Raw genomic sequence first — 57,671 nt, forward strand, 5'->3', positions numbered from 1 at the left:
TATGCGCGCAGCGGTGTCATAAACCGGGCCAAATACGCCGACACGGCTGTTGCTGATTTGATCGGACTTCTTGAGGCTGACGGAGCGTTACGTTCGAGACTGAAAGCAAAAATCGCCGGCGGCGCACAAATGTTTCAATTCAGCTCTTCAAACGAAGCGATGCGGATCGGACCGCGCAATGCCGAAGCTGTCAAAGACGTGCTTGCATCGTTTCGCGTCGAACTCGTGCATGAAGATACGGGCGGCGGCAGCGGCCGAACGATAGAATTTAACCCGGCAACCTCCGTGTTAAATATCAGGACAGTCAATAAAGGGGTGGTGGAAGTATAATGAAAGTCAATCGTTTGCAATGGTTTTTAACGTCAGGAATCGCAGGATTTTTAATCGTGCTCTTGTCTTCTTTCGCCGTAAACGAAGCAGCGACATCGTTTTTCCGTGCAGGCATTGCATTTTTCCTCGCCGCTCCAGTCGGTCTGCTGTTTTCTTATGTATGGGATTGGATTACAATGGATCTTACAACAACGGTTCGTGCGAAAAAATCCGCTGAAACACGTAACGATCAAGAAGATCATGACAAAAGCTAGCTTTCACGGTATTTAGGAGGGGTTCAATGTCCCGGATTGAATTGACGGAAACGCTGAAAGAAGATTGGAACGCATGGACAGCAAAGCGAGACAAAACAGCCGGAGACCGGCTGATCGAAGCTTACTTGCCGTTAGTTGATTATCATGTCCACCGCATAAGCATTCATCTGCCCAAAAGCGTGCAAATAGAGGATCTTCGCAGCCACGGTTTAATGGGCCTTTATGACGCGTTGGAAAAATTTGACTCATCGCGCGAGTTAAAATTCGATACATACGCCTCTTTCCGGGTGCGCGGCGCGATTATTGACGGACTCCGGCAAGAAGACTGGCTTCCCCGTTCGATGCGTGATAAAGCTAAAAAGATTGAACAGACGATGGAAGCGATGGAACAAAGGCTCGGGCGCAACGTGTCTCCGCAAGAAGTCGCTCATGACTTAGGCATGACGGTAACCGATGTGACGGCGACATTGAATGAAAGCTTCTTTGCCCATTTGCTGTCAGTCGACGAACCGACACAGGAAAGTGAATCGAAAGAAACGTACGCGCAAACAATTGTTGATCATAAAACCCCCTCACCGGATGAACAGATCGGCAAACAAGCTGATTATGAAGAACTGGCTGAGGCGATTCGAACGTTAAATGAAAAAGAACAGCTTGTCCTCTCCCTGTTTTATTTTGAGGAGTTCACTTTAACAGAAATCGGTGAGGTAATGGAGTTATCAACGTCTCGCATCTCGCAAATTCACTCGAAATCCGTATTTAAACTTCAACAAAAATTGACTTCTTCGGCGGGCTGATCTCAGGTGCCGGATAAGTCGGTTATGGCAAAAAGGAGCATGAGACATGTCTGATTTATTTGAAGTTTTCGAACTGGAAATTTCACAAGATGTCCTCCAGGCGAAACTGAAACAAAAGGCGCCGGCGCCTGAAAATCTTACATACGAAGAATTAAACGCATTTTTGCAGCAATCCGGAGTATCTGCCGGCTTAAAACACGATGTGATCGCCGCCGTCATTTCAGGAGATGTTCTTCCGCCTGTTGTCATTGCGGAAGGAAAGGCGCCAAAAGCGGGGAAAGACGCTTTTTTATGGACGGTTCTCGATGAACAGGCCGCAAGCGATATCAGAAATGAAGAGCTTGAAACGAAATCGCGGGTAAACCTCCGGGAAGTGATCGATATACCGACTGTCCGTTCGGGCGAGGTTGTCGGAAAAAAAATACATCCGACTGCCGGAACGGATGGAACGGGGGTAAACGGCGAAGTGCTGCCGGGCAAAAACGGTAAAGACATAACCCTGCGCCCGGGAAAAAACACCCGTATAAACGATGATGCGGATGAAATAACGTCGGCGATCGACGGACAAATTTCAGTTGAACCGAGGCTTGTCCATGTATACCCTGTCTACGAGGTAAACGGTGATCTCGATTTAAAGACCGGGAACCTTGATTTTATCGGCAATGTAAACATTCGCGGCAATGTTCCCGCGGGGTTTTCCGTGAAAGCACAAGGCGACATTCGTGTTCACGGTTCCGTCGAAGCTGCCCGCTTGACTGCCGGCGGTTCAATTTATATCCATCAAGGCATTGTTGCCCAGGGAGACGGCGCCATTGAGGCAGAAGGCGAGGTGCGGACGTCGTTTATCAATCAGGCGAATGTATTTGCGGCCGGTGACATCACTGTTTCGACGTCAATTCTTCACAGTCACATTGAAGCGCACGGCGCGATTATTTGCAACGAACGAAAGGGTAACGTATGCGGGGGAAAATTGGCTGCTGTAAAAGGGGTAGATGTTAATGAGATCGGCAATCAGATGAACACCCCGACAGAAATTTACATCGGAGTGAGCAAACGCTTATTGGAGCGGGAAGAACACCTCCGTCAGCAAAAAGCCAGAGCAAACGATGAACTGAACAAAAACGGCAAACTGTTGAAAAAAATTATCGACAAAGAAAAACACCAGCCGCTCTCTGATAAGGAACGGACGACGAAAAAACGAATCAGAAGATCGTTTTCAAATACGTATGAACAGCTGAATGAAGCAGCCGGCGCGCTGGATGCTGTACAGCGCTCGCTTCAGTTAAATGAGCAGGCAAAAATTGCGATAAGACGGCAAGTCTTTCCGATGACTGATTTGTATTTCGGCAAATACCGCCGGCGGATCACCAGTACACATCAAGGGGTCATTTTTTATTTGCGTCAATCGGAGATTACGTTTGAACCTGTGTAAATCTGGAACAATAAAGGTCGGAGCAACTGATCCGCCGTTTAAGAAGTGAGGAGTTTTGATGGTTTATTTAGTCATAGTAAGTCTCGTTCTGCATTTAGTCAGCTTTTTTGTTATGATTATCCTGTATCAAAAAATTGAGAGCAGTCAACCGCCGGATACCGGGCGAACATTAAAAGAAATGGAAGATATGCTGATATCTTATACAACGGAAATTAAAGAAAACAATGAAAAACTTGCCCGGCGTATTAACGATATGGATACGGCGGCATCAAAGCCCGCCCCGCTGACAGAAAATCTTCGTCATGCTCAAGCTGATGAACAAAAGGATAAGCGGGCTGCAGAAACTGCTGCAAAACAAGATACAGCTGCAGACGCTGATTACAGCGCTTATAACCCGCCGCTACCGGAAGAAACGGCAGCACAAGAAGCGGCCTTTATATCGTCGGAAACATCACGGGTGCTGTCGATGCATCAGCAAGGTTTCAGCGAAGCCGATATTGCCCGCCAGCTTGGCATCGGCGCGGGCGAGGTGCATTTATTGCTTAAATTTTATAAATAATTCCGGTCAGAGTGCTTGTCTCACCTTTATGAATATGATATATTAACTCTCGGTGTTACAACACTACGCACGTCTGTTGATTTTTTTCGGGGTGCTTTTCTGCGAAAAGTCCGAGAAAAAGCTGATACAGGCGGAGGAACTAAAAACCAAGAGGAGGTGAGTGAAGTGGCAGTGATTTCCATGAAACAACTATTAGAAGCAGGGGTACATTTCGGACACCAAACGCGCCGCTGGAACCCTAAAATGGATCGCTACATCTTCACAGAAAGAAACGGTATTTACATTATTGACCTGCAAAAAACGGTCAAAAAAGTTGACGAAGCGTTCAAATTTGTCCGCAACCTTGCAGCAGACGGCGGAAACGTTCTGTTTGTCGGAACGAAAAAGCAAGCGCAGGATTCTGTCCAAGAAGAAGCCGAACGCTGCGGGATGTACTACATCAACCAGCGCTGGCTCGGCGGAACATTGACGAACTTCGAAACGATCCGCAAGCGTATTCAGCGTCTTAAAGACCTGGAAACAATGGCGGAAGACGGAACGTTCGATGTGTTGCCGAAAAAAGAAGTTGTCTTGCTGAATAAAGAAAAAGATCGTCTCGAGAAGTTTCTCGGCGGAATTAAAGATATGGACCGCGTACCTGATGCGATGTTTATTATCGATCCGCGCAAAGAGCGCATTGCTGTTGCAGAAGCGCATAAACTGGATATTCCGATTGTCGGCATCGTAGATACGAATTGCGACCCGGACGAAATCGACTACGTCATCCCTGGTAACGATGATGCGATCCGCGCTGTGCGTTTATTGACGGCGAAAATGGCAGACGCTATCATTGAAGCCAATCAAGGCGAAGAAAACGAAGTGCAAGAAGCTTCGAGCGAAGAATCGAAAGCATAAGTGCTGACACAAAGGGTGATAGAGGGCCGGACCCTTTATCACCCTTTTTTTGAAAAAGTGACTTTAATAAACCCGAGGAGGAATAGAATATGGCAATTTCAGCTCAAATGGTAAAAGACTTGCGTGAACAAACAGGCGCAGGCATGATGGATTGCAAAAAAGCACTGACAGAAACAGACGGTGATATGGAAAAGGCGGTTGAATTCCTGCGTGAAAAAGGGATTGCCAAAGCACAGAAAAAAGCGGACCGTGTCGCTGCTGAAGGTCTTGCTCACGTCGTAGTTGACGGAAATAAAGCCGTTATCGCTGAGATCAACGCAGAAACGGATTTCGTTTCAAAAAATGAAAACTTTGTCAACATGGTGGACGGCGTGACGAAGCATTTGTTGAAAAACGAGCCGGCAACAGTTGAAGAGGCGCTTACGCAAGCGTTTGACGGCGATGCTGAAAACCTTGAAGCGTATATCAATGATCAAATCGCTAAAATCGGTGAAAAGATTTCTTTGCGCCGTTTTCAAGTCATCGAACTCGGTGAAAATGAAGCGTTCGGTTCGTACATTCACATGGGCGGACGCATCGGCGTGTTAACCGTCTTGGAAGGCACGACAGACGAGACTGTCGCGAAAGATATCGCAATGCATGTTGCAGCGATTAATCCTCAGTATGTCAGCCGCGAAGACGTTTCTGCCGAAGAGGTTGAAAAAGAGCGCGAAGCGTTGAAAAAAGAAGCGCTTAACGAAGGCAAGCCGGAAAACATCGTGGAAAAAATGGTTGAAGGACGACTCGGCAAATACTTCGAAGAAATTTGCTTAAACGAACAGGCGTTTGTAAAAGACGGCGATCAAAAGGTCGGCGATTATGTGAAAGCTCAAGGTGCCAACGTTAAAACGTTTTACCGTTACGAAGTTGGCGAAGGTATGGAAAAGAAAGAAGACAACTTCGCAGAAGAAGTTATGTCTCAAGTGAAAAAGTAATCCAAAAAGGGGCACAGCTGTGTCCCTTTTTTCCAAGCTATACGTTTGATTTAATGAAACTCGGGCTGGACGAGCGCTCAATATGGAGGGTATTATGGAAGAAGCAAAATTTAAACGGATCGTTTTGAAGCTTAGCGGCGAAGCTCTTGCCGGTGAACAGGGCTACGGTATCGACCCGAATATGATTCAATCGATCGCGGATCAGATTCACGATGTAGCAGAACTGGATGTCGAAATTGCCATTATTGTCGGCGGAGGCAATATTTGGCGGGGGATGGCAGGGAGTGCGAAAGGCATGGACCGGGCGACCGCTGATTACATGGGCATGCTCGCGACGGTTATGAATGCGCTCGCTCTTCAAGACGGTCTCGAACATGAAGGGGTGCAAACGCGTGTGCAAACGTCGATTGAAATGCGCCAAGTCGCCGAACCTTACATACGCCGCAAAGCTATTCGCCATCTCGAGAAAAAGCGCGTCGTCATTTTTGCTGCCGGAACAGGCAATCCATACTTTTCAACGGATACGACGGCTGCGTTAAGAGCAGCTGAAATTGAAGCTGATGTTATTTTAATGGCGAAAAACAATGTGGACGGGGTGTACAGCGCCGATCCGACGGTCGATTCCGGAGCCAAAAAATTCAGCACGCTGACGTACCTTGACTTGCTTAAAGACGGGCTCGCTGTGATGGATTCAACCGCTTCGTCCTTATGTATGGATAACAATATTCCGCTTATTGTATTCTCAATTGCAGAAAAAGGTAACATTCGCCGCGCAGTGCTCGGTGAAGAAATCGGAACAACGATTAGGGGGAGTCAATAATGTCTAAAGAAGTATTGAAGCAGGCAGAAGAACGAATGAACAAATCGATTGAATCATTTCAGCAGCAGCTGGCTACATTGCGGACCGGCAGAGCGAATCCGTCGATTCTTGACCGCGTGCAGGTAGAGTATTACGGCATGATGACGCCGCTGAATCAGCTGTCGTCAATCAGTGTTCCCGAAGGGCGTATGCTCTTAATCCAGCCGTTCGACAAATCGGTGATTTCGGAAATTGAAAAGGCGATTCAAAAAGCTGATCTCGGTCTTTCACCGTCGAATGACGGCAATGTGATCCGCATTTCCGTCCCGGCCCTGACAGAAGAGCGGCGCGAAGAAATTGTGAAATATGTCGGCCGTTACGCTGAAGAAGCGAAAGTCGCGGTTCGCAATGTCCGCCGTGAAGCGAATGACGAACTGAAGAAAATGGAAAAAAGCAATGAATTAACTGAAGATGGTTTGCGGCGCGCTCAGGATGATGTGCAAAAATTGACAGACAAAATGATCGCAAAAATTGATGATACCGCAAAAGCAAAAGAAGAAGATATCCGCGAAATATAAAAGAATTCCACTTGCTTTGACCCTCTGCCTGCAGGGGGTTTTTTCTATGATAAAAGGCTAGAATGAAAATCCTTCTTATCCCAAAGGCCAGTTCGTGATAGAATATAGGAGGCTCTGTACTTGAGTCATCTGCAATATGCTTGTCTGCTTATAAAACGATCGTAATTTAGTTACCACGGGGGATATCATCATGCTGAATAAACTGATGGGGAAAGAAAAACCTGCAGAAGAAGACGAATTAAACGAAATCGAACCGGAAGAAGAAAATATTCCGAAACATATCGCTGTCATCATGGACGGAAATGGACGCTGGGCGAAAAAACGCGGTCTGCCGAGAGTTGCCGGCCATAGAGAAGGGATGAATGCGATTCGCCGGATGGTAAGGCTCGCGGATCGGACCGGAGTCGAAGTATTGACGCTATACGCATTTTCCACTGAAAATTGGAAGCGGCCAAAAACGGAAGTAGAATTTTTAATGCGCCTGCCGGAAAGATTTCTGAACGCGGAATTGCCGGAACTGATTGAAAAAAATGTCCGCGTGCGTGTGACGGGAGAAATTGAAACGCTGCCTGAATACACGCAGCGTGCTGTAAAAAAAGCAGCGGAAGAAACTTCCGGAAATACAGGAATGATTTTAAATTTCGCCTTAAACTACGGAAGCCGTTCAGAAATTATCGAGAGTGTGAAAACAATTTACAAAAAGGTAGAGTCGGGTGAAGTCGCTTTCACTGAAATCGATGAAGGTTTGCTGTCAAAGCATTTGATGACCGCAGAGCTGCGCGATCCTGACTTGCTTATTCGGACGAGCGGAGAAATCAGGCTGAGCAACTTTATGTTATGGCAGCTTGCCTATGCGGAATTTTGGTTCACAGATGTCCTCTGGCCGGACTTTGATGAAAAAGATTTCAATGAAGCTGTCCGAGTCTACCAGCAACGCCAACGCCGTTACGGCGGAGTGTAAAAGGAGGTCATCATGAAACAGCGCGTACTGACCGGAGTCATTGCCGGCGCCGGCTTTCTCAGTTTAATAATCATCGGCGGCTGGCCTTTTGCCGTCTTAATGTTTGCCATTGCAACGATCGGCACGGCAGAACTGTTAAAAATGAAACATATCCCGATCCTTTCAGCAAAAGGATTCATCGGCATCGTTTTTATGTGGATTTTGCTCGTCCCGGATAATTTTGCTCTGCTGGATTGGATTCCGCTGCACCGGACTGAATTGTTTTTATTGCTGATTGTGTTGCTGCTTGGATTAACAGTATTGTCTAAAAATAAATTTTCCTTTGATGATGCCGGTTTCACCGTTTTAACGTCAGTGTATGTCGGGTTCGGGTTCCATTATTTTATGTTTGCCCGGTTTGTGGAAGACGGTCTCCTGCTGATTTTTCTCATCCTAATTCTCGTTTGGGCAACAGATTCGGGGGCGTATTTTGCAGGAAGAAAATTCGGCAAGCATAAACTCGCGCCTTCGATCAGCCCGAAAAAAACAGTCGAGGGGTCTGCCGGCGGTGTCATGCTTGCATTAGCGATCGGCAGCCTGTACACGCTGTTTTTCCCGTTTTTTGATACGTGGGCACTGTCGCTCGCATTTATGATCGTCGTTTCATTGACGGGACAAGTCGGCGATTTGATTGAATCGGCGTTTAAGCGCCATTATGCGGTCAAGGACTCCGGCAATGTTCTTCCCGGACACGGCGGCATTCTTGATCGGTTTGACAGCCTGATTTTTGTCATGCCTGTTGTTTTTTTGCTCGGATTCTTTTAATACTTACAATCTAATTAACTGTGGTGATAACTAGTGAAAACGATTAATCTCATCGGTTCAACCGGCTCGATCGGTATCCAAACGCTGGATGTCATGCGTGCACACCCTGAAACATTCCGCTTGCAGTCGATGAGCTTCGGTTCTAATATTACCGAAGCTTTAAAACAGGCGGAAGAGTTTAAACCTGCTGTGATCTGTACAGCAACGAGAGAGCTGGCAGACCGTTTGAAAATGCAGCTCTCATATCCGGCAACGGTCGTTTACGGGTTTGACGGACTGATTTATGCAGCTGCCGAGACAGACGGGGAAATGCTTGTCAATGCCGTGATGGGCCGGGTAGGCTTGGAACCGACGTTAAAAGCGATTGAAGCCGGCAAAGATATTGCGATAGCCAACAAGGAAACTCTTGTAACAGCAGGACACCTTGTCACCGAAGCGGCTGAGCGCCGCGGCGTTAAGCTGATCCCGGTTGACAGTGAACATTCAGCGATATACCAATGTTTGCACGGAAATTGGGAGAAAGAAGTTGAAACATTGATTTTGACTGCTTCCGGCGGCAGTTTCCGTGATCTTTCAAGAGCTGAACTGGCAAATGTAACATTAAAAGATGCGCTAAACCATCCTAATTGGAATATGGGCGCAAAAATAACCGTCGATTCAGCCTCGATGATGAATAAAGGTTTGGAAGTTATCGAAGCTAAATGGCTGTTTAATATGCCGTACGATCAAATTGATGTCATACTGCATAAAGAAAGCATTGTTCACTCAATGGTAGAGTATATTGACGGCAGTGTTTTGGCCCATATGGGAACGCCTGATATGCGCGTGCCGATTCAATATGCTTTGTCAGAACCGTCGAGACTTGATTTGCAAGACAGCAAAAGGTTAAAATTATGGGAAATCGGACAGCTTCATTTTCAGAAAATGGACTTTGAGAGGTTTCGTTTGCTCCAGCTGGCATACGATGCCGGCAGACTAGGAGGCACTGCTCCGACGGTTATGAACGCGGCGAATGAAGTAGCAGTCGCTCGTTTTCTCGACGGTGAAATCAGTTTTTTGCAAATCGAAGAGTTTATTGAGCGTGCGCTGCACAATCACACCCCGCTTCAAGCGCCGGATCTGGATACCATTGTTTCGGTTGACAAAGACACGAGATCGTCCGTATTAACTTACAGCAAATAAAGGGTGTGAAACATCATGAACACATTTTTAGCGGTTATTATTATCTTCGGCGCCCTCGTTTTCATCCATGAGTGGGGGCATTTAATATTTGCCAAACGGGCGGGAATTCTTTGCCGGGAATTCGCGATCGGGTTTGGTCCGAAAATTTTCTCGTTTACGAGAAACGAAACGGTTTATACGATCCGCCTGCTACCGCTCGGGGGATTTGTCCGGATGGCCGGAGAAGACCCGGAAACGGTACAAATTAAGCCGGGTTATGAGATCGGCTTAATTTTCAACGGGGAAAACCGTGTTCAAAAGCTGATCATTAATAACAAATCGAAGCATCCTGACTGCAAAATCATTCAAATTGAAAAAATCGACTTAGAACATGATTTAACTGTGAGCGGCTATGTCGATGAAGACGAATTCGTCACGTACGAAATCGACGACAAAGCTGTTTATGTTTACGATCAAATCGCTACGCAAATCGCGCCTTACGACCGGCAGTTCGCTTCAAAATCCGTCGGGAAACGTGCGCTCGCAATCGTAGCCGGTCCGATGATGAACTTTGTACTCGCCGTATTTGCCTTCATGGCCTATGCAATGCTTGCCGGCATGCCGGTTGACGAACCGCAAGTCGGCGGATTAACCGATGACGGCCCGGCGCTTGCTGCCGGTTTGGAAGAAGGCGATGAAATCATCGCGATTGACGGGCAAACGTTCGATTCTTGGGAAGAGATGACGATGTATATCATGGATCGTCCGCACGAAGAAATGACGGTTGAATATGAACGGGACGGAGAGACGTCAACGGTAGATTTAACGGCAGATGCGCGCGAAGGCCCGGAAGATGAAGAAGAGGGCGTAATCGGCGTCTATGCCCCGACGGAACACTCGATTACAGGTTCAATATTATTCGGGTTCACGCAAACTTATGAAACAACTGTGCTTATATTTGAAGCACTCGGCATGTTAATTACCGGGCAGTTCAGCCTTGATGCATTGGCCGGACCGGTGGGGATTTATAATTATACCGGCGAAGTCGTCGCCATGGGCGTCCTGATTTTGCTGCAATGGGCCGGTATTTTAAGCGTCAATTTGGGCATTATCAATATGCTTCCGTTACCAGCGTTAGACGGCGGAAGGTTAATGTTTATCGGTTTAGAAGCCGTCAGAGGCAAACCGATCGATCCGCAAAAAGAAGGTATGGTTCACTTTCTCGGATTTGCTTTGTTAATGCTGTTAATGATTGCCGTTACATGGAACGACATTAATAAATTTTTCCTTTGATGCTGACGGTTTATACGGCAGCTACACAACAATAAAACAGAGGTGGCTCATCAATGAGACAAAGTACGTATTTAGCGCCAACATTGCGTGATGTTCCAAATGATGCTGACGTTGTCAGCCATCAATTAATGCTTCGAGCGGGACTGATTCGCCAAAGCACGTCCGGAGTTTATTCTTTTCTTCCGCTCGGTATGAAAGTGTTAAAAAAGGTTGAAGAGATTATCCGCGAAGAAATGAACAATGCCGGCGGCCAGGAAATGCTGATGCCGTCGATCCAGCCGGCGGAGCTTTGGCAGGAATCAGGCCGTTGGGATGACTACGGCCCAGAACTGATGCGGGTCAAAGACCGTCATGAACGGGAATTTGCTTTAGGCCCGACGCACGAAGAAGTCATTACATCAATTGTAAAAGATGCGGTGAATTCATATAAACGGCTGCCGATGAATTTGTATCAAATCCAGACAAAATTTCGTGATGAACGGCGCCCGCGATTCGGGGTGCTGCGCGGACGGGAGTTTCTCATGAAAGATGCTTATTCATTTGATACAGATTTTGCCGGGCTCGACGAAAGCTATCAAACGATGTATGACGCTTACACGCGTATTTTCACCCGCTGCGGTCTGGATTTTCGCGCGGTTGTGGCGGACTCCGGCGCGATGGGCGGAAAGGATACGCATGAGTTTATGGTATTAACGAGTGTCGGCGAAGATACGATTGCTTATTCAGACAGCTCAGAATATGCAGCCAATATTGAAATTGCCGAGGTCAACAAGGTGTATCCGGCTGACGAAGAGGCGCCGAAAGAATTGACAAAGGCAGCGACTCCCGGACAAAAAACGATCGAAGAAGTAGCTGCTTATTTGAACACAGCGGCTGAAAAATGCCTGAAAACAATACTTACAACCGTGGATGAGAAGCCTGTATTAATTTTGGTGCGCGGAGATCACGAGATAAACGACGTGAAAATAAAGCACCATTTGGATGCCCGCTCAGTCGAATTTGCTACCGAGACTGAGACAAAATCATGGCTTCGGGCTGAGCCGGGTTACCTCGGTCCAGTCGATGTACCTAAAGACATTCCCGTGATCGCCGATCATGCTGTAAAGAGTTTAGTGAATGCTGTTTGCGGTGCGAATGAAACCGATGTTCACTTTGTCAATGTCAATCCGTCGCGAGATTTTCGCGTCGATGAGTATGCCGATGTCCGGATGATCCAAGAAGGCGACCCGTCTCCGGACGGCCAAGGAACGATCCGTTTTAAAGAGGGCATTGAAGTCGGTCATGTGTTTAAGCTCGGAACGAAGTACAGCGAGGCGTTGGGAGCGACGTATTTAAATGATCAAGGGAAATCGCAGCCGATTGTGATGGGATCATACGGAATCGGTGTTTCACGGACGGTAGCGGCGATTATCGAACAGCATCATGATGAGGACGGCATTATATGGCCTTCTTCCGTTGCGCCTTTTGACGTTCATGTGATTCCGGTTAACACAAAACAAGAAGAGCAAAAACATCTCGCCGAAGAGCTTTACAGTGAATTAAATCGAAGCGGCTGGGATGTTTTGCTCGATGATCGCCAGGAACGGCCCGGTGTGAAGTTTAAAGATGCGGACCTTTTTGGCATGCCGCTTCGCATCACAGTCGGAAAGCGGGCTGCGGAAGGTTACGTAGAAGTGAAAGTCCGCCGAACGGGCGAGGTTATTGAGCTTCATCGCGACGAGCTCACGCAACTAAAGCAATATGTATAAACATGTCACTGGTATCCTCATTCAGGATGCCAGTGACGTTTCCTTAGAACGTTTATGCATGATCTAGGAGGAAAAGCATGTCTGCAGATTTACATATACGAAAAGAGCGGTTTCAGCTGTTAATGGAACAAGTCGCTATGCCGGATGACATCGTCCAGACGTATGTGCAAGAGGCCTATATTGACAGGCTGGATGTATACAAAACGACGAAGAAATGGCATTTTTCGTTCGTTTTGCCGCAAATGCTCCCGTATGAAACGTATGAACGTTTTCGCGCGCGAATTGTCGACGGGCTTCAGCATATTGCTGACGTGTCATTTACTGTGCAGTACGAGCGCGTGCCTGAGCTGGAGAAGCGTTTACAGGAGTACTGGCCGTTTATAATCCAGCAGCTGCGCGCTTATACGAACGGACTGATCCATCGCTTGGAATCTCAAGATCCGCAAGTAAAAAACAATACGATCGTTTTGGCATGTATAAACGAAACCGAACAAGAAATGATTCAGCGCCGGGTCAATGAACCGCTGCAGCAAACGCTGCAGGCGGCAGGGTTTGGCGAGATGGCTCTTGAGGTCGTCATTAAAGAATCGGAAGAAGAAGTTGCCCGTTTTAATGAACAGAAAAAAGAGGAAGATCATTTTCAAGTTGTTGAAGCGATGAAGGAAAAGCAAAAACAAGCGGAAAAGCTGAAAGAAGAAGACAGTTCCCGTCCGCTTGAGCTCGGTTACGCGATAAAAGAAGACCCGTCGCCGATCCGCGATATTCAAGAAGAAGAGAAAAAAGCGACGATCCAAGGCTTCGTATTTGACGCAGAACTGAAAGAATTGAAAAGCGGGCGTACGCTGTTAACATTTAAAATTACCGATTATACCGATTCGATCATGGTGAAAATGTTTACAAGCGGCAAAGAAGGAAAAGAAGATCTCGCTGTTTTTGAACAGATCAAAAAAGGCATTTGGCTTAAGGTTTGCGGGGGAGTGCAGTACGACACGTTTATCCGTGACCTGACCTTGATGGGCCGCGATCTTAAACAAATTGTTCCTGATACGAAAGAAGATCTTGCGCCTGAAGGAGAAAAGCGGGTTGAATGGCATCTTCACTCCCCGATGAGCCAGATGGACGCAGTGACGTCGATGAAGGATTATGTAAAAAAAGCGAAATCATGGGGACATGAGGCGATCGCGATCACGGATCATTCCGTTCTCCAAGGTTATCCGGAAGCCTACAGCGCGGGAAAGGCAAACGATATCAAAATTATTTACGGCGTGGAAGCCAACTTAGTCGATGACGGTGTGCCGGTTGCTTACCAGCCTCAGGGCCGGGAGCTGACAGACGATACGTACGTCGTTTTTGATGTTGAAACGACGGGTCTGTCTGCTGTCTACAACAAGATTATTGAGCTGGCGGCTGTCAAGGTGAAAGACGGAGAAGTGATCGACCGCTTCGAAAGCTTCGCCGATCCGCATGAGAAATTAAGCCCGACGATCATCGATTTAACCGGGATCACCGATGATATGGTTGAAGGACAGCCTGAAATCGGCGATGTGCTTCGGGACTTTCGGGAGTGGTGTGAAGATTCCATTCTTGTTGCGCATAATGCCGGTTTTGATATGGCCTTTTTGAACGCCGGCTACCAGGCTGCCGGCTTGGAGAAAGCGGCCAACCCCGTGATTGACACGCTCGAATTAGCCCGGACGCTGTATCCGTCATTTAAAAATTACCGGCTGAATACGCTTTGTAAAAAGTTTAATATCGAACTTGTTTCCCACCACCGGGCGATTTATGATGCTGAAGCGACGGGACATTTACTCTGGAAGATGGTGAAAGACGCGGTCGCAAAAGGAATCACGACCGACAGCGCCTTAAATGAGCAAAGTTCGGCGGATGATTTTAAAAAGCAGCGCCCGTCTCATTGCACGATTTATGCGCAAAATAAGCAGGGGCTGAAAAATTTGTATAAACTCGTTTCGCATGCGCACATTCACTACTTTTTCCGGGTGCCGCGCATTCCGAAATCCGAGTTGGCGAAATACCGCGAAGGGCTTGTGATCGGATCCGCCTGTGATCAAGGTGAAGTGTTTGATGCCCTCTTGCAAAAATCGCCGGAAGAAGTCGAAGAAATCGCTGATTTTTATGATTTTCTTGAGGTGCAGCCGCCGCAAAATTACGTTCACTTGCTTGAAAAAGAGATCGTCCGCGATGAGCTGGAACTTCGCAAAGTGATCAAAAATCTCCTTGCTCTCGGTGAAAAATTAGATAAACCTGTCATTGCAACGGGCAACGTCCATTATTTGCAGGAAGAAGACCACGTTTACCGAAAAATATTAATCGCTTCGCAAGGAGGCGCTAATCCGTTAAACAACCGGACGCAGCCGCCGGTGCATTTTCGCACGACTGACGAGATGCTCGACTGTTTTTCGTTTTTATCAGAGGAAAAAGCGCATGAAATTGTCGTGAAAAACAGCCGGGAGATGGCGGAGCAAATGGAAGAGATCAAACCGATTCCGGATGACCTTTACACCCCGCATATTGAAGGGGCGGATGAAGAGATGCGGGAAATGTGCTATTCAATGGCGAAAAGCATATACGGCGATCCGCTCCCGGAACTCGTAGAAGACAGGCTGGAAAAGGAATTAACGAGTATTATCCGCAACGGGTTCTCCGTGATTTATTTGATCTCACAAAAACTCGTAAAAAAATCGCTTGAAGACGGCTATCTTGTCGGTTCGCGCGGTTCCGTCGGTTCAAGTTTTGTTGCCACGATGACGGAAATTACCGAAGTGAATCCGCTGCCGCCCCATTACGTCTGTCCGTCGTGCCGCCATTCATACTTTTTCAATGACGGCTCTGTCGGTTCCGGCTACGATTTGCCGGATAAAAATTGTGAACATTGCGGCGAAGCGTATAATAAAGACGGTCATGACATTCCGTTTGAGACGTTCTTAGGATTTAAAGGCGACAAAGTGCCGGATATCGATTTGAATTTCTCGGGTGAGTATCAGCCGATTGCGCATAACTATACGAAGGAACTGTTCGGTGAAGATTTCGTTTACCGGGCGGGTACAATCGGTACGGTTGCAGATAAGACGGCCTACGGTTTTGTCAAAGGGTACGAAAGCGACCACGGCATGAACTTGAAAAATGCGGAAATTGACCGGCTAGTGTCCGGATGCACCGGGGTGAAACGGACGACAGGCCAGCATCCCGGCGGCATCATTGTCGTACCCGATCATTTAGATATTTATGACTTCTCGCCGATTCAGTATCCGGCGGATGACAAAGAATCGGAATGGAAAACGACGCATTTTGACTTCCATTCGATTCATGACAACTTATTAAAACTTGATATACTCGGGCACGACGATCCGACAGTGATCCGCATGCTTCAGGATTTAAGCGGGATCGACCCGCTGAACATTCCCGTCGACGATCCGGAAGTCTTTAAATTATTTTCCGGGACGGAAGCGCTCGGGGTCAATCCCGATCAAATTATGTGCCAGACAGGCACGTACGGCATCCCGGAATTCGGCACCAGGTTCGTCCGGCAAATGTTGGAAGAGACAAAGCCGACGACATTCAGCGAACTCGTGCAAATTTCCGGTTTGTCACACGGCAGCGACGTGTGGCTCAATAATGCAGCAGATTTGATTGCTGCCGGCACGTGCGAACTGAAAGATGTCATCGGCTGCCGCGACGACATTATGGTTTATTTAATCTATCAGGGGGTTGAACATTCGCTCGCCTTTAAAATTATGGAATTTGTCCGCAAAGGTAAAGGACTGGAGCCGGAGTGGATTGAGGAAATGAAAAAAAACGGTGTGCCGGATTGGTATATTGATTCATGCTTAAAAATCAAATACATGTTTCCGAAAGCGCACGCAACTGCTTATGTATTAATGGCCATCCGGATCGCGTACTTTAAAGTTCATCATCCGATTTTATTCTATGCAGCATACTTTACTGTGCGGGCAGGAGATTTTGAGCTCGATACGATGATCCGCGGGTCGAAGACGATCCGCAAACGTATCGAAGAAATTCATAACAAAGGACTTGATGCTTCGCCGAAAGAAAAAAGTGTCGTGACAGTGCTTGAATTAGCGCTGGAAATGAGCGAGCGCGGGTACTCGTTCCAAAAAGTTGACCTGTACCGTTCGAAAGCATCTGAATTTCTTGTTGAAGGAGATACGCTGATCCCGCCGTTTGATGCTATTACCGGCGTGGGGACAAACGCGGCGATCAACATGGTTAATGCCAGAGACGGCAATGAATTCTTATCTAAAGAAGATTTGCAAAAACGGACGAAAATCACGAAGACAGTGCTTGAAAGTTTGGACGAACACGGCTGTCTGGAAGGACTGCCTGATTCGAACCAACTGTCGTTGTTTTAACGGCGCCGCTGTTTGCATGCTGAAGGTCAGTATGATATATTATTTAGGGACTAGCAGAAAAGAAGCGACCGAAGAGTGGGGGCAACCCACTCTTTTCTTTGCACTTATGGCCGTTTACTAAGTTTTTTAACTGACGATTCCCTGAAAACGGCTGTTTAAAAGGAGGGAAATGTATGAGCAGTAATATTCCATCCCAAGTTGAGGCGTTGGCTGAACCCGTCGCCGATGAAATGAATCTGGAAGTCGTGGATGTCGAATTCAAAAAAGAAGGGAAAAACTGGTTCTTGCGGGTGTTTATTGACGGCGAAAACGGCGTCGATCTTGATGATTGCACGTCCGTCAGCGAACGCTTGAGCGAGGTTTTAGACCAGCATGATTTTATTGAACAGGCATATTATTTGGAAGTTTCGTCTCCCGGCGCTGAACGCCCGTTAAAGAAAGCATCGGATATGGAGAAGGCGGTCGGGAAGAACGTTCATTTAACGATGTATGCGCCGGTCAACGGCGAAAAAATGCTCGAAGGCAAGCTGACGTCTTTTGACGGGGAGAAACTGCTGATTGAACGGCGGGTTAAGACGCGCTCAGAGACGGTTGAAGTTCCGTATAACAAAGTAGCCAGCGCGCGTCTCGCGGTTGTGTTTTAATATTTTCGGCTTTATGTGTGATCATTGAAAGGGGGACGGCTCTCCATGAATAGTGAATTTATGGATGCATTAGCAACCATCGAGAAAGATAAAGGAATAGACAAAGAAATTATTTTAGAAGCGATTGAACAGGCCTTGATTACCGGCTATAAGCGCAATTTCAATTCCGCGCAAAACGTGCGGGTTGAAGTGAACCGCGATGACGGTCAAGTGCGTGTCTTTGCACGCAAACAAGTTGTCGAAGAAGTGTTTGACGTGAGACTGGAAATTTCACTTGATGAAGCAAGAGAAATCAATCCGCATTATGAAGTCGACGACATTGTAGAAATCGAAGTGACGCCGCGGGATTTCGGCCGCATTGCTGCTCAAACAGCGAAACAAGTTGTCACGCAGCGGGTCCGTGAAGCGGAGCGGGGGATTATATTTTCTGATTTCATCGATCGCGAAGAAGATATCATGACCGGCATTGTCCAGCGGCAAGACCACCGGTTTATCTATGTAGATCTGGGCAAAGTTGAAGCGCTCATGCCGCTGAGTGAACAGATGCCGACAGAAACTTACCGTCACAACGACCGAATAAAAGCGTTCATAACAAAAGTAGAAAAAACGACGAAAGGGCCGCAAATTATGATATCGCGGACGCACCCCGGGTTGTTAAAGCGCTTGTTTGAACTGGAAGTGCCGGAAATTTACGACGGAACCGTTGAGGTGAAGTCGGTATCCCGCGAAGCCGGCGAACGCTCCAAAATCTCCGTCCATGCTGAAGACCCTGAAGTAGATCCGGTAGGTTCATGCGTCGGCCCGCAAGGACATCGGGTGCAAACGATCGTCGACGAGTTAAAAGGAGAGAAAATTGATATCGTCCGCTGGTCGGAAGATCCGAAAGTTTACGTATCGAATGCGCTCAGCCCGTCGAAAGTGCTGCACGTTTCGGTAAACGAAGAAGAAAAAATGACACAAGTGATTGTGCCTGATTATCAGCTGTCGTTAGCGATCGGCAAGCGCGGACAAAACGCCCGGCTTGCAGCAAAATTGACCGGCTGGAAGATTGATATTAAAAGCGAATCCGAAGCAGAGGAAGCTGGCATTTATCCAGTTGAAGACGATGCTTTTGCCGAAGATGATGAATTAGAATCGAGCATCTCGTTTGAAGAATTGGAAAATGAATTTTTCGAACCTTCATCCGCGGATTCAGCCGAAGTAGAAGCTGATGATGAAGAAGATTGGTTTATGGATGAAGATGATGAGAAATAAAGGAGTGAACTGAGATGAGCAGCAAGAAAAAAACTCCGCTGCGAAAATGTGTCATCACTCAAGAAATGAAGCCGAAAAAAGAGTTAATACGTGTCGTCCGTTCGCCTGAAGGGGACGTTTTTATCGATCCGACGTCAAAAAAATCAGGACGCGGCGCGTATATTTCCAACGACAGAGATGTCATTAAACAGGCGCGCGATACGAATCGTTTGCAAAAACATTTAAACGCGGAAGTTCCTGAGGCAATTTATGATGAGCTGATAAAAATTTATGAACGGAGTTTATTATAATGGCCGGTTCTGTATTGTCTTTTCTCGGCTTAATTCAGCGGGCAGGAAAATTGGCAACAGGAGAAGAAACCGTGATAAAGGCAATCCAGGCACAAACTGCGAAGCACGTTATCATCGCTTCGGATGCATCAGCATCAACGAGGAAAAAAGTGACGGATAAATGCACGTTTTATCAAATCCCGTGGACGATTCTGACCGATCGCGCGACGATCGGCCGAGCGATCGGAAAAGAGGCACGGGTCACATTGGCGATTTTAGACGAAGGCTTCGCCGTAAAATTTCGCTCATACGAATAAGAGCAGCGGGTCCGGACACAGTAAACCGGTATCCGGAGGATTACGGGAGGTATGTATATGACAAAAAAACGTATTTATGAATACGCAAAAGAAAAAAATTTAACGAGCAAAGAGGTTGTAAACCAATTAAAAAATATTGGTGTGAACGTAACAAATCACATGAGTGTGATCACTGACGAAACGATTCAAAAGCTTGAACAGAGCGGCAAGCCAAAAGCTGAAACAGAACAGCCGGCCAAAAAACCGGCTGGTTCAGCGCCTGCCGACAAGCAGCAGACGCCGTCTGCCGGTGACAAAAACAAGCAAAATGCATCCGCACAAAAAAGCGGCTCTGCGAAGCAAGCGAGCGGCGAACAGAAAAAATCCGGCAATCAAAAACAAGCTAAAAATCAACAAAAGCCGCAAGCGAAAAATGCCAACAAAGGCCGTTCAAACGATCGAAGTCAAAAGGGCGGCAAGCCGGCGAACAAGAAAAAAGAACAGCCGCTTCCGGAAAAAATTGTCTATCAAGCCCCGCTGACTGTCGGCGAATTCGCCGAAAAAATTCGCCGCGAGCCGTCTGAACTGATTAAAAAGCTGATGGCTTTAGGCGTTATGGCAACGAAAAACCAAGAATTAGATAAAGATTCGGTTGAAGTCCTCGCCGAAGATTACGGAATTGTTGCTGAGGAAGAAGTCGTTGTCGATGAATCTGATTTCGAATCGATCATCGAAGAGGACGACCCGGCAAAATTGGTTGAACGTCCGCCGGTTGTGACAATCATGGGGCACGTCGACCACGGGAAAACTACGCTTTTAGACAGTATTCGCCACACGAAAGTTACAGCCGGCGAAGCAGGCGGTATTACCCAGCACATCGGCGCATATCAAGTCGAAGAAAGCGGCAAAAAAATTACGTTTCTTGACACACCGGGCCACGCAGCGTTCACGACGATGCGTGCACGGGGAGCGCAAGCTACAGATATCACGATTCTTGTCGTTGCAGCAGATGACGGTGTCATGCCGCAGACAGTGGAAGCGATCAATCATGCGAAAGCAGCAGAAGTGCCGATTATCGTCGCTGTGAACAAGATTGATAAAGAAGGAGCCAACCCGGACCGGGTAATGCAAGAATTGACCGAGCACGGACTCGTCGCAGAAGCGTGGGGCGGAGACACGATTTTTGTCAACGTCTCGGCGCTCAGCTCACAGGGCATCGATGAGCTTCTCGAGATGATTTTGCTCGTGGCTGAAGTGGAAGAACTGACAGCCAATCCGGACAAAGTTGCTCACGGGACAGTTGTCGAAGCCGAGCTGGACAAAGGGAAAGGCCCGCTTGCAACACTGCTCGTTCAGGGCGGCACTTTGCATGTCGGCGATCCGATCGTCGTCGGCAACACGTTCGGAAAAGTGCGGGCAATGGTTAACGATGTCGGACGCCGTGTTAAAGAGGCGCTTCCGTCGCAGCCGGTTGAAATTACCGGCTTAAACGGAGTGCCGCAAGCAGGCGATCAGTTCCAGGTGTTTAAAGATGAGAAAAAAGCCCGTCAAATCGGGGAAGCACGCGCCTCAAAGCAGCGCGAAGCACAGCGCAAAGAATCGTCGAGCCTCAGCCTAGACGACTTGTTTGAGCAAATTCAGCAAGGAGACATTAAAGAAATTAATGTTATTGTCAAAGCAGACGTGCAAGGTTCTGCGGAAGCGATGAAAGGCTCGCTTGAAAAGATTGAAGTTCAAGGCGTCAAAGTTAACATTATTCATACCGGTGTCGGCGCGATCGCAGAATCAGATATCATTTTGGCTTCGGCTTCAAACGCGATCGTCATCGGCTTTAATGTCCGCCCGGATGCGAATGCGAAACGGACAGCTGATGCTGAAAAAGTGGACATCCGCTTGCACCGCGTCATTTATGATGCGATCGAAGAAGTAGAATCGGCGATGAAAGGCATGCTCGATCCTGTATATGAAGAGAAAGTGATCGGACAAGTGGAAGTCCGCCAAATCATTAAGATCTCGAAAATCGGGGCGATCGCCGGTTCATACGTTCTTGAAGGCAAAGTCACCCGCGATTCAGGTGTGCGTGTCATCCGCGACGGTGTTGTCGTCCACGAAGGAAAAATTAAAGATTTGAAACGATTTAAAGACGATGTTAAAGAAGTTGCCCGCAACTACGAATGCGGCATTACCCTGGAAAACTTTAACGACGTTAAAGAAGGCGATATTATCGAAGCTTATGTGATGGAAGAGATTAAGCAGCAGTGATTATCGGTACAATGATTGTAGAGGCGACGCTTTACGAGGCGTCGTCTTTGAAAGCGAAACGGTCTGTTGTTAAAAGTATTTCAACGCGAATAAAGCAGAAATATAATGTTTCGATCGCTGAAACGGGCCATCAAGAAGCCTGGCAGCGGGTTCAGTGGTCAATCGTCTCCGTCGGCAATCAGCGCAAGCTCGTTGAAGCAGAATTGGAACGAAGTCTTGCGCTGATCGAATCGTCGGCTGAGCTGGAAGTCATCCATGTTCAGCGGGAAATGGTATAAGAAAAACAATCGGTTCATGCTGACTGTTTGCGCAAATAAAACCAGCATGAACTGCGGTTTGAAGGAGTGAGGCCAAATGGCAAATGTTCGAGCCAATCGTGTCGGCGAACAGATAAAAAAAGAGCTCACTGACATTATTCAACGGGAAATGAAAGATCCGCGCATCGGTTTTGTAACAGTTACCGGTGTAGATGTCACCGGTGATTTGCAACAGGCGAAAGCGTTCGTCACCGTTTACGGCGATGAGGAGGAGCGCCGGCAATCGCTGGACGGATTAGAGAAGGCGAAAGGCTTTATCCGCTCAGAAATCGGCCAGCGTATCCAGCTTCGCAAAACGCCGGAGCTCGAATTTGAGTTTGATGAAAGTATTGAACGCGGAAACCGGATTGAAGAATTGCTGCGGAAGTTAAATGATGAGGAATAAGCGGAAAAAAGAGATGGATCTTTAATCTGTCTCTTTTTTTCCATCTGTTCAATGCAACGTCTGAGAAAGGGCTGACATGTAAATGGATCAACAAAAAACCGGTATTGTACCGTTATGGAAACCTCGCGGAATGACATCCTTTCAGGCCGTCAAAGAAGTCGGCCGTCTGCTCGGTACGAAAAAAGCCGGCCATACAGGTACGCTTGACCCTGAGGTAGACGGAGTGTTGCCGATCTGTATCGGCCGCGCGACAAAATTGGTTGAGTATTTAACCGCGGAGGAAAAGGTTTATCACGGGGAAGTGACGATCGGATTTTCAACGACAACAGAAGATCAAACCGGAGAGATAGTTACCGAAGCTGTACCGGAGGAACTTTTTAATTCGGCAGACCTTGAGCATGTCTTCACATCATTGACCGGAACGATTACCCAAACCCCGCCGATGTATTCTGCTGTAAAAGTAAAAGGCAAGCGGCTCTATGAATACGCCCGTAATGGAGAAACGATCGAACGCCCTTCCCGGCAGGTTACGATTTACTCGCTGGCGCTGTTAAATGCACCGCGGCGAAATACGGACGGGACAGTGTCGCTATCGTTTCGTGCCCGTTGTTCGAAAGGGACGTACATAAGAACATTGGCCGTTTCAATTGGCGAAAAGTTAGGTTTCCCTGCGCATATGTCTAAACTGACGAGGGAGGCTTCCGGTTTTTTCGCTGCGGATATGTGTTTGACGCTGGATCAGCTGAAGCAATCTGTTTTATCAGGCCGATTGGATGAATGCCTCGTTTCCGTTGAAGAAGCATTAAAAATGTATCCGGCTGTCACCGTTTCCGAAAAAGACGCGGGCAAAGTTTTACAGGGAGCGATTTTGCCCCTGCCCGAAGGAATATCGTTCGAAGACGATCCGTTTTTAGCTGTCTTTTCTCCGAATGGGACGTGCTTGGCGCTTTACAAGCAGGATGACAAAAGAGCAGGAAAAATGAAACCGGAAAAAATGATCCGGACGGTTGATCATCCCGGGTAACTCAATCATGCAAAGAGGTGTTGCTGCATATGGAAATAATCCGCTTAAAACATCCGGTCTCGCCGCTGAATTTACCGCCGATTTCTGTTGCGCTCGGTTTTTTTGACGGGGTGCACTTAGGTCATCGCTCCGTTATTCAAAAAGCAAAAGATGAGGCTGAAAAAAAAGGGTATAAATCGGCAGTCATGACGTTTTACCCGCATCCGAAAGAAGTATTGCAGCGCGAGCAAAATACCGTTGTCCAATACTTAACCCCGCTTCCTGAAAAAGAACAATTGATTGCTGATTTAAACGTTGATTATTTGTTTATCGTTGAATTTGATGCTCACTTTGCCGAGCTGTCGCCGCAGCAGTTTGTCGACCGCTATTTAATCGGGTTGAACATCCATCACGTCGCCGCCGGTTTTGATTACACTTACGGGCGTCTCGGAAAAGGAACGATGGAAACGCTGATCTTTCATTCGCGGGGAAAATTTACGCAAACTACTGTTTCCGAACAAGCTGTTAACGGTGAAAAAATCAGTTCAACGGCGATTCGAAACGAATTGAAAGCTGGAAACATTCGCCGGGCGGCCGCGTATTTAGGCAGGGAATTTAAGCTCTCCGGCATTGTGCAGACTGGCGATCAGCGCGGACGGACGATCGGATTTCCGACAGCGAACATTGCTCCTTCGCCGAAAGTGCTGATACCGGCTCCGGGTGTTTATGCCGTTCGGTTTTTTTGTGAGGGACAGATGTATGACGGTGTATGCAACATCGGCTACAAACCGACGTTTAACGAGGAAAAACCGGAGGTACCGACCATCGAGGTTCATATTTTCGACTTTGCCCGCGATATTTACGGCCGGGAAGCTTCCGTTTATTTTGCCGAATATTTGCGCGGAGAAATTTCGTTTGACTCTGTCGACGAGCTCATCCGTCAAATGCAATTGGACAGTGAAAAAGCCAAAGAGATTTTAAAGCAGTAAATTTTTTTGCTGCTCTTGCATTGTCCAGGGACAGATAGTATGATTAGAAATGTTACGAACCAATGCTTGGCAGTGCGAGTCACCGACGCATGCTCGGCAATTGGCGATTATAGTAAAGGAGGTGACCAGGGATGGCACTTACAAAAGAACGCAAAAATGAACTGATTGAACAGTTCAAAACACACGAGAACGATACCGGATCACCGGAAGTTCAAGTGGCTATCCTTACGGAGCAAATCACAACATTGAACGATCACTTGCGCACGCACAAACAAGATCACCATTCACGCCGCGGGCTGTTGAAAATGGTCGGTCAGCGCCGCAACTTGCTGACGTATTTGCGTAACAAAGATGTTGTACGTTACCGTAACTTAGTGGACCAGCTCGGTCTGCGCCGATAAGATGAGACGAAAAGCGGGAGCTCTACTCCCGCTTTTTCTTATGGCTTTAAACGGATGATTCTTAAATTGTTTCATCATGGTAATTTTTTTGATATGATATACGAGATTGAGTCTTTCCCTGTTTTAGTAAGCAGAGAATATACATATAAAAAACGAAATGAACTTTGAAAAGCTCATGGAGTGAGAGGGGTAAAAGATATTATGAGTGAAGAAAAACAAGTTTTTACAATGGATTGGGCTGGACGTACACTGACGTTTGAAATCGGTCAATTCGCCCAACAAGCAAACGGCGCGGTGATGGTCCGTTACGGGGATACGACGGTGCTGTCAACGGCGACCGGGTCAAAAGAACCGAAAGATTTGCCGTTTTTCCCGTTAACAGTTAATTATGAAGAGCGTCTGTACGCTGCCGGGAAGATTCCGGGCGGATTCATTAAACGCGAAGGGCGGCCGAGCGATCATGCTGTCTTGACGTCTCGCCTGATTGACCGTCCGATTCGCCCGCTTTTCCCTGACGGATACCGCAACGATGTTCAGGTTATTTCCATGGTTATGAGTAATGATCAAGACTGCTCGCCGGAAATGGCAGCGATGATCGGTTCGTCGATGGCCTTGTCCATTTCCGATATCCCGTTTGAAGGACCGATTGCCGGTGTCACTGTCGGGAGAGTCGGCGGCGAATTCGTTATCAACCCGAGCACAGCGCAAATGGAAGAGAGCGATATTGAATTGATTGTTGCCGGTACGAAGCATGCGATCAATATGGTTGAAGCGGGAGCGAATGAAATTCCTGAAGACGTAATGCTCGATGCGATCATGTTCGGACACGAAGAAATCAAACGTCTCGTTGCTTTTCAAGAAGAGGTTATTGCGCAAACAGGCAAACCGAAAATGGAAGTATCTTTAGCCGTGAACGATGCCGATTTAACGGAAGATGTGCGTGAAAAGGCGCTCGAACCGTTAACGAAAGCAGCGACAGTTGTTGAAAAAGCGGCGCGGGAAGAGGCGATTGAAGACGTTTTTGCCTCGATTGCCGACGAGTATGCAAGTGAAAATGAAGATGAAGACCGCTCGAAAGAAGTGCGCAATATTTTAGATAAACTCTTAAAAGAAGTCGTTCGCAAGTTAATCACGCAAAACAATATCCGCCCGGATGGACGGAAAATTGATGAAATCCGTCCGCTCGCCTCTGAAGTTGATCTGCTGCAGCGCACGCACGGCTCAGCTATGTTCACACGCGGTCAAACACAGGCGCTCAGTGTTTGCACGCTCGGAGCGCTCGGTGATATGCAGGTGCTCGACGGACTCGGTATTGAAGAGTCCAAACGATTTATGCACCATTATAATTTTCCGCTCTTCAGTGTCGGTGAAACAGGACCGATCCGAGGACCGGGACGCCGCGAAATCGGTCACGGTGCTTTAGGTGAACGGGCATTGGAGAAAGTGATTCCGCCTGAAGAAGAATTCCCGTACACGATACGGCTCGTTTCCGAAGTGTTGGAATCCAACGGTTCTACCTCGCAAGCAAGTATATGTGCAAGTACAATGGCGATGATGGCAGCAGGTGTTCCGTTGACTTCACCGGTTGCAGGAATTGCGATGGGACTTGTCAAACACGAAGATGATGTTGCTGTTCTGACAGACATCCAAGGTATTGAAGATGCTCTCGGGGACATGGACTTTAAAGTCGCCGGCACAGATAAAGGTGTAACAGCTTTACAAATGGATATCAAAATTGACGGCATTGACAAACAAGTTCTCCAAGAAGCGTTGCGACAAGCTCAAGACGGACGGATGAAGATCTTGAACAATATGCTGTCAGCGATTCCGCAAGTGCGCGACGAACTCAGTCCGTATGCACCGAAAATCATGACGATGAAAATTAATTCGGATAAAATCCGCGACGTGATCGGACCGAACGGTAAAACCATTAATAAAATCATCGAAGATACCGGTGTGAAAATCGATATTGAGCAAGACGGCACGGTCTTTATTTCGTCGACAGACGCTGCCAAAAATGAAGAAGCGAAAAAAACGATTGAAGATCTCGTGCGCGAAGTTGAAGTCGGAGCAACTTACCTTGGTACCGTAAAACGAATTGAAAAGTTCGGTGCATTTGTCGAAGTCTTCAAAGGCAAGGACGGCTTAGTTCATATTTCTCAGCTGGCCAATGAACGCGTCGGCAAGGTCGAGGATGTTGTGTCGATCGGCGATGAACTGCTTGTCAAAGTCACGGAGATTGACAGTCAAGGACGCGTGAACTTGTCGCATAAAGATGCGTTGAATGAAGAGAAAAAAGAGACAGAAGGATAAAAACGAGATTCGGCCTTTTCGGGCCGAATTTTTTTGCATTTTCGGATGATTGTATTGATGGTATGATAAACAATGAGAACGGCCGTCTGTATGGCAAACTGTCTGCGTTTATTTTTAGGAGGATTATTGTGGTAGAACGTTATGTAAGCGACAACGGCCTTCGGGTCGTTTATGAACCGATAGAACATGTCCGAAGTGTCGCCATAGGAATCTGGGTTCATACCGGCTCGAGGTATGAAACGGCTGGCACGAGAGGAATGGCTCATTTTATTGAACACATGCTTTTTAAAGGGACGAAAACCCGCTCAGCTCAACAAATTGCCGAAGAGTTTGATGCTGTCGGCGGACAGGTAAACGCGATGACATCAAAAGAGTATACATGTTTTTATGCGAAAGTGATGGATACGCACGCTGAAAAAGCGCTCGATATACTCGCGGATATGTTTTTTAACTCCGTTTTTGACCCTGACGAGATGGAAAAAGAAAAGCAAGTGATTTATGAGGAAATGAGTATGTATGAAGATGAGCCGGATGATTTAGCTCTTGAAATGCTCAGCGAAGCGGTCTATCAAGATCATTCACTTGCAGCGCCGATATTAGGGACGAGAGCATCGGTTGCCTCGTTTACCCGTGACGGCGTCATCGCGTATATGAACGACCAATATCATGCCGGGAATGTCGTGATCTCGATCAGCGGACACGTCGGCGATGATATTGTCGAAGCGGCACAGGATCGTTTTTCGCCGTTAGCTTCAGGTTTCGGCAACACGAGCTTGCTTGCGCCGCATTTTATCCCCGGGCAAGCCGTAAGGCAAAAAGAAACCGAACAGGCGCATATTTGTCTCGGTTATGAAGGCGTGTCTTTACAAAACGAGCAAATGTACGCGATGGTGCTGTTAAATAATGCTGTGGGCGGAAGCATGAGCAGCAGACTGTTTCAAGAAATCCGCGAAAACCGCGGGTTGGCTTATTCGGTCTTTTCGTTTAATGCAGCTTATCAAGATACCGGGATGTTCACCGTTTATGCCGGAGCGCGTCACGATCAGCTCGATGAAGTGTACGCCGCTTCAATGGACATTCTCGATAACGTGAGCGCTAAAGGATTGACGGAAAAAGAATGGCAAAACGGAAAAGAGCAGTTGAAGGGAAATTTAATGCTCGGTTTGGAAAGCACGTCGAGCCGGATGAACCGCAACGGCAAAAATGAGTTGCTGCTTAACAAACACCGCTCGCTTGATGAAGTCATTTCGCGAATCGACGAAGTGACGATGAGTGATATTCAGCTTACAGCTGCCGCTGTTTTCAGCTCTGAACACGCTTCAGCAGTGGTCAGTGAAACCGGCGAACTTCCAGGAAAAATCAGTCATTATTCAGCTCGTCCGCTGCCGAAATAACGTCGATTTGTTGCGGGAAATAAGGAGCGGTCATAAAAACGGACAGAACGAAACCGTATGTCGGCACTTAACGGCAGGCGCGACTTCCGTTATAATAAGACCAGTACGATTAAAATGAGGAATACACAATTCGAAAGGGGAATACAAACATGTCAGAAGAAGCTGTTCACGTAGCGGTACTTGGGGCCACAGGCGCTGTCGGCAAACAAATGCTCGAAACGCTCGACCGGCACAATTTTCCGCTGGCCTCGCTTAAATTATTGTCTTCAAAAAGATCTGCCGGGAAAACAATTGAGTTTCGCGGTCAAACATACACAGTTGAGGAAGCGACACCAGAGTCGTTTGATAACGTTGACCTCGCCTTATTCAGCGCCGGGGGATCTGTCTCGAAGGCGCTCGCTCAAGAAGCAGTGAACCGCGGGGCGGTTGTCGTCGATAATACGAGCGCTTTTCGGATGGATCCGACTGTCCCGTTAGTTGTACCGGAAGTGAATGAAAACGAGCTGCAAAATCATAACGGAATCATTGCTAATCCGAATTGTTCGACGATTCAAATGGTTGCGGCTTTGGAACCGATTCGGCAAAAAGCAGGCTTGAAGCGCGTAATTGTATCCACGTACCAAGCCGTTTCCGGAGCTGGAAACGATGCGGTTGATGAAATGTATGAACAGACGCAGCAAATCTTAAACAAAGAGCCGATCGACCCGCAAGTCCTTCCGGTCGGATCGGATAAAAAACATTACCAAATCGCTTTTAATGCCGTTCCGCAAATCGATGTTTTTCAAGACAACGGTTATACGTTTGAAGAGATGAAAATGGTCAATGAGACGAAAAAAATCATGAATGATGCGGAGCTTTCTGTTGCAGCGACTTGCGTCCGCCTTCCGGTGGAGACAGGCCATTCGGAATCTGTTTATATCGAAACAGAAAGCGCAGATTTGACTGCAGAACAAATCAAAGAACTGATGACAGAAGCCCCGGGCATCACGCTGCAAGACGATCCGTCACAGCAAGTGTACCCGCTTGCTTCTGATGCACACGGAAAAGAAGATATTTTCGTCGGCCGGATCCGCAAAGACTTAGATGATCCGTGCGGATTTCATTTCTGGGTCGTTGCAGACAACCTGTTAAAAGGGGCTGCGCTGAACTCTGTGCAAATTGCCCAATCTTTGCTGAAAATGGGTCTGTTGCAAAAATAATCGCTGATAAAGGAAGATGAGAAGCATGAGAATTATCGTACAAAAATTCGGCGGCACATCGCTGCAGTCAGAAGAAGCGAGAAATGCAGCAGCAGAGAGGGTGATTGAAGCCGTCCGTGAAGGGTATAAAGTTGTCGCTGTTGTATCGGCAATGGGCCGAAGCGGTGATCCGTATGCGACGGACACGCTGATGGAGCTTGTCGGCGGCATTCAATCCACTGTCACAAAACAGGATCAAGATTTGCTTCTTTCTTGCGGAGAAACGATTTCATCCGTTGTTTTTTCCGGCCTTCTTCAGTCGAAAGGATTGCGCTCGATGGCTATGAATGGCGCACAGGCCGGTTTTCGCACAACGGAACAATACGGAGATGCGAAAATTCTCGACATGAAAACAGACGGCGTAAAAGCTGCATTGGCGGAGCGCGACGTTGTTGTTGTCACCGGTTTTCAAGGGGAAACGGTAAAAGGAACGATTGCTACGCTTGGACGCGGAGGATCCGACACATCCGCGACGGCTTTAGGCGCATCACTGCAAGCTGAGGTTATCGATATTTTCACAGATGTTGCCGGCGTGATGACAGCCGATCCGAGAATCGTCCCTGATGCGCGGACACTCTCCTCGGTTACTTATAATGAAATCAGCAACTTGGCTCACCAGGGTGCCAAAGTTATTCACCCGCGCGCCGTCGAAGTTGCGATGCAAGCAGAAGTGCCGATCCGCATCCGCTCGCTGTTTGACGACGGACGCGGCACGCTCGTTTCGAGCACAACGGCTGCCGGGTTGGGCCGCGATCTCGAAGAACGCCCGGTAACCGGGATCGCTCACGTATCCGGCCTGGCCCAAGTAAATGTTGATTTGACCGGACTCGAAACAGCGAAAACGACAGCAGCTGTCTTTCAGGGAATGGCTGATTCCGGGATTTCTGTCGATTTCATTACGATTCAGCCTGACTTCGTCCAGTTCACCGTGCCGAATCATTTGATTCAAACAGCTGAAAGCGTGCTGACAAACATCGGCATAGAGGTGACGTTTCTGGAAGGGTGTACGAAGGTGTCGGCCGTCGGTGCGGGCATGACCGGTGTTCCCGGAATAACAGCAAGTATCGTGCAAGCATTGGCGGATGAAAATATTTCCATTTTGCAATCAGCAGACTCCCATACCACGATATGGGTGCTCGTGAAAGAGACAGAGATGAAGAAGGCTGTGAATGCCCTTCATCGAGCATTTTTAATCGAAGAAGAGGGGGAATAAGCATGGGTTTCGGCAGTGTTATAACAGCAATGGTTACGCCGTTTGATGAAAAAGGACAGGTGGATTTTGAAAAACTTCCAAAGCTGATCGATCACTTGATTGAGAACGGTTCGGAAGCGCTTGTCGTCGGCGGAACGACCGGTGAATCCGCGACGCTCAGCGAAGAAGAAAAGGCGGCGCTTTATCAACAGTCTGTCAAGGCAGCGGACGGGCGCGTCTCGATTATTGCCGGTACAGGAATGAATGACACGCATGCGACGGCTGAATTGACAGTCAGAGCTGAGCGGGTCGGTGTCGACGGGATTATGCTCGTTGCGCCTTATTACAACAAACCTTCGCAAAAAGGGCTGTATGAGCATTTCAGAACGGTTGCCGAAAAAACGTCGCTGCCGGTTATGTTATACAATGTCCCGGGACGAACAGTCGTTAATCTGCTGCCGGAAACAGTGATTGAGCTCGCAAAAATTCCGAACATAACTTGTGTTAAAGAGGCGAGCGGCAATCTTGAACAGGTGACGACAATCGTTGATCAGACACCGGATGATTTTCTTCTTTACTCCGGCGACGACAGTTTAACGCTTCCTTGTCTCTCCGTCGGCGGTGACGGTGTTGTGTCTGTTGTCAGCCATGTTGCCGGTAAAGAGATGGGCGATATGATCCGCGCTTATCAAGCCGGGGATGTGCAAAAAGCTGCCGAGATTCACCAGCGTTTATTGCCGGTCATGAAGAGCATGTTCGTTTCACCGAGCCCGGCCCCGGTGAAAACAGCGCTGCAAATGAAAGGAATGGACGTCGGCGGCGTGCGCCTTCCGCTCGTGCCGTTGACTTCTGATGAGCGTGAGAAATTATACAGCGCTGTCATGAACGAATAAAAAATCTTTTTTTTGGCGGGCGCTGCCCGCTTTTTTTATTAAACAAGTCGTGAAAAGAACACAAAGTTGGCAGCGGACTGTTTCTTTGCTTGTAGAAGAAATGACCGGTGCGTTATACTGATTAAGGAGTAACGACCGAACCGTGAAAACATTATTTATTTGAAACGATATAGGAGGAACACAAATTGTCAAATCAACAGACAGAAAATATTCGCATTTATGCCCTCGGCGGGCTTGGCGAAGTCGGGAAAAATATGTACGTACTTGAACTGGATGATGAAATGATTATCATCGATGCCGGCTGCATGATCCCCGAGGATGATATGCTCGGCGTCGACATTGTCATTCCGGATATTACGTACTTAGTCGAAAACAAAGAGAAAGTCAAAGGGATCGTGCTTACGCAGGCGCTTGAAGACCATATCGGCGCCATCCCTTACGTGCTGCGTGAGCTTAATGTGCCGGTATACGGGACGAAATTCACGCTCGCGCTTGCGAAAGATCTGTGTAATGAAGTGAAGGTGCCGGGAAAACAGCAATTTATCGAAATCACCTCGAATTCAAAAATTAAAATCGGTACGACACCGGTGAACTTCTTTCGCACAAACTACAGCGTCCCGGATACGCTCGGTATGATTGTTCACACTTCGCAAGGGCCGATTGTGCACACCGGCGACTTTAAATTTGACCAAAATCCGGTCGATCAGCAAACGACAGAGATGGGCAAACTGACTGAAATCGGCGACAAAGGTGTGCTCGCTTTAATGTCAGACAGCACGAATGCTGAAACCCCAGGTCATTCAGCCTCCGAATCCGTTGTGGCGGACGGGCTGAAAGAAGCGTTCCACGAAGCTCCGGAAGCGATCATTGTAGCGGTTTATTCTTCACATATTCACCGGATTCAACAAATTCTTGATGCTTCCAAGCGGGAAGAGCGAAGCGTCGTATTTATCGGCAAATCGATTGAACGGGCTGTCAGCATTGCGCTGGAATTAGGGTATTTGCAAGACCCTGAAGGGCTGATTGTTTCACAAGATGAACTGAAGACGAAAAACCGCAGCGATCTTGTCGTTGTCACGACCGGCAGCCAAGGTGAACCGCTGAGCAGTCTGATGAAGATGGCCAAAGGTTCACATTCGCTGTTTAAAATTACCGACCGCGACCGGGTCGTTATGTCAGCGATGCCGAGTCCCGGCAATGAAAAAGTCGTTTCTCAAATGATTGATTTACTGTCGCGCACAGGTGCTGATGTGATTTACGGAAAAGAGGAAAAAGTCCATGTATCTGCGCACGCGAGTCAAGAAGAGTTAAAATTGATGCTCAATGTCATTCGGCCGCAGCATTTTATCCCGGTTCAAGGCGAGTACCGAATGCAACATGCTCACCGTCATTTAGCGAATTCGGTCGGTATTGATGACAGCCGGATTTTCTTGCTGGAAAAAGGTGAAGTCGCGGAATTTACGAAACGCAAAGGCAGAAAAGGCAATAAAGTCCCGTCAGGCCATGTTCTGATTGACGGCCTCGGCGTCGGGGATGTCGGCAATATTGTTCTCCGCGATCGGCGCTTGCTCTCAAAAGACGGCATTTTAGTTGTTGTGGTTACGCTAAATAAATCCCATAAACAAGTGCTTTCGGGACCGGATATCATCTCCCGCGGATTCGTGTATGTCCGTGAATCAGAAGAACTGATTGCTGAAGCTGAAAAACTCGTGTCCGCATCACTGGAGCAGCTGATCGCGCAAAACCAGACGGAGTGGGCGCAAATGAAAAGCCAGATTCGCGACCAACTGAGCCGGCTGCTGTTTGAAAAAACGAAGCGGCGTCCGATGATTATGCCGATCATTATGGAAGCATAAGCCAATCTGCCAATGGGCACACCGGTATGAATGTGTTACACTGAACCAAACAGACGATCTCATTGAGCAGCCGGATATCCGGCTGCTTCTTGTCTATTTGTGAGTAATCGTTGTGTAAAGGAAGGGGGCCTCGTTTCATGACAAAAAAATCACCTAAAAAAGGAAAATCTTCAGCGAAGAAACAAACGAAAAACGAAGAGACGGCAAAGCGCTCGATTACATATGAATTAACGGGCCTTTTCATTTTTATACTAAGCGTGATCGGAATTTTTCAATTCGGCGTAGTCGGGCAATTTCTTGCTTCCGCCGTTTATTTTTCAGCGGGGAACTGGGCCTGGCTTTTTGCCGTCTTAATCATTTGGTTTTCGTTGTATGTAATCGCTAAACGCAGTGTGCCTGCATTTTTGAACCGGCGCTTGATCGGTGTTTACTTATTTACGATCAGCTTTCTTCTTATCAGCCATGCCCGTTTATATGCCCAGCTTCCGGAAACAGACAGATCAGTGGTCGGGATGACTTGGGATCTGTTTTGGAACGAAGGAAGCCTTGCGCAAACAGCTGACGGTTTAGGCGGAGGGATGATCGGCGCATTGCTTTTTTCATTAACGAATGCGCTGATCGCTTTAGGCGGAACGTACGTTCTGGCCGGAGGGCTGCTGCTGGCTTCGCTTATTTTTCTTACCGGAAAAACGTTAGTTGAGCTTTATGAACAAACGAAAAAAGAAGATACAACGTTTTATGAAGCCGTCGCCGATAAATGCCGCCGCGCCTGGCAGGGTGTCGGCCGTATAATTGCCAATCGCCGCAGCGCCGAAAAAAATAAACGCCAGGCTGCCACCGAGAGCACAGCTGCTGAACCGGTTTCGGCTGATAAAAAAGAAAATGCGACAGAAGAGGAGCCGGTCATCTATGACTTCACCCATCAGCTCGCACCGCCAGCTGAAGGCGAAATCATTGATGTTCCGGCTGAACCGGTGAAGACGCCCGCAAAAACCCCTTCGGCCGCCAGCGAAAATAACAAGAAGCCGGCTGCCGGCAATGGCGGCAGCGGCGGAGAAATGAACGAGGAAAAGTCCGGCGAGACCCTTGTTGTGCGTGAAACAGAGAATGCAGACTATATTTTGCCGAGCATGGATTTGCTTGCCAGCCCGGGAAAGCCTTCGCAGTCAGGCGAGCACGCGATGCTTTCAAAAAATGCCCGCAAGCTGGAATCGACGCTGGAAAGTTTCGGGGTGAAAGCGAAAGTCTCCAAGGTGCATTTAGGTCCGTCCGTTACGAAGTATGAAGTGCACCCGGAAACCGGGGTGCGCGTAAATAAAATTGTCAATTTATCTGATGATATTGCGCTGGCGTTGGCGGCGAAAGACGTTCGGATGGAAGCTCCGATTCCGGGAAAATCGGCGATCGGCATTGAAGTACCGAATCAGGAAGTGTCGCTCGTCAGCCTGAGAGAAGTGCTGGAATCTAAAGAAATGAAACAGAAAACGAACCCGCTTGCTATTGCGCTCGGCCGTGATATTTCCGGCGAAGCTGTGATCGCTGAATTAAATAAAATGCCTCACCTCCTCGTTGCCGGAGCGACGGGGAGCGGAAAAAGCGTTTGTATAAACGGGATTATTACGAGCATTCTTATGCGTGCGAAACCGCATGAAGTGAAATTGATGATGATTGATCCGAAAATGGTCGAGCTCAATGTATACAATGGGATTCCTCACCTTCTCAGCCCGGTGGTAACAGAGCCGAAACGAGCTGCACAGGCGTTAAAAAAAGTCGTCAGTGAAATGGAACGCCGCTACGAATTATTTGCCGCATCCGGCACGCGGAACTTAGAAGGGTACAACCAGCATATCGCAAAAGAAAATGAATACCGGGATGCTGAAGAAGCTTACTCGCCGCTGCCGTATATTGTCGTAATTGTCGATGAGCTGGCAGATTTAATGATGGTTGCATCGTCGGAAGTAGAAGATGCGATTACAAGGCTGGCACAAATGGCACGGGCGGCAGGGATCCATATGATTATTGCGACGCAAAGACCGTCCGTTGATGTCATCACCGGGGTGATAAAAGCAAATATCCCGTCACGGATCGCTTTTGGTGTTTCAAGTGCGACAGATTCGCGGACCATTTTAGACTCGAACGGCGCAGAAAAATTGCTCGGCAAAGGAGATATGCTGTTTATCCCTGTCGGGTCGTCTAAATCAACCCGGGTCCAAGGCGCTTTTTTAGCGGATGAAGAAGTCGAAAGGATCGTCGGTTATTGCATCGAACAGCAAAAAGCGCAATACTCGGAGGAAATGGCCCCGGCTGAAGCGGATGAACAGTCGGCAGCGGGCGAAGTGGACGATGAGCTTTACGATGATGCAGTGGCTCTTGTTATGCAAATGCAGTCCGCATCTGTGTCGATGATCCAGCGCCGTTTCCGCGTCGGTTATGCCCGGGCAGCACGGCTGATTGATGAAATGGAAGTGCGCGGAATTGTCGGGCCTTATGAAGGGAGCAAACCGCGCGAAGTCTTGGTCGATAAAGATCCGAATGAATCATAAAAATATGCTTGCGCTTTCATGAATTACAGATAAAGGATAGTCGTCTGACATATTTCGTGATACATTACTATTAAGAAGCTTGTCATTTTGTCAGCAGGGGGATTTCATATGATCAGATCGGATCAGCGTCCATTATATTTGCAAGTCATCGATAAGATGAAAGAAGATATTGATAACGGCGCTTATAAAGCAGGAGAACGGCTGCCTTCGGAGTTCCAGCTTTCAAAACAGCTCGGGGTCAGCCGCGCAACGCTGCGAGAAGCATTGCGGATGCTCGAAGATGAAAATGTTATCGTCCGCCGTCACGGGGTCGGGACATTTATTAACACGAAGCCGCTTTTTTCTTCCGGAATTGAAGAATTGTTCAGTGTGACAGACATGATCCGCCGAGGGAAAAAAGAACCGGGAACAAATTTTTTATCCTCGTCGATTCAACCGGCGACAGATGATGATCAGCGCCGTTTTCTTGACGAAAAAATGCATGAACTGATCACGATTGAACGGGTGCGAACAGCTGACGGAGAGCCGGTTGTATATTGTCTCGATAAAGTTCCTGCCGTTCACTTGCCTGATTACACGTCGCAAGATGAACAGTCGATGTTTGTTCAATTGGAAAGCACAGGCACAACTATTGCTTATGCGTTGACACAAATTGAACCGCTCGGCTATCACGAGAAAGTATCAGAAATTCTTCAGTGTGAACCGGAGACCGCACTGCTAGTCTTAAAACAAATGCATTATAATGAATGGGACGAACCGATTCTTTATTCGATCAACTATTTCAGGGCAGATAAATTTAAATTTCACGTATTGCGAAAACGCGTTTATTAGTATGTTTCCGGCCCTCCTGTTAGATTGTCAGGAGGGCTGGTGATTTTCGATTGAATTGACAGGAGGAATGTACAATGGAAACGATGCCGATAAAAACCGATCATGTCGGACGGATGAATATACATGTTTTTCCGACCCGGACGTATAAGACAAATACGATTGTATTGCAGCTTGCCTCACCGCTTAAGGAGGAGGATGCTTCCAAACGGTCTGTACTTGCGAATGTGCTGAAAACATCGACGAAAGATTACCCGACACGCCAAGCGCTGCAAGAGCGGTTGGAAGATCTTTACGGCATGTCGTTATCTGCGGATGTTTACAAAAAAGGGGAATGGCACATAATCAGCATCCGTGCGGAAATCGCCAACGAGAAATACTTGCGGGATACGGAGCCGCTGACGGAGACGGCCGTTCAGCTGCTGGCTTCGCTGCTTTTACAGCCTAATGCTGACGAATCCGGTTTTGACGAGGCTGTTACGGCTGATGAGAAGCGGGCGCTAAAGCAAAAGCTGGCTTCGATTTATGACGATAAAATGCGTTATGCAAACAAACGCCTCATCGAAGAAATGTGCGGCGGCGAGCCGTTTTCTGTGCATGCCTACGGAAATGAAACGGCGATTGACAATATCGATCCCGCTTCGCTTTACAGCTGTTATCGTGAAATGCTCCAAAACGATCAGTTTGATTTGTATATTCTCGGCGATGTCGCTGAAGAAGAATGCATGCGCTGGGTTGATCACTATTTCAAGGATAGCGATTTATTACAGGGCGGGCACGTTAAACCGCCGCGTCCGCAACTGGTGTCTTCTAGAAACAAACCGCAAGAGATTACCGAACAGCAAGAGGTCCAGCAAGGGAAGCTGCACCTTGGTTATCGAACGGGGATTGTATACGGAGACAGTGATTATTTTGCTTTACAAGTTTTCAACGGTCTTTTCGGCGGTTTCCCGCATTCGAAATTGTTTATGAATGTGCGCGAGAAAGCAAGCCTCGCCTATTACGCCGCGTCGCGTCTTGAAACACATAAAGGGTTGCTTATCGTTATGGCCGGGATTGCGTTTGAAGATGAAAATGAGGCGAAATCAATTATTCATGCTCAACTCGATGCGATGAGAGCAGGTGACTTCACAGAAGACGATATTGCACAAACAAAAGCGATGCTTAAAAATCAGCTTTTGGAAATGACCGATTCACCGCGCGGGCGGATTGAGCTCGAGTACTATAATGCGTTAAGCCAGACGGATTTAACGATAACGGAATGGCTGAGCGCAATCGATGCTGTTTCGTTTGATGAGATTAAACAAATCGGAGAAAAAATTCAATTGGATACAGTCTATTTTCTCCGCGGAAAGGACGGTTCTGCTCATGAAAGCAGTTGAATTTCAACAAATTAATGAAACACTCTATACGGAGACGTTGCCGAACGGTCTAACCGTCTACTTGCTTCCGAAAAACGGTTTTAAAAAAACGTTTGCGACGTTTACGACGAAATACGGTTCGATTGACCGAACGTTTCAGCCGTTAAACAGCGCGGAGACGATTACGGTTCCAGACGGGATCGCCCATTTTTTAGAACATAAAATGTTTGAAGATGAAGAAGGGGACGTTTTTCATACCTTCAGTAAACAAGGGGCTTCAGCAAACGCTTTTACGAGCTTTACGAACACAGCCTATTTATTTTCCAGTACAACGAATGTCTCCGAAAATGTCCAAACGCTTTTGGATTTTGTGCAAAAACCTTATTTTACCGACGAAACAGTTGAAAAAGAAAAAGGCATTATCGGCCAAGAAATTAATATGTACGATGACAATCCGGATTGGCGCAATTTTTTCGGGCTGCTTAACGGGATGTATGAAAATCATCCTGTCGCTGTCGACATTGCCGGCACAGTCGAGTCCATTAACGAGATTTCCAAAGATGATTTGTATACCTGCTATGAAACATTTTACCACCCGTCAAACATGGTTTTGTTTATCGTAGGCGCTGTTGACCCGGACAGTTTGATTGAAGAAATCCGGACCAATCAACAGGAAAAGACATTTCCGCCAGCTCCGGCGATTCAACGTCAAGAAGATTTTGCCGAACCCGAAAAGGTTAAACAGCGGTCAGTAGAAATATCGATGCCGGTTCAAACACCGAAATGCTTAATCGGTGTAAAAGAAGCATCGCCTGTTTTAAGCGGAAAAGCCCTCTTGCAGTATGAATTGGCGGTTGAATTAATTCTTGAGATCGCTTTTGGCGAGAGTTCCCCGCGTTATCAAGAGCTGTTTGAAGAAGGGTTAATTGATGACAGTTTTGAGTTTGATGTCGAATATGAACGCGGATTTGCTTTCTCCGTTTTCGGCGGGGAGTCTCCGCGTCCGTATGAACTCGCTGAGAGATTGAAGCAGATCGCCTTAGCGGTCCGCCCGGAGATCACACAATCAGAATTAAACCGGATGAAGAAAAAGAAAATCGGCGAATTTTTAAAATCCTTGAATTCTCCGGAATTTATTGCAACGCAGTTCACCCGCTACCGGTTTAATGATGCTGAGCTTTTCGATGTCATTCCGATTCTTGAAGATTTAAACCTCGAAGACGTTCAGCGCGTATACGATGAACATTTTCGATCGGAAGAACAAATGACAGCTTGCATTGTGATAAACAAGGAGGAAGAAAACGGTGGCTGAACAAAGAGCGGTAATCACCGGAGCGAGCGGCGGAATCGGACGTTCGGTGGCCCGTATTTTAGCAGAAACGCATAATGAATTGATCGTTCATTATTTTCAAAATGAAAAAGCCGCTGTTGAGCTGAAAGATGAATTAGAAGACGCCAAGCAGTGCCGCGTTACACTTATTCAAGCGGATTTCAGCGACACCGCAGCTGCAGTTTCGAAATTTGCCGCTGCGGCGAAAAAAATAACGACATTAGTGCATTGCTGCGGGGTATCACCGGTCCGTCAGTTTCAAGATGAGTCTGAAGAAACGATCAGCCGTCAAATAGCGGCAGGACTTACAACACCGACAGTGATCACTAATTTATACTCAGCGGAAATGATTCGCAGCCGGAGCGGCTCAATTGTTTGGATCACCTCGGTTTGGGGTCTCGAAGGGGCTGCCTGTGAATCGATCTATTCGTCTGTGAAATCAGGGCAGCACGGTTTGATCAAATCGCTCGCGAAAGAGTTTGCCCCTTCGCATGTCACTGTGAACGGTGTTGCCCCCGGAGCGGTTGACACCGGCATGCTCTCAGTCTATTCCGAAGCTGAACTAGAAGAAATCAGATCGGATATCCCGGCAGGTTATCTCGGTAAACCGGAGGATGTTGCTAATGCTGTGCGTTTTTTGATCTCGTCTGATGCATCCTATATAAATGGACAGATTATTTCTGTGAACGGCGCTTGGCACTGTTGATGCAATGGAATTGTCAATTCCGCCCCGGATGATCAGGCGAGAATTATCAAACCTTTTTCCTTATCTTTGCCATATCTCTTTTAATGCGCGCTGAAATCCATTATTATAGAACAAGGTGCAGTCTACACGTTTTATCAGCTTCTCTGTCCAAGAAATGGGGTGTCTCTGCAATCATGGAGCCAAAAGAATGGTATTTAGAGTACCAGATCAATGAAAACCGTCCCGGTTTGCTCGGTGAAATTGCCTCGCTTTTAGGTATGCTCCGGATCAATATTATAACGATAAACGGCGTTGAAACGAGCAATCGCGGCATGCTGCTGAAAACTACGAGCGATGAGGCAATTGAGCGGCTTCGTTACATTTTGCAGACGATGGATGTGATTACGCTCTACAAACTGCGCCAGCCGAAATTGCGCGACCGTCTCGCGGTCCGCCACGGTCGTTACATTCAAAGAGACCAAGACGAAAAAAAGAAGTTTCGTTTTGTTCGGGATGAACTGGGTGTATTGGTTGATTTTATGGCAGAACTGTTTATGAAAGACGGACACCGTTTGATCGGTATACGGGGAATGCCGAGAGTCGGCAAAACCGAATCGATCGTTGCTGCCAGTGTCTGTGCGAGTAAACGGTGGTCCTTTCTATCGTCGACGCTATTAAGGCAGACGATTCGGAGCCAGCTGGCAGATGACGAAATGTCTGAAGACCACATTTATATTATTGACGGGATTGTTTCAACGATGCGCGCATCTGAAAAACACCGGATGTTAGTGTCAGAAATGATGCGGATGCCTTCAACAAAAGTGGTTGAACACCCGGATATTTTTGTCAGAGAAACAGAATACTCATTGGAAGACTTTGATTATATAATCGAATTACGAAGCGATGAAAACGAAGAGATCACTTATCAAGCGGTTGACTCCGGGTTTTCATCCTTCGATATTAGCTAAGTGGCAGGTGTTTGTATTGTCAGAATTGGGAGTAAGATTAAAAACAGCACGTGAAGAAGCCGGTTTTTCGCTGGATGAACTGCAACAGCGGACGAAAATTCAAAAGCGTTACTTGCAAGCGATTGAAGAAGGGGATTTTTCAAAAATGCCCGGGGAGTTTTACGCCCGTGCGTTTGTTAAACGTTATTGTGAAGCCGTCGGTCTTCAGCCGGACCTTATTTTTGAGGAACATGAAAATGAATTGCCTAAGCCGAAAGCGGAAAAACAGGATTTGCCGCCGCGGACTGAAAAAGATAAAACGGCGTCCCGTCCCGGGAAAAGAAAATCGAAAATGGCCTCGCTCGTCCCGTCAATTGTCGTTTTGTTATTTTTAATCGGAATTATTGCCGGTGTTTGGTTCGTGCAGCAGGGCGGAACCGGCGATAATGACGCTGTCTCAAGAGACGAACAGCAAAATTCACCGTCTGTTGAAATCACAGATGATTTAAATAACGAGAACGAAGACGGCGAAGGTAATAACGCAGAAGAGAACAATAACAACAACGAAAACAACGAGAACAATGAGAACGGCGAAAATAATGCAAATAACGACAACAACGAAAATGAATCGGAAGAGCAAGAACTTTCAGCAGAAGACGTTGACGGTTCGACAACGACGTACTCGCTTTCCCAAGCTGATGATTTCACGATTGACTTAGAATTCACGGCTGACAGCTGGATCAACGTATCGAATGCAGATGATGAAGATTTGCACGAAAGCACACACAGTGACGGCGATGAAATTTCGTTTGATTTCAGCGGCGAATCAGAAATTATTTTTAATATCGGCAATACGTACGGAACAGAAATTTATGTAAATGATGAGCTCCTTGAATATGAACGCGACGACACCGATCATCAATATATCGTTATTCAATATGAAGAGTCTTCATAAGGTGCTTTAAAGCAGTCTGCAACAGACTGCTTTATTTGTTCGCATAACGTTACATAATTTGATAAACTTTTAGTAGTCAAGCTGGAAATGATCGTTACAGTCAGGAGGAATAGTGTGAATATACCAAATCAAATTACCATTTCCCGAATTATTTTAATTCCTGTCTTCATGCTTTTACTGCTCGTTCCTTTTGATTGGGGCTCATGGGCTATACTCGGAGCCGATATTCCTGTTCACCATTTCTTTGCCGCGCTTGTATTCATCATTGCGGCAGCGACGGATTGGCTGGACGGCTATTATGCCCGGAAGTATCAACTCGTGACGAATATGGGAAAATTTCTCGATCCGCTTGCGGATAAACTGCTGATCACGGCCGCTTTTGTGTCTCTTGTCGGACTTGACATGTTCCCGGCGTGGGCAGCTGTTGTTATTTTAACGCGGGAATTTGCGGTTACAGGCCTGCGCCTTGTTGCATCCGGTGATGGCGAAGTGATTGCAGCGAGTATATGGGGCAAGTGGAAAACGGTCAGTCAAATTGTCGCAGCGGCTGTCATTATGCTTCATAACGTGCTCTTTGAACTGATGGCACTCCCTTTTGATTCAATCATGATCGCGGTCGCAGTCATTTTGACGGTGTTATCAGGCGTTGACTATTTCGTGAAAAACAAGCATGTGCTGATGTCAGCCGGAGCTTAGAAAGGATTTATCATCTATGAATGCGGAAATTATTGCGGTTGGGTCTGAACTTTTATTAGGACAAATAGAAAACTCGAATGCAGCTTATCTGTCAAAAGAGTTAACGACGCTGGGGATTAACGTTTATCACCATATTACGGTCGGGGATAATCCGGACAGGCTGCAAGCTGCGGTCGAATCCGCCGCCGAGCGGGCAGATTTGCTGATTTTTACCGGAGGACTGGGGCCGACAAAAGACGATTTGACAAAAGAAACTGTGGCGAAAGTGACCGGCTCTCCGCTTATCTACGACGATGAAACAGAACAGCGCATTTTAGCTTATTACGCTAAGCGCGGCCAAACGATGACAGTCAACAACCGAAAACAGGCGCTTATCCTGGAAGGCGCTGACGTGTTCCCGAACGATCACGGCATGGCCTGCGGAATGTCGCTAAAAACCGACAAAGCGCAGTGGATCATGTTGCCGGGACCTCCAAAAGAACTGCAGCCGATGGTAGAAGATTACGTAATGCCTTACTTGCGCCGCGAGCTTTACACAAACGAAAAAATCGAATCGAAAATTTTGCGTTTTTTTGATATCGGCGAATCAAAAATTGCCGAAGAGCTCGATGACTTGATTGAAAATCAAACGAACCCGACGATTGCTCCGCTTGCTTCGGAAGGGGAAATAAAAATCCGTTTGACGGTTAAAGGCGATGATCCGGCTGAAAATGGCCGCCTGCTTGAAGAGATGAAAACCGAGGTTTTAAGCCGAATCGGAAAATATTTTTACGGCGAGGGTGAAAAAGATTTACGCGAGCTTGTAAACGACCGTCTTCGCGCGTCAAATCAAACAATTGCTTCGGCTGAAAGTTTAACAGGCGGGCTGTTTGCAGAGACGTTAACATCGCTTTCAGGAGCATCGGATGTTTTTCCGGGGGGTGTGGTATGTTATAGTAATGCAGTGAAGGAAAACGTCCTGTCGGTACCCCGGAAATTGTTGGACGAACACGGAGCTGTCAGCGGAGCATGTGCTGCCCGGCTGGCTGAAAACGTCCGTAAGCTGATGGATGTGGACATTGGAATCAGTTTCACCGGAGTTGCGGGACCGGACCCTCTCGAAGGGCATGAGCCGGGAGTCGTCTTCATGGCGATTTCTCAAATAGATGATACAACAGTAATACCATTGAACTTGGCCGGAAGCAGGCGAAATATCAGCGGACGCACAGTGAAATACGGTTGTTTTCATCTATTGAAAATACTAGAAAAGCAAAGAGAAAAGGATGGATGAATTGAATGATGACGTTTGAAGACTTTAAAATCTCGAATGACTTGAAAAAAGCTGTAAAGGATATGGGGTTTGAGGCAGCTTCTCCAATTCAGGAGCAAGTGATTCCGAAGATTCTTGAATATAAAGATATAGTCGGTCAGGCGCAAACAGGCACTGGTAAAACAGCCGCGTTTGGACTGCCGCTGCTTGAACACATTACAGATCAAAAAAGTGTGCAGTCACTGATTTTGACGCCGACACGCGAGCTTGCGATCCAAGTTTCCGGAGAAATGCAAAAGCTCGCGAAATATAAAAAGGTCGATATTCTTCCGGTTTACGGCGGTCAATCGATCGGCCATCAAATTAAATCGTTGAAGCGCGGTGTGGAAATTGTTGTCGGGACGCCGGGCCGTGTACTCGACCATGTTTCGCGCGGAACATTGAAACTGGATAAAATTCATACGCTTATTCTTGATGAAGCGGATGAAATGCTTGATATGGGCTTTATTGAAGATATTGAAAAAATTCTCCAAAAAGCGAATGAAGACCGGCAAACATTGCTGTTTTCAGCGACGATGCCGCCGCCGATCCGCAAACTGTCGAATAAATATATGAAAAACCCGGAGCAAGTTACCATCAGCAAAAACGATGTTACGGCTCCGTCGATTGACCAAGTGTATTATAAAGTGTTGGAAAAAAATAAACTCGACTCGCTTTGCCGCCTGATTGACAGTGAAGCTGTTGAACTCGGCATTATTTTCTGCCGGACGAAAAAAGGCGTGGCAGAGCTGACCGAAGCATTGCAAGCCCGCGGGTATCGCGGCGATGGCCTGCACGGCGATCTGACGCAGTCACAGCGCGATATTGTGATGAAAAAATTCCGTGATTCATCGATTGATTTCTTGATCGCAACGGATGTAGCCGCCCGCGGAATTGACGTCCAGAATGTGACCCACGTCATTAACTACGATATCCCGCAAGATCCTGAAAGCTATGTGCACCGCATCGGCCGAACCGGCCGGGCCGGCCGCGACGGCATCGCTCTGACACTTGTCACGCCGCGCGAGATGAAGCACCTGCGCTCGATTGAACAGCAAATTAAAATGTCGATCCCGTCACAAAGCTTGCCGTCGGTCGAAGAAGTGATTGAAAAGCAGCAAGAAGCATGGAAAGCCCAAGTGATTGATATGATTGAGAATGATGACGATCAGCATACGAGCAATTACGATACGATTGTAACGGATTTGCTCGATCATTATCCGGCGGAAAAGGTCGTCACAGCGATGATGAAGTTAGCTTTTTACAGCCAAGATGAAATCGCCACAGACGGCGGTTACGATTTTGGTGATACCGGCGCGCAGGAAGGTATGACCCGCTTCTTTATTAACGTGGGACGAAACGTGGATATGACGCCGAAAAAATTAGTGGACGAAGTTTCGCGCCTTGCAGGTGTGAGTCCAAAATCGATCGGTAAAATTGACATTTTTGAAAACTTCACATTTATGGAAGTACCTGAAGATGTCGCCCCGTTTATTTACGAAGGGTTAAAATACGCGCGTGTCAGCGGAGCAAAAATCAATTTAGAACCGGCAAAACCGCGGCCGAAGCGAAAGTAATTATATAGTAAAGAATAAAAATCCGCCTGCTCTTTACAAGGCGGATTTTTATGTCTATAATTATAATCATCGAACGAATGTTTGTATTTTTGCAGAATATAACGAGGATTCATCTGTCATCAGACTCGTCAATTTGATCAATAAAGGAGAGAATCGCATGTCATCAGAACGGAAACAAGCTTTGGATATGGCATTGAAACAAATCGAAAAGCAATTCGGCAAAGGGTCGATTATGAAACTGGGTGAACAGGCAGAACAGCGTGTTTCAACCGTTTCGAGCGGTGCATTGGCGCTCGATATTGCTCTAGGCGTCGGCGGCTATCCGCGCGGCCGTGTTATCGAAATTTACGGACCGGAATCGTCCGGTAAGACGACAGTAGCTCTGCATGCGATTGCAGAAACACAAAAAAACGGCGGCCAGGCAGCATTTATTGATGCCGAACACGCGCTTGACCCGGCGTATGCACAAGCTTTAGGCGTTGATATCGACGAGCTGCTTCTTTCGCAGCCTGATACCGGTGAGCAGGCGCTGGAAATTGCTGAAGCGCTTGTTCGCAGCGGAGCGGTCGACATGGTCGTGGTCGACTCGGTCGCAGCGCTTGTACCGAAGGCTGAAATCGAAGGCGAGATGGGCGATTCGCACGTCGGTTTGCAAGCACGCTTAATGTCCCAGGCTCTTCGGAAACTGTCCGGGTCCGTCAGTAAATCAAAAACAACAGCAGTATTTATTAACCAAATCCGTGAAAAAGTCGGGGTAATGTTCGGAAGTCCGGAAACGACACCCGGCGGCCGTGCGCTGAAGTTTTATTCATCGGTCCGCCTTGAAGTCCGCCGTGCGGAAACACTTAAGCAAGGCAACGATATGATCGGAAATAAAACGAAATTAAAAGTTGTTAAAAATAAGGTCGCTCCGCCGTTTAAAACAGCAGAAGTCGATATTATGTACGGGGAAGGAATTTCCCGCGAAGGCTCGATCCTTGATATCGCTTCCGATCTGGATATCGTGCAAAAAAGCGGCGCATGGTATTCGTATAACGGCGATCGTCTAGGTCAAGGCCGGGAGAATGCGAAGCAATATATGAAAGAAAACCCAGAGACGGCTGAAGAAGTTGAATTAAAGATCCGTGAATATCACGGATTGACGGAACCGAAAGACGTGCCGGCTCCGGACGAAAACGATCCGGAAAACGGCAAAGATCAGCCTTTGGATCTTAAATAAACGAAAAGACGGCCTCTTGGCCGTCTCAAGGTGTAGACAAACTATTATTTTGACGTAAGCCATGAATCCACTACCCTCCGCTTGCCCCGGGCAAGGACTCAGCTAGGATTCGGCGGCCTCAGGCCGCCGAATCCGGATCTTCGTCTCTTGCTTTCCCGGAGGCGTCGGAGGAGTGTATGCATGGCTTCTTTTTTTTCAATACACTCGCTTCAAAAAAGAGGATGACCCAGCATCCCGGCTTTCTCCTGCGGGATAGCGGGATAGACGAGACCCTGCAGGGCATAAGCCCGAAGCGGCTCGGCGCTCGCCCGCGGACTAGTAAGACACGGCGAAGTCTTTTTGAGCCGATGTCGCAGTGATACCTTCAGGTGAAAGAAGCCGGACGATGCGCCGTCATCCGTTCCTTTTAACATGACATCTAACGATGGCGTGACTTTGTCAACACTCTGAGACGGCCCCCGGCCGTCTTTTTTAAAAGCATTTTTAAGGCAGCAGTGTTTTTGTAACAAGCGCTGTTAAAACAGTCACATACGTTTTTTGACAGCTTGACAACACACGTCATGAAGCATACAATTAACGGGAATACTGAATGAATCGGCAAAGAAATATTGCCGTTGCTGGATGTATCCAAGATGTTTAATGATGATTAGTATGTCTTAAACAAAACTGAAAAACAAAAGTAATAGCATGAGGAGGTGAATCAGATGGATCTGATCGTTCAAATCCTCATTTTGCTATTCGCAGCACTAGTCGGTGTCCTGATTGGCTATTTCGTGCGTAAATCGATCGCAGAGGCAAAAATATCAAGTGCGGAGAGACTCGCCAAGCAAACCGTAGAGGAAGCAAAACGGGAAGCAGATGCGAATAAAAAAGAATCCGTGCTTGAAGCGAAAGATGAGGCGCATAAACTTCGAATGGAAGCGGAGAAAGAAGTTCGTGATCGACGTAACGAAGTTCAAAAGCAGGAAAACCGTTTACTCCAAAAAGAAGAAGTTTTGGACCGAAAGAGTGAATCGTTAGACAAAAAAGAAGAGACGTTAGAACAGCGTGAAGAAGACTTATCGAAACGTCAACAAGAAATCGACGAAATGAATAGCAAAGTAGAGGAAGCAGTTGAAAAACAGGAAAAAGAATTACAGAGAATTTCTGGATTCACAAAAGACGAAGCAAAAGAATCGATTATGCAGACTGTTGAAGATGAGTTAGCTCATGAAAAAGCTGTAATGATTAAAGATTCCGTGTCCCGCGCAAAGGAAGAAGCGGACAAAAAAGCGAAAGAAATCTTGTCAACAGTGATGCAGCGAACGGCCGCCGACCATGTCTCAGAGACTACGGTGTCTGTTGTCAACTTGCCGAATGATGAGATGAAAGGCCGTATTATCGGCAGAGAAGGCCGAAACATTCGTGCGCTGGAAACACTCACCGGCATCGATCTCATTATTGATGATACACCGGAAGCGGTGATTTTATCCGGCTTCGATCCGATTCGGCGCGAAATCGCGAAAACCTCGCTTGAACGTCTTGTTTCAGATGGCCGTATTCATCCGGCGCGGATTGAAGAAACGGTCGACAAAGCACGCCGTGAAGTGGATGAAATGATCCGTGAATACGGAGAACAGACCACCTTTGAAATGGGAATTCACAATCTTCATCCCGATTTAATTAAAATTCTCGGGCGGCTGAAATACCGTACAAGCTATGGACAAAATGTGCTTAATCATTCTAAGGAAGTCGCTCATTTAAGCGCGATGATGGCAGCCGAACTGGGAGAAGATGAACAGCTCGCGAAACGGGCAGGGCTTCTCCACGATATCGGTAAGGCGATCGATCATGAAGTCGAAGGCAGCCACGTGGAAATCGGTGTCGAATTAGCGACAAAATACAAAGAACATCCAGTTGTTATTAACAGTATTGCATCGCACCACGGGGATACCGAAGCAACATCGGTCATTGCGACACTTGTTGCCGCAGCTGACGCATTATCTGCTGCCCGTCCAGGTGCCAGAAGAGAAACATTAGAAACGTACATTAAACGTCTGGAAAAGCTTGAAGAGATTTCGGAATCGTTTGAAGGCGTTGAGAAAACTTACGCAATTCAGGCTGGACGTGAAGTGCGTATCATGGTGAAACCGGATATTATTACGGATGAGGATTCGTACCGGTTAGCCCGCGATATAACAAAAACAATCGAAAATGAACTTGACTATCCGGGCCACATTAAAGTAACAGTCATCCGGGAGACCAGGTCAGTCGAGTATGCTAAATAAAGTGGTATTTATACCACTTTATTTTATTTAAAGGAGCATTGAAAGATGAAGTTATTGTTTATTGGAGATGTTTACGGTTCGCCGGGAAGAGAAGCCGTAAAAGAATATTTGCCAAAATTAAAACGGAAGCACCGGCCTGATATTACCGTCGTCAATGCAGAAAATGCAGCAGCCGGCAAAGGCTTGACGAAAAAAATCTATAACGAATTGAAAGAAACCGGGGCCGATGCCTTCACGATGGGTAATCATATGTGGGATAAAAAAGAAATTTTTGATTTTATTGATGACGTTGACGATATTGCCCGGCCGATTAATTACCCGGATAATAATCCCGGGGTCGGCATAGTTAAAAAAAAGGTCGGCAATAAAACGATCGCGATTATTAATGCGCAGGGACGAACGTTCATGCCTCCGGCAGACTGTCCGTTTCGCAAGCTCGAAGAAACCGTTACTGAAGTGCGCAAAGAGACACCGTTTATTTTTATCGATTTTCACGCGGAAGCGACGAGCGAGAAACAAGCCATCGGCTGGTATCTCGACGGCCAAGTTTCTGCTTTAGCCGGCACGCATACCCACGTACCGACGGCGGATGAACGGCTGCTTCACAACGGGACGGCTTTTATTACCGATGTCGGTATGACCGGTCCGTTTGACGGGATTTTAGGCACGGACAGAAATATTATTATCCGCCGATTTTTGTCCAATTTACCCGAACGCTTTGAAGTCCAAGAAGGCCGTCTGCAGCTCAACGGGGTGTTAATTGATATTGACGATGCATCGGGATTGGCGAAAAGAATTAAACGGATACAAATTAACGAAGACCGGCCGTTTTTTGATTAATATTCCAGTTGCCGGTGAATGAAGCAGTAAAAACAGGTTTTAATCGACGCTCAACAAGGTAAAGGTGAACAAAGTATATTATACTTCCATTTTTACATTTCAAGCGGTCGCATTTTATTTAACAAACACTGTCACGTCAATTCACCAATCGATGAGGAGGTACTGGAATGGAAGTCTTAAAAGTTTCAGCAAAATCCAATCCTAATTCTGTAGCAGGAGCTCTTGCAGGTGTGATAAGAGAACGTGGAACAGCCGAAATCCAAGCGATCGGAGCCGGTGCGCTCAATCAATCTATAAAAGCGATTGCGATTGCCAGAGGGTTCGTCGCCCCTAGCGGAATTGATCTAATTTGTGTGCCGGCGTTTACGGACATTGAAATTGACGGTGAAGAGCGCACGGCGCTGAAATTAATAATTGAACCGCGATAAAAAAACAGGCCCGGCGCAGCAACGCAGCCGGGCCTGTTTTTTATTCCTAAAACATTCTTTAATAAAGAAATGATTTCCTGTTTACATCGTCTTCCTTTTCGAGTAATCTTTTCAGTGGCTTGTACAAATTTGATAGTTGGAGGATGTTATGGAAAGTATTTTAGATCAGCTTGCTAGTTTACAAATGCTTAATCAGTTTTGGATTACGCTGTTTTTAATTATTCCTATGGTGCTGATTTCCCGCACAGTTGTGGCAGGTACACGATATTCGCCGATATTGATTATCGTTATTTTCGGCTTGGCGATGGGCTATATCCTTGTGCAGAGCGGTGTCGGCGAGCCGGGCTTGGCTGAATTTCCGATGGTGGACTTGATCGCGCAAACGACAGTTGTGGCGTTGACCGTTTCGTTTTTTGTCGGCGGACAAGAACTGCGGAAAATATTTGGAAAAAAAGAGCTGCCGGCTGTCAAAGATATGGTCGAGCCGTCGAACGAAGAGGCGGTTTTGGGAACGAACCGCACGCAGCTCGTGATGATTGTCCGCGCGTTCTTCTTGTTAATCGGTATCGAAGGTGTGACAAGGTTAGTTACCGGCAGCGATGCCGGGGCTCTCAGTGATGTGTACGCGTTGATCGCCTACATTGGGTTAGTCGGAGCCGTAATATTCATCGACAATAAAGCGGTTATTTCTGATAAACCCCTCTACATACGCAAAGGGATTATGGAGATTGCAGTGATTATCCTCGTATTATACGGTGCTTATCTGATCGCAACTGCGGTTGAACCGGTCATCGCTCTGCCGCAAATTTTCTTTGCGATGCTGATTGCAGCAGGATTGGGAGCTGTTTTTTATACTTGGAGATTCGGACCGACGATCAAATCGCTCTTGTTTGCCGGCATTCCGGTAGTGTTAGCCGGCAATTTTATGGTCGGCGGCAGCCGGATTGATGAAGCGTTTATGATCGAAGGGATGAATTCAGTATTAGCTTACGGCTTTTTCGGTCAGCTTTTCTGGATGTTCGGCGGCATTGCTCTGTTAATTTACTTTGCCAAAACAAATCACGTCCGTAACTTAGCTCCCGGTATGGCGGGAGGATTGTCTCATTCCGGTTTGACCGGAGCGTGTACGGCCGGAGACTTAGGAGAAGGAGCAGCGAAACGCGCGCCGATCATGATCAATATCCCGTTTTTCGGCCACGTGTTCGTCTTTTCTGTTTTGGCGATCAGCGCGCAGCAAGGCGGATTGATTATGATTCCGGCCCTGCTGATTTTATTTGTCGGGTTTGGATTGACGGCTTACTCGCTCCGCAATTTGCGGCTTGCTGCCGGTGAAGACGGAAAAGAAGTAAAATCATTGATGCAATTTTCTTTCGGCTGGCAGCTGATTGCTGTTTTTGGCGGCCTCGTGCTGCTTAATTTCGGTACGATGCCGTTTGACTATGCCGGAATGGCTCAGGCATCCGCCATATCTCACTTCGGCTTGTTTGCGGCGATTCAGGAAGGGATGTTCAGTGCCGAGGCGGCTTCGTTAATTCCGTTTATCTTTTCAATGCCGTTTTTAGTGCATCCGGTCGTTTTCTTTATGTTCGGTAAAGCGATGAAAGATGACGGGTTAATGCCGATAAAGACCGTGTATCTTCTTGCGGCTGTCGGTGTCGTCGGCGTATTTGGTTCGGTATTATTTTTGTAATGTCAGCACTCATCCTGCCGGGTTGTAAAACCCCGGCAGGTTTTTTTAATTTTCTTGAATTTTCTATCATATGCGCAGATTTATTTATGTTACAATCAAATTGTAATAAAAAATTCATTGATGCAAACGCTTACAACATTGGCGTCGCTAAGAGCTGTTTTTAATGCATCCTAAAAGCGAGGTGTTGGGTGGAGGGGGACTCTCGATGGGAATCATTCTTCATCAGAAGCTACATACATGATTTATTTGCTTCATGATTGAAAGCGCAGTAACTGTCAAGTATAAAAAGGGGTGTCGCATATGAACAGGCAGCTATCTTGGAAAGTGGGAGGCCAGCAAGGCGAAGGGATTGAAAGCACGGGGGAAATCTTTTCAATGGCCTTAAACCGTCAAGGGTATTACTTATACGGGTACCGTCATTTTTCTTCACGAATTAAAGGCGGACATACAAACAATAAAATTCGTGTCAGTACGTATCAGACAAACTCGATTTCTGATGATTTAGATATTCTCGTTGCGTTTGACCAAGAGACGATTGATTTGAACCATCACGAATTGGTAAATGGCGGAGTTATTATCGCCGACAGCAAATTCTCGCCGAAATTACCGGATCAGTCTGACGCACGCTTATTTTCCATTCCTTTTACCGAGATCGCTTCGGAACTTGGGACAACATTGATGAAAAACATGGTGGCTGTCGGTGCGTCAGCCGGACTTCTCGGTTTACAATCGGAAACGTTTTATTCCGTCGTCGAGCAAATTTTTAAGAAAAAAGGCGAGTCGGTCGTTGAAAAAAACATGAATGCGATTCGAGCAGGCATGGAACATTTCATACATGATGTTCCGGATGATTTAAAAGATTTCACGCTCGAACCCGGAGACGGCAAAAACCGCATGTACATGATTGGAAACGATGCCATAGCGCTTGGATCTTTAGCTGGAGGAGCCCGGTTTATGCCTGCCTACCCGATTACGCCGGCGTCGGAAATTATGGAATATTTAATTAAAAAACTTCCGGACTACGGCGGAACCGTTATTCAAACCGAAGACGAAATGGCTGCCTGCACGATGGCGATCGGTGCCAATTACGCAGGGGTGCGCAGTTTAACAGCTTCAGCAGGGCCGGGGTTATCGTTGATGATGGAGTCGATCGGTTTGAGCGGAATTACCGAAACACCGCTTGTCATCGTCGATACACAGCGCGGCGGTCCGAGCACCGGCTTGCCGACAAAACAAGAGCAATCTGATTTGATGGCGTTAATTTACGGAACACACGGCGAAATTCCCAAAGTCGTCATGGCGCCGTCAAGTGTTGAAGAAGCTTTTTACGATGCGGCAGAGGCATTCAATATTGCTGAAGAATATCAAGTGCCGGTGATTTTAGTAACGGATTTGGCGCTGTCGCTCGGCAAACAGACCGTAAATCCGCTTGATTACAGTAAAATTGAGATTCGCCGCGGAAAACTCGTGAATGAAGAACTGCCGGAATTAAATAAAGGCGAATATTTTAAACGTTATGAAGTGACGCAGGACGGCGTGTCGCCGCGGCCAGTACCCGGGACGAAAAACGGTATTCATCACGTTACCGGTGTTGAACACAGTGAAGAAGGAAAGCCGTCTGAGAGCACATTGAACCGCCAAGCACAGATGGATAAACGGATGCGAAAGCTCAATGGACTGCCGCGCCGTTTTCCTAATCCGATTGTGAGGTATGAAGAGCATGAGAAAGCAGATTTGCTTGTCATCGGCGTGAATTCAACTCGCGGTTCGATTCAGGAAATGATACCGCGCTTAGAGACAGAAGGCTTGAAAGTCAATCACGGGCAGATTCGTCTATTGCACCCGTTCCCGGCGGATGAAATGGAAGCGATGATGAAAAAGGCCAAAAATGTTGTAGTGATCGAAAACAATGCGACAGGACAAATCGCGCAGTTACTGAAATTAAACACAAGTGCCAAAGATGTTAAGTCGATTTTAAAATATGACGGCAATCCGTTCTTACCTTCGGAACTATACAATCAATGCAAGGAGCTGTTTGCATATGGCAACGTTTAAAGATTTCCGAAATAATGTGAAACCGAACTGGTGCCCCGGATGCGGTGATTTTTCCGTTCAGGCAGCGATTCAGCGCGCGGCTGCCAATGTCGGTGTTGTTCCGGAAGAATTGGCAGTCGTTTCAGGGATCGGCTGTTCAGGCCGGATTTCCGGTTACATTAACTCTTACGGTCTGCACGGGATTCACGGACGGTCCTTGCCGATTGCCCAAGGTGTAAAAATGGCCAACCGTGAATTGACAGTCGTTGCTTCAGGCGGCGACGGCGACGGATTTGCGATCGGGATGGGCCATACCGTGCATGCGATTCGGCGCAATATCGATGTCACTTACATTGTGATGGATAATCAGATTTACGGGTTAACTAAAGGACAGACTTCTCCGCGAAGCGAAATGGGCTTTAAGACAAAAAGCACACCTGACGGTTCAATCGAATCCTCACTCAATGTGATGGAACTCGCTTTAACGGCAGGTTCGACATTTGTTGCGCAAAGTTTCTCTAGTGATTTAAAAGAATTAACATCGTTAATTGAACAAGGTATGGAGCATAAAGGATTTTCGCTGATCAACGTATTCAGTCCGTGCGTCACATTTAATAAAGTCAATACGTACGAATGGTTTAAAGAAAACTTGACATCGTTAAATACGATTGAAAATTACGATCCGAACAGTAAGGTTCAAGCAATGAACACGTTAATGGAGCATAACGGTCTCGTGACCGGTTTGATTTATCAAAATACGGAAAAACCTTCTTATGAGGAGATGGTTCAAGGTTTTAACGAAGAAGGGCTGACAAAGCAAGATTTGACAATGGATGAAACCAAATTCAATCAGCTCGCGGCTGAGTTTATGTAGGCCTGTCTAAAGCGCTCATTTATGAGCGCTTTAGATTGTAGACAAATTATTCTTTTCACGTGTCACGCAGCCACTAACCTCCGCTTGCCCCGGGCAAGGACTCAGCTAGTATTCGGCGGCCTGAGGCCGCCGAATACGGATCTTCGTCTCTTGCTTTCCCGGAGGCGTCGGAGGAAGTGGTTGCGTGGCTTTCTTACTTTGCAGAACAATATGGACACCGCGATGTTTGAAACAAGGAGGATGACCCAGCATCCCGGCTTTCTCCTGCGGGAAAGCGAGACAGGCGAGACCCTGCAGGGCCAAGCCCGAAGCGGCTCGGCGCTCGCCCGCGGACTAGTAAGACCCGGCGAAGTCTTATTGAGCCGATGTCGCAGTGATACCTTCAGGTGAAAGAAGCCGGACGATGCGTAGTCATCCGTTCCTTTTAACATGACATCTAACGATGTCATGATTTTGTCTACAGTCTGGAGCGCTCATTTATGAGCGCTTTTTCTTTGAAAAAAATTCCGAAAAATTTTTCTGCAGAGGCATATGTACATATGTTATGGACAGTGCGGTTTACGGAGGACAATCATTCGTGCTACACTTTTATAAGACAGCGCTTACAAAAGCGGTGATGAGAAAGGTCAGGGGGTGGCGTATGTGGGGCAGACAATGAAAGCAATCGTGAAAAACCGTCCCGAAAAGGGGGCGGAACTTCAAGAAGTCCCGATCCCGGAAATCGGTGACCGCGATGTATTAATTGAAGTGAAGGCCGCCTCAATTTGCGGCACGGATGTTCACATTTATGAATGGGATCAATGGTCGGCAAATCGCGTTAAACCGCCGTATGTTTTCGGCCACGAATTTGCCGGCGTCGTGGTAGCGAAAGGCCGTTTTGTTGAGAGAGTAGAGGTCGGCGATCATGTTTCAGCAGAAACGCACCTTGTTTGCGGCTATTGTCCGCAATGTCTGAACGGTCAAGCGCATATTTGTGCGAATACCGAAATTATCGGGGTTGATCGCGACGGAAGTTTTGCAGAATATGTAGCGCTTCGTGCAGACAACGTATGGAAAAATGATCCGGCGCTGCCGTTTAGCGAGGCCAGCATTCAAGAACCGTTCGGAAATGCCGTGCACACAGTTCTGTCCAAAGACGTCGCCGGCAAGTCCGTTGCCGTGATCGGTTGCGGACCGATCGGGCTAATGGCGGTAGGTATTGCCAAAGCTTCCGGAGCGTCGCAGGTGCTTGCTTTTGATGTGAATGAATATCGGCTTGATTTAGCTGAACAAATGGGGGCCACCCGAACGGTCGACTCTTTGCGTGAAGATCCGGTTCACGCCGCTAAGGCATTAACGTCCGGCAATGGGGTGAATGTCGTCTGTGAAATGAGCGGCAGTCCGCAAGCGATCGATCAGGCATTTAAAATGGTTACAAACGGCGGACATATGGCGATACTCAGCTTGCCTGTAAAACCGGTTACACTGGATATAACGAATGATATTGTTTTTAAAGGAATCACCGTTAAAGGCATTTCCGGCAGGAAAATGTATGAGACATGGCAGCAGACGGCTGGACTTCTTCAGTCAGGACAAGTGAATGTGAAGCCGCTCATAACGCACCATTTTCCGCTTGAAGATTTTCACAAAGGTTTTGAACTTATGCTCGAAGGTAATTGCGGCAAAGTAGTGCTGTATCCATAAAGACAGTTACGGAGGGATCGTATGCAAGGTTTTGAACATTTAGAGGAAGAATTGCAGCAAATGAAAACGGACAGTGTGTTTCGCTCGCTTATTCCGCTCGAAACCGATCAAGGTGCGAAAGTGATGATTAACAGCCGGGAGATGATCCAGCTGTCGTCAAATAACTATTTGGGGCTTACAACGCATCCGCGTCTCAAGCTGGCAGCTGTAAGAGCAACTGACAAGTACGGCGCAGGCACCGGGAGCGTCCGCACGATTGCCGGAACGTTTACAATGCATGAGGAACTGGAACAAAAGCTGGCTGAGTTTAAACATACGGAAGCTTCGCTTGTTCTGCAATCCGGTTTTACAGCGAATCAAGCGGTTTTATCATCGATATTATCAAAAGAAGATGTCGTTATTTCCGATGAACTTAATCATGCTTCGATTATTGACGGGATTCGTCTGACGAAAGCGGCGCGAAAAATTTACAGTCATGCGGATATGACAAGTCTTGAAAGTGCACTTGAAGCGTCACAGGATTACCGAAAGCGGCTCGTTGTGACCGACGGGGTATTTTCCATGGACGGAAATATTGCACCGCTTCCGGAAATTGTTGCATTGGCGGAGAAATACGACGCCCTTATTATGGTGGACGATGCGCATGCGAGCGGCGTTCTCGGCCGCAACGGCAGAGGATCAGTTGATCATTTCAATCTGAATGACCGTGTGCACATTCAAGTCGGCACATTAAGCAAAGCCGTAGGTG

At 47.2% G+C, this 57,671-nt stretch carries 52 protein-coding genes (2 of these 52 only partly in view); 50 read left to right on the forward strand and 2 right to left on the reverse strand.

Going from position 1 to position 57,671, the window contains the following annotated elements; genetic code table 11:
• The 42 genes from EDD67_RS07210 to recA all read left to right on the forward strand — a co-directional run.
• Positions 1–330, forward strand: partial view of a chemotaxis protein CheD gene (locus EDD67_RS07210; protein ID WP_093071822.1) — the 3' portion only. Its footprint begins 159 nt before the window's first position; only the last 330 of its 489 coding nucleotides appear in the window; its start codon lies beyond the left edge, outside the window; its stop codon occupies positions 328–330.
• Positions 330–584, forward strand: coding sequence for a hypothetical protein (locus EDD67_RS07215; RefSeq protein WP_121439647.1), 255 nt, complete (start codon positions 330–332; stop codon positions 582–584). Before EDD67_RS07210 ends, EDD67_RS07215 begins: the two co-directional genes overlap by 1 nt.
• Before the next feature lie 26 nt (positions 585–610).
• Positions 611–1,381: a FliA/WhiG family RNA polymerase sigma factor gene (locus EDD67_RS07220; RefSeq protein WP_121439646.1), complete on the forward strand. Its 771-nt coding sequence runs from the start codon at positions 611–613 to the stop codon at positions 1,379–1,381.
• 46 nt (positions 1,382–1,427) lie between these two features.
• A complete protein-coding gene (locus EDD67_RS07225) occupies positions 1,428–2,813 on the forward strand; it encodes a flagellar assembly protein A (RefSeq protein ID WP_121439645.1) in 1,386 nt (461 codons plus the stop codon).
• Positions 2,814–2,871: 58 nt separating this feature from the next.
• A complete protein-coding gene (locus tag EDD67_RS07230) occupies positions 2,872–3,372 on the forward strand; it encodes a DUF6115 domain-containing protein (protein WP_121439644.1) in 501 nt (166 codons plus the stop codon).
• Between the two features lie 165 nt (positions 3,373–3,537).
• On the forward strand, positions 3,538–4,266 hold the full coding sequence (rpsB, locus tag EDD67_RS07235) for a 30S ribosomal protein S2 (protein ID WP_093071827.1): 729 nt from the start codon (positions 3,538–3,540) through the stop codon (positions 4,264–4,266).
• Positions 4,267–4,355: 89 nt separating this feature from the next.
• Positions 4,356–5,240, forward strand: coding sequence for a translation elongation factor Ts (gene tsf, locus EDD67_RS07240; RefSeq protein WP_121439643.1), 885 nt, complete (start codon positions 4,356–4,358; stop codon positions 5,238–5,240).
• Positions 5,241–5,334: 94 nt separating this feature from the next.
• Complete coding sequence (pyrH, locus tag EDD67_RS07245) at positions 5,335–6,060, forward strand: UMP kinase (RefSeq protein WP_093071829.1); 726 nt, start codon at positions 5,335–5,337, stop codon at positions 6,058–6,060.
• Positions 6,060–6,617: a ribosome recycling factor gene (gene frr / locus EDD67_RS07250; protein ID WP_093071830.1), complete on the forward strand. Its 558-nt coding sequence runs from the start codon at positions 6,060–6,062 to the stop codon at positions 6,615–6,617. Before pyrH ends, frr begins: the two co-directional genes overlap by 1 nt.
• 190 nt (positions 6,618–6,807) lie before the next feature.
• A complete protein-coding gene (locus EDD67_RS07255; protein ID WP_121439642.1) occupies positions 6,808–7,578 on the forward strand; it encodes an undecaprenyl pyrophosphate synthase in 771 nt (256 codons plus the stop codon).
• Positions 7,579–7,590: 12 nt separating this feature from the next.
• On the forward strand, positions 7,591–8,382 hold the full coding sequence (locus tag EDD67_RS07260; protein WP_093071832.1) for a phosphatidate cytidylyltransferase: 792 nt from the start codon (positions 7,591–7,593) through the stop codon (positions 8,380–8,382).
• A gap of 33 nt (positions 8,383–8,415) precedes the next feature.
• Positions 8,416–9,564 carry a 1-deoxy-D-xylulose-5-phosphate reductoisomerase gene (gene dxr / locus EDD67_RS07265; protein WP_121439641.1) on the forward strand — a complete coding sequence of 383 codons (1,149 nt, stop codon included), beginning with the start codon at positions 8,416–8,418 and terminating at the stop codon, positions 9,562–9,564.
• A gap of 15 nt (positions 9,565–9,579) precedes the next feature.
• Positions 9,580–10,836, forward strand: a complete 1,257-nt coding sequence (rseP, locus tag EDD67_RS07270) for an RIP metalloprotease RseP (protein ID WP_121439640.1) — start codon at positions 9,580–9,582, stop codon at positions 10,834–10,836.
• A gap of 53 nt (positions 10,837–10,889) precedes the next feature.
• Positions 10,890–12,584 carry a proline--tRNA ligase gene (locus EDD67_RS07275; RefSeq protein ID WP_121439639.1) on the forward strand — a complete coding sequence of 565 codons (1,695 nt, stop codon included), beginning with the start codon at positions 10,890–10,892 and terminating at the stop codon, positions 12,582–12,584.
• 77 nt (positions 12,585–12,661) lie between these two features.
• Positions 12,662–16,972, forward strand: a complete 4,311-nt coding sequence (locus EDD67_RS07280; protein ID WP_121439638.1) for a PolC-type DNA polymerase III — start codon at positions 12,662–12,664, stop codon at positions 16,970–16,972.
• Between the two features lie 173 nt (positions 16,973–17,145).
• Positions 17,146–17,616: a ribosome maturation factor RimP gene (rimP, locus tag EDD67_RS07285; RefSeq protein ID WP_121439637.1), complete on the forward strand. Its 471-nt coding sequence runs from the start codon at positions 17,146–17,148 to the stop codon at positions 17,614–17,616.
• A 45-nt stretch (positions 17,617–17,661) separates the two neighbouring features.
• Positions 17,662–18,870: a transcription termination factor NusA gene (gene nusA, locus EDD67_RS07290; protein ID WP_093071838.1), complete on the forward strand. Its 1,209-nt coding sequence runs from the start codon at positions 17,662–17,664 to the stop codon at positions 18,868–18,870.
• A gap of 14 nt (positions 18,871–18,884) precedes the next feature.
• Positions 18,885–19,160 (forward strand): RNase P modulator RnpM, encoded by a 276-nt coding sequence (gene rnpM / locus EDD67_RS07295; protein WP_121439636.1) that lies wholly within the window; start codon positions 18,885–18,887, stop codon positions 19,158–19,160.
• A complete protein-coding gene (locus EDD67_RS07300; protein WP_093071840.1) occupies positions 19,160–19,456 on the forward strand; it encodes a YlxQ family RNA-binding protein in 297 nt (98 codons plus the stop codon). Before rnpM ends, EDD67_RS07300 begins: the two co-directional genes overlap by 1 nt.
• A 57-nt stretch (positions 19,457–19,513) precedes the next feature.
• Positions 19,514–21,697, forward strand: coding sequence for a translation initiation factor IF-2 (gene infB, locus EDD67_RS07305; RefSeq protein WP_121439635.1), 2,184 nt, complete (start codon positions 19,514–19,516; stop codon positions 21,695–21,697).
• Positions 21,694–21,975: a DUF503 domain-containing protein gene (locus EDD67_RS07310; RefSeq protein ID WP_318272026.1), complete on the forward strand. Its 282-nt coding sequence runs from the start codon at positions 21,694–21,696 to the stop codon at positions 21,973–21,975. Before infB ends, EDD67_RS07310 begins: the two co-directional genes overlap by 4 nt.
• 76 nt (positions 21,976–22,051) lie before the next feature.
• Complete coding sequence (rbfA, locus tag EDD67_RS07315) at positions 22,052–22,399, forward strand: 30S ribosome-binding factor RbfA (RefSeq protein WP_093071842.1); 348 nt, start codon at positions 22,052–22,054, stop codon at positions 22,397–22,399.
• Positions 22,400–22,481: 82 nt separating this feature from the next.
• Positions 22,482–23,423 carry a tRNA pseudouridine(55) synthase TruB gene (truB, locus tag EDD67_RS07320; protein ID WP_121439634.1) on the forward strand — a complete coding sequence of 314 codons (942 nt, stop codon included), beginning with the start codon at positions 22,482–22,484 and terminating at the stop codon, positions 23,421–23,423.
• A gap of 29 nt (positions 23,424–23,452) precedes the next feature.
• On the forward strand, positions 23,453–24,391 hold the full coding sequence (locus tag EDD67_RS07325; RefSeq protein ID WP_121439633.1) for a bifunctional riboflavin kinase/FAD synthetase: 939 nt from the start codon (positions 23,453–23,455) through the stop codon (positions 24,389–24,391).
• A 131-nt stretch (positions 24,392–24,522) separates the two neighbouring features.
• The gene (gene rpsO, locus EDD67_RS07330; protein WP_093071845.1) at positions 24,523–24,792 is read left to right on the forward strand and encodes a 30S ribosomal protein S15; all 270 of its coding nucleotides are present in this window, start codon (positions 24,523–24,525) and stop codon (positions 24,790–24,792) included.
• Between the two features lie 201 nt (positions 24,793–24,993).
• Complete coding sequence (gene pnp / locus EDD67_RS07335) at positions 24,994–27,105, forward strand: polyribonucleotide nucleotidyltransferase (RefSeq protein WP_121439632.1); 2,112 nt, start codon at positions 24,994–24,996, stop codon at positions 27,103–27,105.
• Between the two features lie 128 nt (positions 27,106–27,233).
• Positions 27,234–28,499 carry a M16 family metallopeptidase gene (locus EDD67_RS07340; protein ID WP_121439631.1) on the forward strand — a complete coding sequence of 422 codons (1,266 nt, stop codon included), beginning with the start codon at positions 27,234–27,236 and terminating at the stop codon, positions 28,497–28,499.
• 149 nt (positions 28,500–28,648) lie between these two features.
• Positions 28,649–29,698, forward strand: coding sequence for an aspartate-semialdehyde dehydrogenase (locus EDD67_RS07345; RefSeq protein WP_093071848.1), 1,050 nt, complete (start codon positions 28,649–28,651; stop codon positions 29,696–29,698).
• Positions 29,699–29,723: 25 nt separating this feature from the next.
• Positions 29,724–30,950, forward strand: coding sequence for an aspartate kinase (gene dapG, locus EDD67_RS07350; protein ID WP_121439630.1), 1,227 nt, complete (start codon positions 29,724–29,726; stop codon positions 30,948–30,950).
• A gap of 2 nt (positions 30,951–30,952) precedes the next feature.
• Positions 30,953–31,822 carry a 4-hydroxy-tetrahydrodipicolinate synthase gene (dapA, locus tag EDD67_RS07355; RefSeq protein WP_093071850.1) on the forward strand — a complete coding sequence of 290 codons (870 nt, stop codon included), beginning with the start codon at positions 30,953–30,955 and terminating at the stop codon, positions 31,820–31,822.
• A gap of 185 nt (positions 31,823–32,007) precedes the next feature.
• Positions 32,008–33,678 carry a ribonuclease J gene (locus tag EDD67_RS07360; protein ID WP_093071851.1) on the forward strand — a complete coding sequence of 557 codons (1,671 nt, stop codon included), beginning with the start codon at positions 32,008–32,010 and terminating at the stop codon, positions 33,676–33,678.
• A 137-nt stretch (positions 33,679–33,815) separates the two neighbouring features.
• Positions 33,816–36,221, forward strand: coding sequence for an FtsK/SpoIIIE family DNA translocase (locus tag EDD67_RS07365; protein WP_121439629.1), 2,406 nt, complete (start codon positions 33,816–33,818; stop codon positions 36,219–36,221).
• 108 nt (positions 36,222–36,329) lie between these two features.
• A complete protein-coding gene (locus tag EDD67_RS07370) occupies positions 36,330–37,052 on the forward strand; it encodes a GntR family transcriptional regulator (RefSeq protein WP_121439628.1) in 723 nt (240 codons plus the stop codon).
• 74 nt (positions 37,053–37,126) lie between these two features.
• Complete coding sequence (gene yfmF / locus EDD67_RS07375; protein ID WP_121439627.1) at positions 37,127–38,431, forward strand: EF-P 5-aminopentanol modification-associated protein YfmF; 1,305 nt, start codon at positions 37,127–37,129, stop codon at positions 38,429–38,431.
• A complete protein-coding gene (gene yfmH, locus EDD67_RS07380) occupies positions 38,418–39,722 on the forward strand; it encodes an EF-P 5-aminopentanol modification-associated protein YfmH (RefSeq protein ID WP_121439626.1) in 1,305 nt (434 codons plus the stop codon). The genes yfmF and yfmH overlap by 14 nt, the downstream gene beginning before the upstream one ends.
• On the forward strand, positions 39,715–40,446 hold the full coding sequence (gene ymfI, locus EDD67_RS07385) for an elongation factor P 5-aminopentanone reductase (RefSeq protein ID WP_121439625.1): 732 nt from the start codon (positions 39,715–39,717) through the stop codon (positions 40,444–40,446). Before yfmH ends, ymfI begins: the two co-directional genes overlap by 8 nt.
• A 173-nt stretch (positions 40,447–40,619) precedes the next feature.
• Positions 40,620–41,393, forward strand: coding sequence for a DUF3388 domain-containing protein (locus EDD67_RS07390; protein ID WP_121439624.1), 774 nt, complete (start codon positions 40,620–40,622; stop codon positions 41,391–41,393).
• A gap of 16 nt (positions 41,394–41,409) precedes the next feature.
• Positions 41,410–42,327 carry a helix-turn-helix domain-containing protein gene (locus EDD67_RS07395; RefSeq protein ID WP_162843794.1) on the forward strand — a complete coding sequence of 306 codons (918 nt, stop codon included), beginning with the start codon at positions 41,410–41,412 and terminating at the stop codon, positions 42,325–42,327.
• Positions 42,328–42,441: 114 nt separating this feature from the next.
• On the forward strand, positions 42,442–43,023 hold the full coding sequence (gene pgsA, locus EDD67_RS07400) for a CDP-diacylglycerol--glycerol-3-phosphate 3-phosphatidyltransferase (RefSeq protein ID WP_121439622.1): 582 nt from the start codon (positions 42,442–42,444) through the stop codon (positions 43,021–43,023).
• A 16-nt stretch (positions 43,024–43,039) separates the two neighbouring features.
• Complete coding sequence (locus EDD67_RS07405) at positions 43,040–44,293, forward strand: competence/damage-inducible protein A (RefSeq protein ID WP_121439621.1); 1,254 nt, start codon at positions 43,040–43,042, stop codon at positions 44,291–44,293.
• 5 nt (positions 44,294–44,298) lie between these two features.
• Complete coding sequence (locus EDD67_RS07410) at positions 44,299–45,888, forward strand: DEAD/DEAH box helicase (RefSeq protein WP_121439620.1); 1,590 nt, start codon at positions 44,299–44,301, stop codon at positions 45,886–45,888.
• Positions 45,889–46,045: 157 nt separating this feature from the next.
• Positions 46,046–47,107, forward strand: a complete 1,062-nt coding sequence (gene recA / locus EDD67_RS07415) for a recombinase RecA (RefSeq protein WP_121439619.1) — start codon at positions 46,046–46,048, stop codon at positions 47,105–47,107.
• 209 nt (positions 47,108–47,316) lie between these two features.
• Here recA and EDD67_RS07420 read toward each other — a convergent pair whose 3' ends face one another.
• A complete protein-coding gene (locus tag EDD67_RS07420; protein WP_123875816.1) occupies positions 47,317–47,520 on the reverse strand; it encodes a hypothetical protein in 204 nt (67 codons plus the stop codon).
• A gap of 291 nt (positions 47,521–47,811) precedes the next feature.
• On the opposite strand from EDD67_RS07420, the gene rny reads away from it, so the two are divergent.
• The 6 genes from rny (at position 47,812) to EDD67_RS07450 (ending at position 55,240) form a co-directional block, all read left to right on the forward strand.
• Positions 47,812–49,374: a ribonuclease Y gene (rny, locus tag EDD67_RS07425; protein WP_121439617.1), complete on the forward strand. Its 1,563-nt coding sequence runs from the start codon at positions 47,812–47,814 to the stop codon at positions 49,372–49,374.
• 45 nt (positions 49,375–49,419) lie between these two features.
• Positions 49,420–50,214 carry a TIGR00282 family metallophosphoesterase gene (locus tag EDD67_RS07430; protein ID WP_121439616.1) on the forward strand — a complete coding sequence of 265 codons (795 nt, stop codon included), beginning with the start codon at positions 49,420–49,422 and terminating at the stop codon, positions 50,212–50,214.
• 167 nt (positions 50,215–50,381) lie between these two features.
• Positions 50,382–50,642: a stage V sporulation protein S gene (locus EDD67_RS07435; protein WP_093071865.1), complete on the forward strand. Its 261-nt coding sequence runs from the start codon at positions 50,382–50,384 to the stop codon at positions 50,640–50,642.
• A 148-nt stretch (positions 50,643–50,790) separates the two neighbouring features.
• The gene (locus EDD67_RS07440) at positions 50,791–52,332 is read left to right on the forward strand and encodes a hypothetical protein (RefSeq protein WP_121439615.1); all 1,542 of its coding nucleotides are present in this window, start codon (positions 50,791–50,793) and stop codon (positions 52,330–52,332) included.
• A gap of 300 nt (positions 52,333–52,632) precedes the next feature.
• Complete coding sequence (locus EDD67_RS07445) at positions 52,633–54,387, forward strand: 2-oxoacid:acceptor oxidoreductase subunit alpha (protein ID WP_121439614.1); 1,755 nt, start codon at positions 52,633–52,635, stop codon at positions 54,385–54,387.
• Positions 54,374–55,240 (forward strand): 2-oxoacid:ferredoxin oxidoreductase subunit beta, encoded by an 867-nt coding sequence (locus EDD67_RS07450; protein ID WP_093074439.1) that lies wholly within the window; start codon positions 54,374–54,376, stop codon positions 55,238–55,240. The genes EDD67_RS07445 and EDD67_RS07450 overlap by 14 nt, the downstream gene beginning before the upstream one ends.
• A gap of 101 nt (positions 55,241–55,341) precedes the next feature.
• On the opposite strand, the gene EDD67_RS07455 is transcribed toward EDD67_RS07450, so the two are convergent.
• Positions 55,342–55,689 (reverse strand): hypothetical protein, encoded by a 348-nt coding sequence (locus EDD67_RS07455; RefSeq protein ID WP_123875817.1) that lies wholly within the window; start codon positions 55,687–55,689, stop codon positions 55,342–55,344.
• Between the two features lie 193 nt (positions 55,690–55,882).
• Between EDD67_RS07455 and tdh the strand changes: the two genes are divergently transcribed.
• The gene (tdh, locus tag EDD67_RS07460; RefSeq protein ID WP_121439613.1) at positions 55,883–56,923 is read left to right on the forward strand and encodes an L-threonine 3-dehydrogenase; all 1,041 of its coding nucleotides are present in this window, start codon (positions 55,883–55,885) and stop codon (positions 56,921–56,923) included.
• Between the two features lie 21 nt (positions 56,924–56,944).
• Positions 56,945–57,671, forward strand: the 5' portion of a protein-coding gene (locus tag EDD67_RS07465) for a glycine C-acetyltransferase (RefSeq protein WP_121439612.1). Its footprint extends 449 nt past the window's final position; only the first 727 of its 1,176 coding nucleotides appear in the window; the start codon lies at positions 56,945–56,947; its stop codon lies beyond the right edge, outside the window.

It is taken from the genome of Salisediminibacterium halotolerans, from assembly GCF_003814815.1.
Lineage (GTDB): Bacteria > Bacillota > Bacilli > Bacillales > Salisediminibacteriaceae > Salisediminibacterium > Salisediminibacterium halotolerans.

What these genes read in the sequence shown, in the direction of transcription:
- rbfA (WP_093071842.1), top strand. Translation starts at nt 22,052, where the DNA reads ATGGCAAATGTTCGAGCCAATCGTGTCGGCGAACAGATAAAAAAAGAG.
- EDD67_RS07430 (WP_121439616.1), top strand. Translation starts at nt 49,420, where the DNA reads ATGAAGTTATTGTTTATTGGAGATGTTTACGGTTCGCCGGGAAGAGAA.
- EDD67_RS07275 (WP_121439639.1), top strand. Translation starts at nt 10,890, where the DNA reads ATGAGACAAAGTACGTATTTAGCGCCAACATTGCGTGATGTTCCAAAT.
- pyrH (WP_093071829.1), top strand. Translation starts at nt 5,335, where the DNA reads ATGGAAGAAGCAAAATTTAAACGGATCGTTTTGAAGCTTAGCGGCGAA.
- truB (WP_121439634.1), top strand. Translation starts at nt 22,482, where the DNA reads ATGGATCAACAAAAAACCGGTATTGTACCGTTATGGAAACCTCGCGGA.
- EDD67_RS07260 (WP_093071832.1), top strand. Translation starts at nt 7,591, where the DNA reads ATGAAACAGCGCGTACTGACCGGAGTCATTGCCGGCGCCGGCTTTCTC.
- EDD67_RS07455 (WP_123875817.1), bottom strand. Translation starts at nt 55,689, where the DNA reads ATGACATCGTTAGATGTCATGTTAAAAGGAACGGATGACTACGCATCG.
- EDD67_RS07370 (WP_121439628.1), top strand. Translation starts at nt 36,330, where the DNA reads ATGATCAGATCGGATCAGCGTCCATTATATTTGCAAGTCATCGATAAG.
- yfmF (WP_121439627.1), top strand. Translation starts at nt 37,127, where the DNA reads ATGGAAACGATGCCGATAAAAACCGATCATGTCGGACGGATGAATATA.
- frr (WP_093071830.1), top strand. Translation starts at nt 6,060, where the DNA reads ATGTCTAAAGAAGTATTGAAGCAGGCAGAAGAACGAATGAACAAATCG.
- rseP (WP_121439640.1), top strand. Translation starts at nt 9,580, where the DNA reads ATGAACACATTTTTAGCGGTTATTATTATCTTCGGCGCCCTCGTTTTC.
- EDD67_RS07365 (WP_121439629.1), top strand. Translation starts at nt 33,816, where the DNA reads ATGACAAAAAAATCACCTAAAAAAGGAAAATCTTCAGCGAAGAAACAA.
- EDD67_RS07440 (WP_121439615.1), top strand. Translation starts at nt 50,791, where the DNA reads ATGGAAAGTATTTTAGATCAGCTTGCTAGTTTACAAATGCTTAATCAG.
- rnpM (WP_121439636.1), top strand. Translation starts at nt 18,885, where the DNA reads ATGAGCAGCAAGAAAAAAACTCCGCTGCGAAAATGTGTCATCACTCAA.
- EDD67_RS07255 (WP_121439642.1), top strand. Translation starts at nt 6,808, where the DNA reads ATGCTGAATAAACTGATGGGGAAAGAAAAACCTGCAGAAGAAGACGAA.
- rpsO (WP_093071845.1), top strand. Translation starts at nt 24,523, where the DNA reads ATGGCACTTACAAAAGAACGCAAAAATGAACTGATTGAACAGTTCAAA.
- EDD67_RS07230 (WP_121439644.1), top strand. Translation starts at nt 2,872, where the DNA reads ATGGTTTATTTAGTCATAGTAAGTCTCGTTCTGCATTTAGTCAGCTTT.
- EDD67_RS07345 (WP_093071848.1), top strand. Translation starts at nt 28,649, where the DNA reads ATGTCAGAAGAAGCTGTTCACGTAGCGGTACTTGGGGCCACAGGCGCT.
- EDD67_RS07225 (WP_121439645.1), top strand. Translation starts at nt 1,428, where the DNA reads ATGTCTGATTTATTTGAAGTTTTCGAACTGGAAATTTCACAAGATGTC.
- EDD67_RS07450 (WP_093074439.1), top strand. Translation starts at nt 54,374, where the DNA reads ATGGCAACGTTTAAAGATTTCCGAAATAATGTGAAACCGAACTGGTGC.
- recA (WP_121439619.1), top strand. Translation starts at nt 46,046, where the DNA reads ATGTCATCAGAACGGAAACAAGCTTTGGATATGGCATTGAAACAAATC.
- rny (WP_121439617.1), top strand. Translation starts at nt 47,812, where the DNA reads ATGGATCTGATCGTTCAAATCCTCATTTTGCTATTCGCAGCACTAGTC.
- infB (WP_121439635.1), top strand. Translation starts at nt 19,514, where the DNA reads ATGACAAAAAAACGTATTTATGAATACGCAAAAGAAAAAAATTTAACG.
- dapA (WP_093071850.1), top strand. Translation starts at nt 30,953, where the DNA reads ATGGGTTTCGGCAGTGTTATAACAGCAATGGTTACGCCGTTTGATGAA.
- EDD67_RS07280 (WP_121439638.1), top strand. Translation starts at nt 12,662, where the DNA reads ATGTCTGCAGATTTACATATACGAAAAGAGCGGTTTCAGCTGTTAATG.
- dapG (WP_121439630.1), top strand. Translation starts at nt 29,724, where the DNA reads ATGAGAATTATCGTACAAAAATTCGGCGGCACATCGCTGCAGTCAGAA.
- EDD67_RS07405 (WP_121439621.1), top strand. Translation starts at nt 43,040, where the DNA reads ATGAATGCGGAAATTATTGCGGTTGGGTCTGAACTTTTATTAGGACAA.
- EDD67_RS07410 (WP_121439620.1), top strand. Translation starts at nt 44,299, where the DNA reads ATGATGACGTTTGAAGACTTTAAAATCTCGAATGACTTGAAAAAAGCT.
- EDD67_RS07390 (WP_121439624.1), top strand. Translation starts at nt 40,620, where the DNA reads ATGGAGCCAAAAGAATGGTATTTAGAGTACCAGATCAATGAAAACCGT.
- rimP (WP_121439637.1), top strand. Translation starts at nt 17,146, where the DNA reads ATGAGCAGTAATATTCCATCCCAAGTTGAGGCGTTGGCTGAACCCGTC.
- EDD67_RS07420 (WP_123875816.1), bottom strand. Translation starts at nt 47,520, where the DNA reads ATGTTAAAAGGAACGGATGACGGCGCATCGTCCGGCTTCTTTCACCTG.
- EDD67_RS07300 (WP_093071840.1), top strand. Translation starts at nt 19,160, where the DNA reads ATGGCCGGTTCTGTATTGTCTTTTCTCGGCTTAATTCAGCGGGCAGGA.
- EDD67_RS07435 (WP_093071865.1), top strand. Translation starts at nt 50,382, where the DNA reads ATGGAAGTCTTAAAAGTTTCAGCAAAATCCAATCCTAATTCTGTAGCA.
- pnp (WP_121439632.1), top strand. Translation starts at nt 24,994, where the DNA reads ATGAGTGAAGAAAAACAAGTTTTTACAATGGATTGGGCTGGACGTACA.
- EDD67_RS07220 (WP_121439646.1), top strand. Translation starts at nt 611, where the DNA reads ATGTCCCGGATTGAATTGACGGAAACGCTGAAAGAAGATTGGAACGCA.
- EDD67_RS07215 (WP_121439647.1), top strand. Translation starts at nt 330, where the DNA reads ATGAAAGTCAATCGTTTGCAATGGTTTTTAACGTCAGGAATCGCAGGA.
- nusA (WP_093071838.1), top strand. Translation starts at nt 17,662, where the DNA reads ATGAATAGTGAATTTATGGATGCATTAGCAACCATCGAGAAAGATAAA.
- tsf (WP_121439643.1), top strand. Translation starts at nt 4,356, where the DNA reads ATGGCAATTTCAGCTCAAATGGTAAAAGACTTGCGTGAACAAACAGGC.
- yfmH (WP_121439626.1), top strand. Translation starts at nt 38,418, where the DNA reads ATGAAAGCAGTTGAATTTCAACAAATTAATGAAACACTCTATACGGAG.
- EDD67_RS07325 (WP_121439633.1), top strand. Translation starts at nt 23,453, where the DNA reads ATGGAAATAATCCGCTTAAAACATCCGGTCTCGCCGCTGAATTTACCG.
- EDD67_RS07445 (WP_121439614.1), top strand. Translation starts at nt 52,633, where the DNA reads ATGAACAGGCAGCTATCTTGGAAAGTGGGAGGCCAGCAAGGCGAAGGG.